At 30.6% G+C, this 57671-nt stretch carries 55 protein-coding genes and 1 tRNA gene (2 of these 56 cut by a window edge); 37 read left to right on the top strand and 19 right to left on the bottom strand.

Features of this window, described 5'->3' with window-relative positions:
* Both GQR92_RS08020 and GQR92_RS08025 read left to right on the top strand, forming a co-directional pair.
* On the top strand, positions 1 to 213 hold the 3' end of the coding sequence (locus GQR92_RS08020) for an alpha-1,2-fucosyltransferase (RefSeq protein WP_158838613.1). The gene continues 591 nt to the left of window position 1, outside the view; 213 of the gene's 804 nt are visible here — the last part of the coding sequence; the start codon falls outside the window, past its left edge; it ends in the stop codon at positions 211 to 213.
* Complete coding sequence (locus GQR92_RS08025) at positions 210 to 956, top strand: glycosyltransferase family 25 protein (protein WP_233270071.1); 747 nt, start codon at positions 210 to 212, stop codon at positions 954 to 956. The genes GQR92_RS08020 and GQR92_RS08025 overlap by 4 nt, the downstream gene beginning before the upstream one ends.
* Here the strand turns inward: GQR92_RS08025 and GQR92_RS08030 are convergent.
* A complete protein-coding gene (locus GQR92_RS08030) occupies positions 953 to 1708 on the bottom strand; it encodes a glycosyltransferase family 2 protein (RefSeq protein WP_158838615.1) in 756 nt (251 codons plus the stop codon). The two genes, GQR92_RS08025 and GQR92_RS08030, sit on opposite strands and share 4 nt — an antisense overlap.
* A gap of 15 nt (positions 1709 to 1723) precedes the next feature.
* Positions 1724 to 2539 carry a 2,3,4,5-tetrahydropyridine-2,6-dicarboxylate N-succinyltransferase gene (locus GQR92_RS08035; protein ID WP_158838616.1) on the bottom strand — a complete coding sequence of 272 codons (816 nt, stop codon included), beginning with the start codon at positions 2537 to 2539 and terminating at the stop codon, positions 1724 to 1726.
* A 197-nt stretch (positions 2540 to 2736) separates the two neighbouring features.
* Here GQR92_RS08035 and ruvX point away from each other — a divergent pair, with 197 nt between their 5' ends.
* The 5 genes from ruvX (at position 2737) to GQR92_RS08060 (ending at position 5742) form a co-directional block, all read left to right on the top strand.
* Complete coding sequence (gene ruvX, locus GQR92_RS08040; RefSeq protein WP_158838617.1) at positions 2737 to 3150, top strand: Holliday junction resolvase RuvX; 414 nt, start codon at positions 2737 to 2739, stop codon at positions 3148 to 3150.
* A gap of 229 nt (positions 3151 to 3379) precedes the next feature.
* The gene (gene def / locus GQR92_RS08045) at positions 3380 to 3970 is read left to right on the top strand and encodes a peptide deformylase (protein ID WP_158838618.1); all 591 of its coding nucleotides are present in this window, start codon (positions 3380 to 3382) and stop codon (positions 3968 to 3970) included.
* A gap of 100 nt (positions 3971 to 4070) precedes the next feature.
* On the top strand, positions 4071 to 4493 hold the full coding sequence (locus GQR92_RS08050; RefSeq protein ID WP_158838619.1) for a DUF5606 family protein: 423 nt from the start codon (positions 4071 to 4073) through the stop codon (positions 4491 to 4493).
* A 182-nt stretch (positions 4494 to 4675) separates the two neighbouring features.
* A complete protein-coding gene (mazG, locus tag GQR92_RS08055) occupies positions 4676 to 5455 on the top strand; it encodes a nucleoside triphosphate pyrophosphohydrolase (protein ID WP_158838620.1) in 780 nt (259 codons plus the stop codon).
* Between the two features lie 62 nt (positions 5456 to 5517).
* The gene (locus GQR92_RS08060; RefSeq protein ID WP_158838621.1) at positions 5518 to 5742 is read left to right on the top strand and encodes a hypothetical protein; all 225 of its coding nucleotides are present in this window, start codon (positions 5518 to 5520) and stop codon (positions 5740 to 5742) included.
* Positions 5743 to 5783: 41 nt separating this feature from the next.
* Here the strand turns inward: GQR92_RS08060 and GQR92_RS08065 are convergent, their stop codons facing one another.
* The 5 genes from GQR92_RS08065 to GQR92_RS08085 form a co-directional block, all read right to left on the bottom strand.
* The gene (locus GQR92_RS08065) at positions 5784 to 6734 is read right to left on the bottom strand and encodes a glycosyltransferase (RefSeq protein ID WP_158838622.1); all 951 of its coding nucleotides are present in this window, start codon (positions 6732 to 6734) and stop codon (positions 5784 to 5786) included.
* Between the two features lie 300 nt (positions 6735 to 7034).
* Positions 7035 to 7841 carry an enoyl-ACP reductase FabI gene (locus GQR92_RS08070; RefSeq protein ID WP_158838623.1) on the bottom strand — a complete coding sequence of 269 codons (807 nt, stop codon included), beginning with the start codon at positions 7839 to 7841 and terminating at the stop codon, positions 7035 to 7037.
* An 88-nt stretch (positions 7842 to 7929) separates the two neighbouring features.
* Positions 7930 to 9582 carry a DNA repair protein RecN gene (gene recN, locus GQR92_RS08075; protein WP_158838624.1) on the bottom strand — a complete coding sequence of 551 codons (1653 nt, stop codon included), beginning with the start codon at positions 9580 to 9582 and terminating at the stop codon, positions 7930 to 7932.
* A 57-nt stretch (positions 9583 to 9639) separates the two neighbouring features.
* The gene (locus GQR92_RS08080; RefSeq protein WP_158838625.1) at positions 9640 to 9873 is read right to left on the bottom strand and encodes a glycoside hydrolase family 2 TIM barrel-domain containing protein; all 234 of its coding nucleotides are present in this window, start codon (positions 9871 to 9873) and stop codon (positions 9640 to 9642) included.
* Positions 9874 to 10119: 246 nt separating this feature from the next.
* Positions 10120 to 11007, bottom strand: coding sequence for a LysR substrate-binding domain-containing protein (locus GQR92_RS08085; protein WP_158838626.1), 888 nt, complete (start codon positions 11005 to 11007; stop codon positions 10120 to 10122).
* A gap of 78 nt (positions 11008 to 11085) precedes the next feature.
* Between GQR92_RS08085 and hutH the strand changes: the two genes are divergently transcribed.
* The 4 genes from hutH to hutG are packed head-to-tail and all read left to right on the top strand — an operon-like array spanning position 11086 to position 16807.
* Complete coding sequence (gene hutH / locus GQR92_RS08090) at positions 11086 to 12576, top strand: histidine ammonia-lyase (RefSeq protein WP_158838627.1); 1491 nt, start codon at positions 11086 to 11088, stop codon at positions 12574 to 12576.
* A 7-nt stretch (positions 12577 to 12583) separates the two neighbouring features.
* On the top strand, positions 12584 to 14581 hold the full coding sequence (locus GQR92_RS08095; protein WP_158838628.1) for a urocanate hydratase: 1998 nt from the start codon (positions 12584 to 12586) through the stop codon (positions 14579 to 14581).
* On the top strand, positions 14581 to 15822 hold the full coding sequence (gene hutI, locus GQR92_RS08100; protein WP_158838629.1) for an imidazolonepropionase: 1242 nt from the start codon (positions 14581 to 14583) through the stop codon (positions 15820 to 15822). Before GQR92_RS08095 ends, hutI begins: the two co-directional genes overlap by 1 nt.
* Entirely contained in the window at positions 15815 to 16807 is a 993-nt protein-coding gene (gene hutG, locus GQR92_RS08105; protein WP_158838630.1) for a formimidoylglutamase, read from the top strand. The genes hutI and hutG overlap by 8 nt, the downstream gene beginning before the upstream one ends.
* Before the next feature lie 41 nt (positions 16808 to 16848).
* Here the strand turns inward: hutG and GQR92_RS08110 are convergent, their stop codons facing one another.
* Positions 16849 to 17937, bottom strand: coding sequence for a formylglycine-generating enzyme family protein (locus tag GQR92_RS08110; protein ID WP_158838631.1), 1089 nt, complete (start codon positions 17935 to 17937; stop codon positions 16849 to 16851).
* Between the two features lie 148 nt (positions 17938 to 18085).
* Between GQR92_RS08110 and GQR92_RS08115 the strand changes: the two genes are divergently transcribed.
* The 18 genes from GQR92_RS08115 to scpA all read left to right on the top strand — a co-directional run bounded on the left by GQR92_RS08115 (position 18086) and on the right by scpA (position 31958).
* Entirely contained in the window at positions 18086 to 18742 is a 657-nt protein-coding gene (locus GQR92_RS08115) for a TetR family transcriptional regulator C-terminal domain-containing protein (protein ID WP_158838632.1), read from the top strand.
* Positions 18743 to 18752: 10 nt separating this feature from the next.
* Positions 18753 to 20057, top strand: a complete 1305-nt coding sequence (locus tag GQR92_RS08120; RefSeq protein ID WP_158838633.1) for an ABC1 kinase family protein — start codon at positions 18753 to 18755, stop codon at positions 20055 to 20057.
* Positions 20057 to 20671 carry a flavin reductase family protein gene (locus tag GQR92_RS08125; protein ID WP_158838634.1) on the top strand — a complete coding sequence of 205 codons (615 nt, stop codon included), beginning with the start codon at positions 20057 to 20059 and terminating at the stop codon, positions 20669 to 20671. Before GQR92_RS08120 ends, GQR92_RS08125 begins: the two co-directional genes overlap by 1 nt.
* A gap of 5 nt (positions 20672 to 20676) precedes the next feature.
* On the top strand, positions 20677 to 22098 hold the full coding sequence (locus GQR92_RS08130) for an SDR family oxidoreductase (RefSeq protein ID WP_158838635.1): 1422 nt from the start codon (positions 20677 to 20679) through the stop codon (positions 22096 to 22098).
* A 441-nt stretch (positions 22099 to 22539) separates the two neighbouring features.
* Complete coding sequence (locus GQR92_RS08135) at positions 22540 to 22764, top strand: hypothetical protein (protein ID WP_158838636.1); 225 nt, start codon at positions 22540 to 22542, stop codon at positions 22762 to 22764.
* Between the two features lie 77 nt (positions 22765 to 22841).
* On the top strand, positions 22842 to 23057 hold the full coding sequence (locus GQR92_RS08140) for a hypothetical protein (RefSeq protein ID WP_158838637.1): 216 nt from the start codon (positions 22842 to 22844) through the stop codon (positions 23055 to 23057).
* 6 nt (positions 23058 to 23063) lie between these two features.
* The gene (locus GQR92_RS08145) at positions 23064 to 23747 is read left to right on the top strand and encodes an SDR family NAD(P)-dependent oxidoreductase (RefSeq protein WP_158838638.1); all 684 of its coding nucleotides are present in this window, start codon (positions 23064 to 23066) and stop codon (positions 23745 to 23747) included.
* 15 nt (positions 23748 to 23762) lie between these two features.
* Positions 23763 to 24236 (top strand): glutathione peroxidase, encoded by a 474-nt coding sequence (locus GQR92_RS08150; protein ID WP_158838639.1) that lies wholly within the window; start codon positions 23763 to 23765, stop codon positions 24234 to 24236.
* Positions 24237 to 24240: 4 nt separating this feature from the next.
* The gene (locus GQR92_RS08155) at positions 24241 to 24414 is read left to right on the top strand and encodes a Lacal_2735 family protein (protein ID WP_158838640.1); all 174 of its coding nucleotides are present in this window, start codon (positions 24241 to 24243) and stop codon (positions 24412 to 24414) included.
* A 4-nt stretch (positions 24415 to 24418) separates the two neighbouring features.
* Positions 24419 to 24880, top strand: a complete 462-nt coding sequence (locus GQR92_RS08160; protein ID WP_158838641.1) for a TspO/MBR family protein — start codon at positions 24419 to 24421, stop codon at positions 24878 to 24880.
* Between the two features lies 1 nt (position 24881).
* Positions 24882 to 25343, top strand: coding sequence for an SRPBCC family protein (locus tag GQR92_RS08165; RefSeq protein WP_158838642.1), 462 nt, complete (start codon positions 24882 to 24884; stop codon positions 25341 to 25343).
* Between the two features lie 4 nt (positions 25344 to 25347).
* Positions 25348 to 26655: a cryptochrome/photolyase family protein gene (locus GQR92_RS08170; RefSeq protein ID WP_158838643.1), complete on the top strand. Its 1308-nt coding sequence runs from the start codon at positions 25348 to 25350 to the stop codon at positions 26653 to 26655.
* Positions 26656 to 26984: 329 nt separating this feature from the next.
* Positions 26985 to 27058: transfer RNA gene (locus GQR92_RS08175), tRNA-Thr, on the top strand.
* Between the two features lie 215 nt (positions 27059 to 27273).
* A complete protein-coding gene (gene udk / locus GQR92_RS08180) occupies positions 27274 to 27879 on the top strand; it encodes a uridine kinase (protein ID WP_158838644.1) in 606 nt (201 codons plus the stop codon).
* 47 nt (positions 27880 to 27926) lie between these two features.
* Entirely contained in the window at positions 27927 to 28202 is a 276-nt protein-coding gene (locus tag GQR92_RS08185; RefSeq protein ID WP_233270072.1) for an FtsB family cell division protein, read from the top strand.
* Complete coding sequence (locus GQR92_RS08190) at positions 28203 to 29558, top strand: methylmalonyl-CoA mutase subunit beta (RefSeq protein WP_158838645.1); 1356 nt, start codon at positions 28203 to 28205, stop codon at positions 29556 to 29558.
* Positions 29559 to 29569: 11 nt separating this feature from the next.
* On the top strand, positions 29570 to 29902 hold the full coding sequence (locus GQR92_RS08195; protein WP_158838646.1) for a hypothetical protein: 333 nt from the start codon (positions 29570 to 29572) through the stop codon (positions 29900 to 29902).
* A complete protein-coding gene (gene scpA, locus GQR92_RS08200) occupies positions 29895 to 31958 on the top strand; it encodes a methylmalonyl-CoA mutase (protein ID WP_158838647.1) in 2064 nt (687 codons plus the stop codon). The genes GQR92_RS08195 and scpA overlap by 8 nt, the downstream gene beginning before the upstream one ends.
* Positions 31959 to 31968: 10 nt before the next feature.
* Here scpA and GQR92_RS08205 read toward each other — a convergent pair whose 3' ends face one another.
* Complete coding sequence (locus tag GQR92_RS08205) at positions 31969 to 32298, bottom strand: hypothetical protein (protein ID WP_158838648.1); 330 nt, start codon at positions 32296 to 32298, stop codon at positions 31969 to 31971.
* A gap of 168 nt (positions 32299 to 32466) precedes the next feature.
* Here GQR92_RS08205 and GQR92_RS08210 point away from each other — a divergent pair, with 168 nt between their 5' ends.
* Genes GQR92_RS08210 through GQR92_RS08220 form a run of 3 tightly spaced genes read left to right on the top strand, consistent with a single transcriptional unit; the run spans position 32467 to position 37050 of the window.
* The gene (locus tag GQR92_RS08210; RefSeq protein ID WP_158838649.1) at positions 32467 to 33990 is read left to right on the top strand and encodes a GH3 family domain-containing protein; all 1524 of its coding nucleotides are present in this window, start codon (positions 32467 to 32469) and stop codon (positions 33988 to 33990) included.
* 38 nt (positions 33991 to 34028) lie between these two features.
* Entirely contained in the window at positions 34029 to 35678 is a 1650-nt protein-coding gene (locus tag GQR92_RS08215; protein ID WP_158838650.1) for an acetolactate synthase large subunit, read from the top strand.
* 4 nt (positions 35679 to 35682) lie between these two features.
* Positions 35683 to 37050 (top strand): NAD-dependent succinate-semialdehyde dehydrogenase, encoded by a 1368-nt coding sequence (locus GQR92_RS08220; protein WP_158838651.1) that lies wholly within the window; start codon positions 35683 to 35685, stop codon positions 37048 to 37050.
* A 66-nt stretch (positions 37051 to 37116) separates the two neighbouring features.
* Here GQR92_RS08220 and GQR92_RS08225 read toward each other — a convergent pair whose 3' ends face one another.
* Positions 37117 to 37692, bottom strand: a complete 576-nt coding sequence (locus GQR92_RS08225) for a hypothetical protein (protein ID WP_158838652.1) — start codon at positions 37690 to 37692, stop codon at positions 37117 to 37119.
* Between the two features lie 111 nt (positions 37693 to 37803).
* Between GQR92_RS08225 and ccsA the strand changes: the two genes are divergently transcribed.
* Together ccsA and GQR92_RS08235 are read left to right on the top strand one after the other, a co-directional pair.
* Complete coding sequence (ccsA, locus tag GQR92_RS08230) at positions 37804 to 40950, top strand: cytochrome c biogenesis protein CcsA (protein WP_158838654.1); 3147 nt, start codon at positions 37804 to 37806, stop codon at positions 40948 to 40950.
* Positions 40951 to 41011: 61 nt separating this feature from the next.
* A complete protein-coding gene (locus tag GQR92_RS08235; RefSeq protein ID WP_158838656.1) occupies positions 41012 to 41527 on the top strand; it encodes a DUF2892 domain-containing protein in 516 nt (171 codons plus the stop codon).
* 243 nt (positions 41528 to 41770) lie between these two features.
* Here the strand turns inward: GQR92_RS08235 and GQR92_RS08240 are convergent, their stop codons facing one another.
* The 7 genes from GQR92_RS08240 to porU form a co-directional block, all read right to left on the bottom strand.
* Complete coding sequence (locus GQR92_RS08240; RefSeq protein ID WP_233270074.1) at positions 41771 to 43378, bottom strand: LysM peptidoglycan-binding domain-containing protein; 1608 nt, start codon at positions 43376 to 43378, stop codon at positions 41771 to 41773.
* Positions 43379 to 43383: 5 nt separating this feature from the next.
* Positions 43384 to 44919, bottom strand: coding sequence for a glutamine-hydrolyzing GMP synthase (gene guaA, locus GQR92_RS08245; RefSeq protein ID WP_158838660.1), 1536 nt, complete (start codon positions 44917 to 44919; stop codon positions 43384 to 43386).
* 425 nt (positions 44920 to 45344) lie between these two features.
* Positions 45345 to 46409, bottom strand: a complete 1065-nt coding sequence (locus GQR92_RS08250; RefSeq protein WP_158838662.1) for a 3-oxoacyl-ACP synthase III family protein — start codon at positions 46407 to 46409, stop codon at positions 45345 to 45347.
* 143 nt (positions 46410 to 46552) lie between these two features.
* Complete coding sequence (locus GQR92_RS08255) at positions 46553 to 46933, bottom strand: group III truncated hemoglobin (protein WP_158838664.1); 381 nt, start codon at positions 46931 to 46933, stop codon at positions 46553 to 46555.
* 256 nt (positions 46934 to 47189) lie between these two features.
* The gene (cdd, locus tag GQR92_RS08260) at positions 47190 to 47672 is read right to left on the bottom strand and encodes a cytidine deaminase (protein WP_158838666.1); all 483 of its coding nucleotides are present in this window, start codon (positions 47670 to 47672) and stop codon (positions 47190 to 47192) included.
* 80 nt (positions 47673 to 47752) lie between these two features.
* Positions 47753 to 48907 (bottom strand): type IX secretion system outer membrane channel protein PorV, encoded by a 1155-nt coding sequence (gene porV / locus GQR92_RS08265; RefSeq protein ID WP_158838668.1) that lies wholly within the window; start codon positions 48905 to 48907, stop codon positions 47753 to 47755.
* A gap of 43 nt (positions 48908 to 48950) precedes the next feature.
* On the bottom strand, positions 48951 to 52343 hold the full coding sequence (gene porU, locus GQR92_RS08270; RefSeq protein ID WP_158838670.1) for a type IX secretion system sortase PorU: 3393 nt from the start codon (positions 52341 to 52343) through the stop codon (positions 48951 to 48953).
* A 201-nt stretch (positions 52344 to 52544) separates the two neighbouring features.
* On the opposite strand from porU, the gene gldJ reads away from it, so the two are divergent.
* Both gldJ and GQR92_RS08280 read left to right on the top strand, forming a co-directional pair.
* Positions 52545 to 54215 (top strand): gliding motility lipoprotein GldJ, encoded by a 1671-nt coding sequence (gene gldJ, locus GQR92_RS08275; RefSeq protein ID WP_158838672.1) that lies wholly within the window; start codon positions 52545 to 52547, stop codon positions 54213 to 54215.
* Positions 54216 to 54280: 65 nt separating this feature from the next.
* Positions 54281 to 55537, top strand: a complete 1257-nt coding sequence (locus tag GQR92_RS08280) for a UDP-N-acetylmuramoyl-tripeptide--D-alanyl-D-alanine ligase (RefSeq protein ID WP_158838673.1) — start codon at positions 54281 to 54283, stop codon at positions 55535 to 55537.
* Here GQR92_RS08280 and GQR92_RS08285 read toward each other — a convergent pair.
* Positions 55530 to 56381 (bottom strand): N-acetylglucosamine kinase, encoded by an 852-nt coding sequence (locus tag GQR92_RS08285; RefSeq protein WP_158838675.1) that lies wholly within the window; start codon positions 56379 to 56381, stop codon positions 55530 to 55532. The genes GQR92_RS08280 and GQR92_RS08285 overlap by 8 nt on opposite strands.
* Positions 56382 to 56535: 154 nt before the next feature.
* Between GQR92_RS08285 and GQR92_RS08290 the strand changes: the two genes are divergently transcribed.
* Positions 56536 to 57273 (top strand): tyrosine-protein phosphatase, encoded by a 738-nt coding sequence (locus tag GQR92_RS08290; RefSeq protein WP_158838677.1) that lies wholly within the window; start codon positions 56536 to 56538, stop codon positions 57271 to 57273.
* A 30-nt stretch (positions 57274 to 57303) separates the two neighbouring features.
* Here GQR92_RS08290 and GQR92_RS08295 read toward each other — a convergent pair whose 3' ends face one another.
* Positions 57304 to 57671, bottom strand: the end of a protein-coding gene (locus GQR92_RS08295) for a GumC family protein (protein ID WP_158838679.1). 2029 nt of this gene lie beyond the right edge of the window; 368 of the gene's 2397 nt are visible here — the last part of the coding sequence; the start codon falls outside the window, past its right edge; the stop codon is at positions 57304 to 57306.

Genomic DNA, 57671 nt, shown 5'->3' on the forward strand with positions numbered 1-57671 from the left:
ATAACAAATGCATTTTATGTTGATGTTAAATCTATACCACATGAAGACATGTATTTAATGAGTTTATGTAACCATAATATTACTGCAAATAGTAGTTTTTCTTGGTGGGGAGCTTGGTTAAATAAAAATAAAAACAAAACTATAATTGCTCCAAAACAATGGTTTGTTAACTTTAAAAATGAAATTGCGTGTAAAAATTGGATAAAAATATGAGTTCATACAAGGTATATTATATCAATTTAGATAAAAGCTTAGAGCGCAGAAATTTTATGGAAAATCAATTTAAAAAACTGAATATTCCACTAACAAGAATGCCGGCAGTATATGGAAAAGAATTACCAGAAGATTTTTTAAAAAAAACAAAAAAACAACATAATATCTTAACACATTATCCATATCTAAATGATGGCGAAATAGGTTTAACAAAAACATATTTCGATTTGTGGAAAATAATTGCGACTCAAAGAGAAGAATTTGCTATAGTTTTAGAAGACGACGCCTTATTAACAGCAGATTTTTTTACAGATATAAACCTACTTTTACATTCAATTACCAATAAAGATTTTTTAGATATTTCTGGAAGAAAGGGGTTTTTAAAATTGAAATCTAATAAATTAATCAGTACTTTTTTAATTCCTTCGTTACAAACAACAGGACAAATTATTGGTAAAACAGCTGCAGAAAAACTTTCTAAAAACCTTACTACTTATTACGCACCAATTGATGTTTTAAAGCAAGATGTTTTTAAACATCAATCTTATGTTTTAACAACTAATAAAACCTATGTAACTAGCAATGATAAAAATGTTGGAGGTACAACCATTCAGCAAAAGAAAATGCCAAAGTTTAAAAAAGCATTAAGAGAAATCATCCGCCCTTTTTGGCAACTAATTTCATTAGTCACCTATAAAACCTATAGGTTTGTGAGAAACTATCTCTTTTATAAAAAAAATTAACTTTCCTTTAGTCCTTTATTTAAAAGCCAAAGTTTTATATATCTGGTTAACACAGAATACGCCAATGTTTTTGCTAAAATAATGCCCGCAAAACCATCTAAAAAACCTAACCTAATTATATAATGAATAAAAAATCTGGCAGGTGGTTTTATAAGGATGTGAAACAAACCAACTTTTTTACCTTGCATATGTAAATCTTTAGCTTTTAAGAAAGCATAATGATGGATTTTAGCAATAAAATGATCATAATTTCTATACCCAAAATGATCTATTTTATGTTTTAAAAAACCTAATTTACCAGTTGTTTTAATTGTTTCATGAACAACACCTGTGTATTTACAATGCTCTTTTAAAAACAAACGAACTACCTTATCTCTTTGCCACCCACAATAATTTATTTTTTCTTCAGCAAAATAAAAAGTTCTTCGCACAAAGAATCCTACAAAATCATTAGGTTCTTTTACTGCCAATAGAATTTCTTTTTCTACATCAGGCGTAACTCTTTCATCTGCATCTAAAATGTAAATCCAAGAATGTTCTGCTTGAGATATTGCAAAGTTTTTTTGAGAAGAAAAATCATCAAACTTTCGTTTGATGATTTTTACATGTAGCTTTTCAGCTATTTCAATAGTTTTATCTGTACTAAAAGAATCTATCACAATAATTTCATCTGCAAAACCTACCGATTTTATTGCATCAGCTATATGAATTTCTTCATTTAGTGTGGGTATAATTGCAGTAATTTTTGTCATAGTTTTTTTTAATTCTTAAACAGCAACGTCATATTCTCTTAATGCATCATTTAAAGAAGTCTTTTTATTGGTGCTTTCTTTTCTTTTTCCGATAATTAAAGCACAAGGTACATTGAATTCTCCTGCTGGAAATTTCTTTGTATAACTTCCTGGTATCACCACAGATCTTGCAGGTACAACACCCTTAGTTTCTACAGGTACATCACCAGTAACATCAATAATTTTTGTACTCATAGTAAGTACCACATTTGCACCTAAAACAGCTTCTTTTTCTACTCTAACACCTTCTACAACAATACATCTAGAACCAACAAAAACGCCATCTTCTATAATTACAGGAGCTGCTTGTAATGGTTCTAAAACACCACCAATACCTACTCCACCAGAAAGGTGAACATTTTTACCAATTTGCGCACAAGAACCAACAGTAGCCCAAGTATCAACCATAGTTCCTTCATCTACATACGCCCCAATATTAACGTAACTTGGCATTAAAATAGTACCTGGTGAAAGGTAAGATCCTTTACGAGCAGATGCTCCAGGAACCACACGAACTCCTTGCGCTGCGTAATCTGTTTTTAAAGGCATTTTATCATGATATTCAAAAATACCAGCTTCTAAAGTTTCCATTTTCTGAATAGGGAAATATAAAACTACTGCTTTCTTTACCCATTCATTTACTTGCCAACCATCTGTTGTAGGTTCTGCAACTCTTAATTCTCCTTTATCTAATAAATCAACAACTTTTCTAATTGTGTTAATTGTATTTTCTTCTTTTAACAACTCACGATTATCCCAAGCTGCCTCTATGATTTTTCTAATTTCTTTCATCCTAATAAGTATATTTGTGCAAATATAAATCTATCCACAAAAACGCGAACGAATATACGTTTTTTAAACAGATTATTTGATGTTGTTTAAAATACAATTGTCAAATTGTTAAAATTTAATAGTTAACTAATTGATAATATTTCAATTAAACGATGGTTATTAGATTATAACTTTTATTTTTGCAAAAAACATTTAATTTGAGTAGAATTCTCGCCATCGATTTTGGTAAAAAAAGAACAGGTATTGCAGTAACAGATGAACTTCAAATTATTGCCTCTGGTTTAACAACAGTAAATACCGACGATTTAATTCCTTTTCTAAAAGAATATATTTCTAAAAATAAAGTAGAACTGTTTGTGGTAGGTAAACCAAAACAAATGAATAATACTGATAGCGAAAGTGAAGCATTGATTCTTCCTTTTCTACAAAAGCTTGAAAAGCAAATCCCAAAAATTCCTCTTTTAAGAATTGATGAACGTTTTACGTCTAAAATGGCTTTTCAGACAATGATTGATGGTGGATTAAATAAGAAACAACGCAGAAATAAAGCTTTGGTTGATGAAATTAGTGCAACAATTATATTACAGTCCTATTTATATAACAAAGGTTAATTTTTGTAATTATTTCAACTTAAAAAACGATTAAGGCTATACTTAATTTAATAAAAATGAGTTTATCATTCTAAATAATGAACAATCTCTACACTAAAACAACTTACCTTATATAAAGGGGTAAATTGTTTTTTTGTTATAAAAAAATGCCCCATCTTAAAATTCGCAATTCAAAATTCGTAATTCGTAATTCTAAATTGTATTTTTGCAAATCTTAAAAAAAAATGAAATGATATTACCAGTTATTGCTTACGGAGATCCTGTTTTACGAAAAGTAGGCGTAGAAATTGATGCAGATTATCCTAATTTAGAAAAATTGATTTCTAACATGAGAGAAACCATGTACAATGCTTCTGGTGTTGGTTTGGCTGCTCCTCAAATAGGTAAATCTATTCGTTTGTTTATTATAGACGCTTCGCCTTTTGCAGAAGATGAAGACTTGTCTGAAAAAGATAGAGAAGCTTTAAAAAACTTTAATAAAGTATTTATAAACGCTAAAATTATTAAAGAAGAAGGAGATGAATGGGCTTTTAATGAAGGCTGTTTAAGTATTCCTGATGTTAGAGAAGATGTTTTTCGTCAACCAGAAATTACCATTGAATACCAAGATGAAGACTTTAAAACACATACAGAAACCTTAGATGGTTTAGCGGCTAGAGTTTTTCAGCACGAGTATGATCATATCGATGGAATTTTATTTACGGATAAACTATCTACTCTTAAAAAAAGATTGATCAATAAGAAATTAGAAAAAATTTCTAAAGGAAAAATTAACGCAGATTACAGAATGCGTTTCCCAAATGCTAAAAAAGGTAAATAATATAAATTAATGTCTGTTCTAGCGTGGTAGAGAACTATTCCGTTTTGGTTTAAAACAACCTCTCAACTGAACTAGAACAACAAAAAAAATAAAAACATATATGGAATTTAACAAAATTATTGCCGTAACAGGTAAACCAGGATTATTTCAAGTAATATCTCAAACAAAAAATGCAGTAATTGCAGAATCTATAGTAGAAAAAAAACGTGTCGCAATTAATGCGGCTCAAAACGTTAGTTTGTTAGAAAACATAGCAATTTACACGTACGAAGAAGATGTGCCTTTATTAAAAATCTTTACTTCAATGTTCGAAAAAACGGAAGGAAAAGAAGCGATATCTCATAAAGAAAGTAGTAAAAACTTAACTAACTTTTTCTCTGAAGTATTGCCAGGTTATGATGAAGAAAGAGTATATGCTTCTAATATTAAAAAAGTAATTCAATGGTTTAATATTTTAGTAAAAGCTGGTATGGAATTTCCTAAAGTAGAAGAAGTAACTGCTGAAGAAACAGAAAAAGAGTAAATAGTATTCAGTATTCAGTATTCAGTATTCAGTATTCAGTATTCAGTATTCAGTATTCAAAACTAAAAAAATATAACGACTGTTATTTCGAAATGAGCTTTTTTAAGCGATTGAGAAATCTCATTAAATTATTAGGTTTACTATAAAAAAAAACACAACGTTCAGCTTCGAAACTAAAAAACATGAATAGCAGAAAAGAACAATTAGCCGCTTTTAACAGATTGTTAGATATTATGGACGACCTTCGTGAGAAGTGTCCTTGGGATAAAAAACAAACTTTAGAAAGTTTACGTCATCTTACAATTGAAGAAACGTACGAATTGGCAGATGCTATTCTAGACAATGATTTACCCGAAATAAAAAAAGAATTAGGCGATGTGCTTCTGCACATCGTCTTTTATGCTAAAATTGGAAGCGAACAAAAAGCTTTTGATATTGGCGATGTTGCCAATGCTATTTCCGATAAATTAATACATAGACATCCTCATATTTATGGAGATGTTGTTGCTGATACTGAAGAAGAAGTAAAACGTAATTGGGAACAATTAAAATTAAAAGAAGGAAACACTTCTGTCTTAGAAGGTGTTCCTAAAAGTTTACCTGCTGTTGTAAAAGCAAGTAGAATTCAAGAAAAAGTGAAAGGAGTTGGTTTCGATTGGGAACACCCAGAACAAGTTTGGGAAAAAGTACAAGAGGAATTAACCGAACTAAACGAAGAGGTAAAAGCTGGAAACAAAGAAGAAACTGAAAAAGAGTTTGGTGATGTCTTATTTTCTATGATAAACTACGCTCGCTTTATTGGTGTAAACCCAGAAAATGCTTTAGAAAAAACAAATAAGAAGTTTATCAATCGTTTTCAATTTCTAGAAAAAGAAGCTAAAAAAGAAGGCAAAGAACTTGCGGATATGTCCTTAACTGAAATGGATGTGTATTGGGAAAAATCGAAAGCGTTCTATAAATAAAAAAATTATTTTTTTTTATTCAGAAGAATACATATTCTTAAACAACATGCTACTTTTAAACTTTGGCTAAAGCCAATATTTATCTCATTAATTTAGCACAGGCTGAAGCCAGTGCCTATTTACAACAAAACAATATCTTTTCTTTTTATATTATTCAATTTCCTATGGATTTATCCATAGGTAAATATATTTTATTACAACAAGCACAGGCTGAAGCCAGTGCCTATTTACAACAAAACAATATCTTTTCTTTTATATTATTCAATTGCCTATGGATTTATCCATAGGAAAGTAGATTTTATTACAACATGGCTTTAGCCAAATATTACTATTTCTTCGGATAAAATTGCGACTCCAGAAAGCCTAATCCGTATCCTAAAAACTGCGTTAAAGAAGTAAACATACTTAAAAAAGCTACTTGTAAATTCTTATTCTGAAAGAGGGAATCTAAGAAAATTAGCAAGAAATACAATCCGTAGCAATAGAGTAATTGATTATAGCCAAAGACAGCCAAAATGATACTCACATCAATCCCTATAATAAACAAAGAAGGAAACCAATAGGTTGGTTTTGCTGTTTCTGGATATTTTTTATTCAAAATGGGTCTTGCTGTTCCGAAACCAAAAGTTTGTTTAAAAAATTGCTGAATAGAGCTTCTTCTTTTATGATAGACAAATGCCTTTTCTATCAATTGTGTTTCAAAACCGTTTTCCCAAAGTCGGAATGTTAAATCGATATCTTCTCCGTTTTTCATTTTAGAAAAACCTTGTGTTTTATTAAAAGCAGCTTTAGAAAGTCCTAAATTAAAACTTCTTGGTTGAAATTTACCTACAGCTTGCTTTTTACCACGAATTCCGCCTGTAGTTAACACAGAAGTCATAGAATAATTAATGGCTTTTTGTAATGCTGTAAAACTTTTATGCGCCGCATCTGGACCACCAAAAGCATCTGTAAAATTTATTTTTAATGCTTTATTTACTTCGGATAGATATTGACTTGGAACAATAACATCCGAGTCTAAGATGATAAAATAATCTCCATTAGCATGCTGCATTCCGAAATTTCTGCTTGCTCCTGCGCCACTGTTTTCTTTAAAAAAATATTTTAAATCTAATTGATTATTATACTTCCCTACAACTGCTTCACTTTTTTCTGTAGAGCCGTCTTCTATAATTAAAACTTCAAAATCTTTAGAGAAATCTTGTTGTGTAAGACTTTCTAATAATTCGTCTATTTCTGTAGGACGATTGTAAACAGGTATGATGATGGAGTATTTCAATTATCAGTTATCAGTTATCAGTTATCAGTTATCAGTTATCAGTTATCAGTTATCAGTTATCAGTTATCAGTTATCAGTTATCAGTTATCAGTTATCAGTTATCAGTTATCAGTTATCAGTTATCAGTTATCAGTTATCAGTTATCAGTTATCAGTTATCAAAGTTAAAAAATTAGGCTGTTACTTGCTTTAATCTTTAAAAAAGTTGGCAAATAAACTTAGCCCAGATTGAAGTGGCATCCTTTTTTTATTTTTCTTAAAAAAAGATATAACGGAAAGCTGGAAATAGCTTCTTATAAAACTATTCGAACTTATCCATAACAGCATCACTTACGCCCATGTTAGAGAAGCCACCATCGTGAAATAGGTTTTGCAACGTAACTTTCTTGGTTAAGTCTGAAAATAATGAAATGGTATAATCTGCACAATCGGCCGCAGAAGCATTGCCTAAAGGACTCATTTTTTCTGAAAAATTGATAAATCCGTCGAAACCTTTTACGCCGTTTCCAGCAGTTGTTGGCGTTGGAGATTGAGAAATAGTGTTGACACGCACTTTAAAATCTCTACCAAAATAATACCCAAAACTACGTGCAATAGACTCTAAATAGGCTTTATTATCTGCCATGTCATTGTAATCTGGAAACACTCTTTGCGCCGCCATATAAGTTAAAGCAACAATAGAACCCCAATCTTTCATGGCTTTTTTATGATACAAAACATTGAGTACTTTATGAAAAGAAACGGCTGAAACATTCCAACCTTTTGTGGTATAATCGTAATTTGGATCTGTATACGGTTTATTTTTTCTAACATTTACAGACATACCGATGGAATGTAAAACGAAATCTATTTTACCGCCAAGAATCTCCATAGATTTTTCAATAAGGTTTTCTAAATCTTCAACAGAAGTAGCATCTGCAGGAATAATTTGAGAACCGGTTTTCTTTGCTAAAACATCTAATTGGCCCATTCTTATAGAAGCCGGTGCGTTGGTTAAAACAAACTCAGCTCCTTCTTCATGTGCTCTTTGAGCCGTTTTCCAAGCGATAGAGTTTTCATTTAAAGCACCAAAAATGATTCCTTTTTTTCCTTTTAGTAAGTTGTACATGTTGCTAAATATTTGTTTTATGAGATTTCTCAATCGCTAAAAAAGCTCATTTCGAAATAACAATCTCACTTTATAAGTTTTATATAAACTAATTCAATAATTCTTTTGCGTGTGTTAATGCAGAGTCGGAAATATCTTTACCACTTAACATTTCTGCAATTTCTACAATACGTTCTTCTGTAGTTAATTGTTTTAAATTAGTTGTGGTAACACCCTTTACTTCTTCTTTATACACCTTGTAGTGATTGATTCCTTTTGCGGCAATTTGCGGTAAATGCGTAATAGCAATTACTTGCATATTTTTACTCATCTGCTGCATAATGGCTGCTATTTTATTAGAAACCTCACCAGAAACTCCCGTATCTATTTCATCGAAAATAATGGTTGGTAATTGTGTGTTTTCTGATAAAATTGTTTTTACAGAAAGCATAATTCTAGACAATTCTCCACCAGAAGCCACTTTCTTTAACTCACCAAAATGTCCGCCTTTATTAGCAGAAAAAAGGAATTCTAATTCGTCTTTACCGTTTGAAAAATAATTTTTAGTTGCTTTTATCTTTATTGAAAAACGAGCGTTTTCCATTCCTAAATCGGTTAACAAAACTTGCAATTCTTTTGTTAATTTAGGTATTGAGCTTGTTCTTGCTTTAGAAATTAAATCTGCTACTTTATCTAATTTTACAGAAATATCATCTATTTCCTTTTGCTTTTCGTTAATTACTTCGTCTGCAGATTCTACATCACCTACTTCTTCAGAAATTTTTTCGAAAACTTGTATTAGTTCTTTATTTGAACCAACAGCATGTTTTTTCTGTAAATTATATAGCAATTGTAATCTGTCATTAATTTCTTCTGCTTCATTTGGGTTGAAATCTACATTTTCATTAGCATCTTCTAACTCAGAAACAATATCATCAATTTCTATTTTTACAGAAGTAATTCTTTCTGATAACGTTTGATATTCTTTAGAAAACGTAGAAATTTTAGTCAGTCTGTTTTCTAAAGTGTTTAGTAAATTCTGAATTCCGATTTCTTCATTTATCGTAAGCTCAAGTGCTTCCGATAAATTGTCTTTTATGTCTTCTATATTGTTTAATTTCTCTAGCTTTTCTTCTAAAATCTCTTGCTCATCAACTTTAATTTTAGCTTCTTCTAATTCCTTAAAAAGATGTAAATTATAGTCGTATTTCTGATTTGCAATTAATTGCTTTTCCTCTAACTTACTAAGTTCTTTTTTTAATTTGTTTAACTGTACAAATCCTCTTTGGTAAGAAGCAATTCTTGCTTGATTTTTTGCCAAGGCATCTAAAATAGTAAACTGAAAACTGTTATCAGACAGTTGCATTGTTTGATGCTGAGAGTGTACATCTATCAATTTAGATCTTAATTGATTTAAAACAGACAGCGTAACAGGCGTATCATTTACAAAAGCTCTTGATTTACCAGATGGTAAAATTTCTCTTCTAATAATGGTTTCAGACTCGTAATCTAAATCTACTTCTTTAAAAAAGTCTTCTAAATGATAACTAGAAAGCGCAACTTTTGCTTCAACAATACATTTTGTTGAAGTATCTTTTAATGAAGATAAATCGGCTCTGTTACCAAGCACCAATCCTAATGCTCCTAAAAGTATGGATTTACCTGCTCCGGTTTCTCCTGTAATAATAGATAAACCAGAAGAAAAATCAATAGATAACTTATTGATTAATGCGTAGTTATTAATGGAAAGTTGTGTTAACAAATTTTCTGAATTTTAGAAGATAAAATTAAGGAAAATTAATTGATAGTTAAAGAACAATTACGAATCGTTTTTAGTAGCATAAAATGTTACTTCTTCTTTAACAGCATGTCCTTCTGTATCACTATGGTCATGCAGATTGGCTCCTTTAACAAGTACAGGTTGCCCATTCACTAAAAACTGGCTATTCTCTATCTTAATATTTCTAAAACCTACTTTAATACTTATTGCTTCTATAGTATTATTTTTTTCGTCTTTTAAGTCGATCAATAAAGAGTATAAATTTGGGTGCATCAATAGTAAATTGACTTGTTGTAATGAGAATACCCTTTTTCTAACACCTAGAGTTCAACATTTTCTAAACTTAAGCCATTCAAATTTTTTAATTTAAGAAAAAAACAAGATTTGTTATTAAAAGGCTTTTCTCTAAGTTAAAAATAAGTTAGAATAATACAGGCAGACCAACAAATGCTAATGTTTTTGATGTAATTTTTTCTGATAAAAAAACACCACTATTTCAATTTAAACGCATATTACATATTAAATTTCTTCAATAAACTTTAACAAATGCTGTAAGGAAGGGTTTTTATTATTTTTATTCCAAATTACAGAAAGAGACGTTCTTTGCGTCATTTTATCTAATGCTATAAATTTCACTTTCTTATTATCCGTTAACGTTAAAGATGCTGGCACAATAGAAATACCCAAACCATTTTCTACTAAACTATATATAGAAGCTGCATGTATGGTACTATGAGAAACGATGGGAGAAAAACCACTATCATCAAAAAGTTGCATTACTTTTTCATAATAAGAAGAACTATCAGAAGAATCGAACATAATAAATGGTACTTTTTCTAATTGAATTAAACTTTTAAAATTGTCGCTATTCAGCGGATGTTCTATGGGCAGTACCAAACAGAAAGGTTCTTTTAAAACTTCGTAAATACCTAAACCAGCTGGCACTCTATCTAAACGTACAAAGCCAACATCAATTTCATTAGAAAGCAATTGTTCTATTTGTTGCTGGTTGTTCATTTCCTTTAAATTGAAAACAACATTTTCATACTCTTCCTTTAACCTCAACAATAATTGAGGTATTATTTTTTTCATGGCGGATCCCACATATCCAAAATTCAAATTCCCTTCAACACCATTATTTACCAATTTTGCAAAATCTAAAATTTCGGTTAACTCATTTAAATTACGAGTTAATTCTTTTCTTAAATACTCGCCTGTTTTTGTTAACTCAACTTTTCTATTATGACGATCAAAAAGCTTTACACCTAAATCGTCTTCCATATTTTTAATCTGCCTTGTTAAACCAGGTTGAGAAATATATAATTTCTCTGCCGCCTTTCTAAAATGAAGTGTCTCTGCAACAGCCAAAAAATATCGAATGTGTCTATACTCTATTTGATTACTCATAAGCATCAATTACTTGTTATTATAATATCAAAAGATATCAAATATAAAGATAACTTTGTATCAAAATACAAAATCACTATGTTTTTATACGGAATAGATAGACTTACAGTCGATAAAGTTATTGCCATTGCCAACGGAAGTTTAAAAGCTATTTTAAATGAGGAAGCAATCGACAACATAAATAAATGTAGAGAAAAAGTTGAAATTATGGCAAGTTCCAACAAAGCCATTTACGGAATTAACACCGGTTTCGGACCATTATGCGACACACAAATATCACCAAAAGACACAAGTAAATTACAAACAAACCTACTAATAACACACGCAGTTGGTGTAGGTGAACCAATACAGAAAGAACTTTCTAAAATAATGATGATTTGCAAAGTACATGCATTATCTCAAGGTTATTCTGGAGTTCGATTAACACTTATAGAGCGTATTATTTTCTTTATTGAAAACGATATTCTACCTGTTGTACCAGAAAAAGGTTCCGTAGGTGCTTCTGGAGATTTAGCGCCTCTATCTCACTTATTCTTACCAATAATTGGAGAAGGAGAATGTTGGGTAGACAATACTATTATATCAACCAATAAAATATACGAAACACATCATTTAACACCATTAACACTGCAAGCAAAAGAAGGTTTAGGTTTAATAAATGGTACACAATTTATTTTAGCGCACGCCATTAAAGCATTGCAAAGAATGGAGTATTTACTCGATTTAGCAGATTTATCTGGAGCAATGGTTTTAGAAGGTTTTCAGGGAAGTGCTTCTCCTTTTAGAAAAGAATTACATGAAATAAGACCTTTTGCAGGAAGCATAAAAGTGGCAAAACGCATGAGAATGTTTTTAAAGGATTCTCAGAATGTAGAAAACCATTTCGAATGTGATAGAGTTCAAGACCCCTATTCTGTAAGATGTATACCACAAGTTCACGGAGCCTCTAGAAATGCATTTCAGCATTTAAATGAATTGGCAGAAATAGAAATGAATTCTGTAACAGACAACCCTATTGTATTGAGTGATACAGAAGCTATTTCTGGAGGAAATTTTCATGGACAACCTTTAGCAATGGCGTTAGATTATACTTCTATTGCCGCATCAGAATTAGGAAACATTGCAGACAGAAGGTGTTTTTTACTTTTAGAAGGAAAATACGGTTTACCAAGATTACTTACAAAAAGTGGTGGTTTAAATTCTGGTTATATGATTCCGCAATACACAACCGCAGCTTTGGTTACAGAAAACAAATCGTTATGCTTCCCTCCTTCTGCAGACAGTATTCCTACTTCTTTAGGGCAAGAAGATCATGTTTCTATGGGAAGTATTTCTGGGCGAAAACTAAATCAAATTCTTAGTAATGTAGAAATGATTTTAGCCATAGAATTAATGTACGCAGCACAAGCAATGGAATTTAGAAGACCTAATCAGTTTTCTACCATTATTGAAGAAAATTTTAAAATTATAAGACAAAAAGTAGCGAAATTAGAAGAAGACCGCATTCTTAAAGACGACATTAACGAAATGATATTGTTAGTAAGAAATATGGCATTCATTGTAAAATAATTTAAAGATGACATTTAAAGAACAAATACAAAAAGGAATTCCGGCTACTTTACCAAACAAAAAAGAATATCCTAAAAACGCCAATAGAGCACCAAAAAGAAAGGACATTTTATCTTTTGATGAAAAAAAATTAGCCATTAGAAATGCGTTGCGTTACTTCCCAAAAGAATGGCATCAAGAGCTTGCGATTGAATTTGCTGAGGAGTTAAAAAATTATGGTAGAATTTATATGTACAGATTCAAACCAAATTATAAAATACACGCACGTTCTATTGAAGAATACCCAGCAAAATCGACGCAAGCAGCGGCAATTATGCTAATGATTCAAAACAACTTAGATCCTAAAGTTGCACAACATCCAGAAGAATTAATTACTTATGGTGGCAATGGAGCGGTTTTTCAGAATTGGGCGCAATACCTATTGGTAATGCATTATTTATCAGAAATGACAAATAAACAAACGTTGCACATTTATTCTGGGCATCCGATGGGCTTATTTCCTTCTTCTAAAAAAGCCCCAAGAGTAATTGTTACCAATGGAATGATGATTCCTAATTACTCGAAACCTGATGATTGGGAAAAATACAATGCTTTAGGTGTTACACAGTACGGACAAATGACCGCTGGTTCTTATATGTACATTGGGCCACAAGGAATTGTACACGGAACAACAATTACCTTAATGAATGCCTTTAGAAAAGTTTTATCAAAAGAAGAAACATCAAAAGGAAAAATATTTTTAACTGCTGGTTTAGGCGGAATGAGTGGTGCACAACCAAAAGCAGGAAACATTGCGGATTGTATTACCATTGCTGCAGAAATAAACCCAAAAGCAGCTACAAAAAGACATCAACAAGGTTGGGTAGATCTTTTAATTGATGATATCAATGATTTGATTAAAAGAGTAAAAATTGCACAACTAAAAAACGAAACGGTTTCCATTGCCTATATTGGTAATGTAGTAGAAATTTGGGAACGTTTTGATGAAGAAAACATTTTTATTCACTTAGGATCGGACCAAACCTCTTTACACATTCCTTGGACGGGTGGTTATTATCCTGTAGGGATTTCTTACGAAGAATCGAACCGATTAATAAGTGAAGAACCTTTACTCTTTAAAGAGAAAGTGCAAGAATCTTTAAGAAGACACGCAAAATCTATTAACAAGCACACTAAAAAAGGGACTTACTTCTTTGATTACGGAAACGCCTTTTTATTAGAATCTTCTAGAGCCGGAGCAGATGTAATGGCAGAAAACGGAATCGATTTTAAATACCCTTCTTATGTGCAAGACATACTAGGCCCTATGTGTTTCGATTATGGTTTTGGTCCATTTAGGTGGGTTTGTGCATCTGGAAAAGCAGAAGATTTAGATAAAACAGATGAAATTGCAGCCAAGGTTTTACAAAAAATCATGGAAAATTCTCCCAAAGAAATTCAATTGCAAATGCAAGACAATATTACTTGGATTAAAGATGCAAAGAAAAACAAAATGGTGGTAGGTTCTCAGGCTCGTATCTTATATGCAGATGCAGAAGGACGCGCAAAAATAGCCACCGCTTTTAATGATGCTATTAAAAATGGAAAAATTGGGCCGGTTGTTTTAGGTAGAGATCATCATGATGTGAGCGGTACAGATTCTCCATTTAGAGAAACATCTAACATCTACGATGGCAGTAAATTTACTGCAGATATGGCAATTCATAATGTTATTGGCGATAGTTTTAGAGGCGCAACTTGGGTTTCTATTCACAATGGCGGCGGCGTTGGTTGGGGTGAAGTAATAAATGGTGGTTTCGGTATGTTATTAGACGGCTCTAAACAAGCAGAAAAACGCTTAAAAAGCATGTTGTTTTACGATGTAAATAATGGTATTGCGCGTAGAAGTTGGGCTAGAAATGATGAAGCTATTTTTGCCATTAAAAGAGAAATGGAAAGGTCGCCCAATTTAAAAGTAACTTTACCTAACTTAGTACAAGACAAACTATTAAACAACTTATTTTAATGGCTACATTATTTAAAAATATAAAAGAATTAATTCAAGTTAGAACAACACCAATTTCTTTTGTTTCTGGTGATGAAATGAATATTCTACCTACAATTAAAAATGCTTTTTTAATTGTAGAAAATGGCTTGATTGCTAATTTTGGCGAAATGAAAGAGTGTCCGATTGAGAACTTTACAAAGGTGATTGATGCTACCGGAAAAATGATACTACCTTCTTGGTGCGATTCTCATACACATCTTGTTTATGCAGCTAATAGAGAAGGCGAATTTGCCGATAGAATTAGCGGCTTATCTTACGAGGAAATAGCAGAAAATGGAGGCGGAATTATAAACTCTGCTAAAAAACTACAACAGACTTCAGAGGATGAATTATACCAACAAAGTGAAGTTCGTTTAAAAGAAGTTATTCAACTAGGCACAGGAGCCATAGAGATTAAATCTGGCTACGGATTAACAGCAGAAGCTGAGTTAAAAATGCTTTGTGTTATTAGAAAATTAAAAGAAAACTATCCTATAGAAATAAAAGCAACTTTTTTAGGCGCACATGCAATCCCTTTAGAGTACAAAGAAAATAAAGCAGGTTATATCGATTTATTGGTAAGCAACATCATACCTAAAGTAGCCCAAGAAAAATTGGCAGAATATATAGATGTTTTCTGTGAAACAGGATATTTTTCAGCTTCAGACACCAAAAAAATTCTAGAAGCAGGAAAAAAATGTGGGTTAACTCCAAAGATTCACGTCAATCAATTTACGGCTATTGATGGTATTCAGGTAGGTATTCAATTCAATGCTTTATCTGTAGATCATTTAGAAATCATGAGAGACATCGATATTGAAGCTTTAAAAAAGACCAATACAATGCCTGTTGCATTACCAGGTTGTTCTTATTTTTTAAGCATTCCGTACACACCTGCTCGTAAAATGATTGACTCAGGTTTACCAATAGCCTTAGCATCTGATTTTAACCCAGGTTCTTCACCTTCTGGCAACATGAATTTTGTGATTGCTACAGCATGTATTAAAATGAAAATGACTCCGCAAGAAGCAATCAATGCAAGTACTATAAATGGTGCCTATGCCATGGGTTTAGAAACTAAAACCGGAACAATTACCAAAGGAAAATTAGCTAATTTAATTTTAACCAAACCCATAAATTCTTACGCTTTTATCCCTTATTCTTTTGGAAATAATCAGATTGAAAAAGTATATTTAAAAGGAATAGAAATCGATGGATAAATTAAATATGACATACCAACTTCCTGAAAAAAAATTCTGGACGGGAAGAAAATCAAATCCAGCATTAGAAAATCAATATTGGTATCAAGAAATAGAATTACGTAACATTAAAGAGCTTGATCACAAACAAATTGACATCGCCCTAATTGGTTATGCTTGCGATGAAGGTGTAAAAAGAAATTTAGGTAGAATTGGCGCTAGTGAAAGTCCGAATGTAATAAGAGAGCGTCTAGCTAAATTACCCATCCATTTTGAGGCTAAAAAAATTGTAGATGTTGGTAATATTACTTGTATCAATCAAGATTTAGAAACGTGTCAATTAAGCTTTGCAAAGGCGATAAAAAAACTAATTTCTAATGGTATTTTTCCGATTGCTATTGGTGGCGGACATGATATTGCTTACGGTCATTTTAAAGGTATTTATGAAAGCATCAACAACAAACAAAAAAACAAGATTGCTATTATAAATTTTGATGCTCATTTCGATTTACGTCCTGTAGAAACCAAACCGAACTCCGGAACTCCTTTTAATCAAATTTTAAATGAGTTTAAAAATGTAACTTATTTCCCCATAGGAATTCAGCAACAATCTAACACTAAAGAACTTTTTAATATTGCAAAAAGTAAGAATGTAGCTTTTGTGATCAATTATGACTGTGAAACTGATTCAGAAAAAATTAATGCTATCAAAAAAAAGTTACAACCAATTATTGAAAAAAGTGATTATATATACATTACCATAGATATGGATGGTTTTTCATCTGCCTATGCTCCAGGCGTGAGTGCTCCATCATCTTTAGGTTTTACGCCAAATTTTGTTTTTAAAATACTTCACTATTTATTTGAAACAAAAAAAGTAATTTCTTGTGATATCGCAGAACTAAATCCATCTTTGGATATAGACAATACAACAGCCAATTTAGCGGCTAAACTTATAAATTTCATTGTAATGGAACAAACAAAAAACTCCCTTTTATCAGTTTGATAAAAGAGAGTTTCGTATTCATTTATAAGTAATAGTATTTATTATTTTACCAACATTTCTTTAGTTGCCACAGTTCTAAAACCAATATGATCTGAACCAGAATTCGGTTCCATACCCATTCTAGCTGAAATTCTAAAACTTGCGCAATAAGATGCATGGCATAAAAAAGAACCACCTTTCATTACATATTCTATTTGATAAGGATTACTTGGTGTATACGATTTATCTGCTCCAATAGGATTTTGCAAAACAACATTTGGATCTATAGTCTGATAATAATTTACATTAAACAAATCAGACGTCATTTCCCAAACATTACCTGCCATATCATACAAACCGATATTGTTTGCTGGATACGATTTTACTGGTGAAATATATTCAAATCCATCTTCAGAAACATTTTCTGTAGGAAACTTTCCTTGCCACGTATTTGCATTTGCATTTAAATCTTCAAATTTATTTCCCCAAGTAAAAATATTGTCTTCAAATTTTCCTTGTGCTGCAGACTCCCACTCTGCCTCTGTTGGCAATCTTCTGTTAGACCATTTACAATACGCCAAAGCATCCTCTTGGGCAATATGAACTACTGGAAAATTATCTTTTCCTTCAATAGAACTTCCTGGTCCTTCTGGATGTTTCCAATCTGCTCCAAGTTTCCAAGCCCACCATTGTCCATAATTATCCATAGAAACAACACCTTTGGCATGTTTGTTAAAAATTAAACTACCAGGTTGTAAAATTGAATCTGCTGGTTTAGGTGTATTTGGAGGTAAGTCTTTTTTAATTTCATCCCAATCAATTGGTTTTTCTGCAACCGTTATATATTTTGTAGCAGCAACAAACTTTTTAAATTGTTTGTTAGTAACTTCATGTGTATCAATAAAAAAACCATCAACAGCTACTTTATGAGCTGGTTTTTCACGTGGCATCGCATATTTATCATCATTTTTTGCCCCCATTAAAAAAGTTTTAGAAGCAACCCAAACCATACCATCTGGTGTTTCAATTTTATCAGTATTTGTTGTAGGTTTAACAACAGTCTTTTCTTTTACAGTTTTCTTATCACAACTAATAACAAAAACTGAAAGTGATAAAATGGTGAATAAAAAGGGTTTTAAATTAAAATTCATCTTTAAAATTTAGTATTTTAAGCAAATATAGATATTCTTAACTATAAATTTAATTCTATTAAATTGATTTATTTTTAACAAAAAATTATTGTTTAACAAAAGTGTATTTATGTTAAACATTTTGTATCTTTACATAAATTAAGACAATATGGCACGTAAGAAAAATATCAGCAAAGACAATTTAATATCATGGTACATGGAGTTTGTTTTAGAAAACAATCATCAACCTAAATCTGTATTTAGTTTTGCCAAAGAAAATAATTTTGAAGAAGCAGATTTCTATAAATTTTATACTTCTTTTGATATTTTGGAAGAAGCAATTTTTTCTGAGTTTTTTCATCATACCATAACGGTTTTAAGTAAAAGTGAAGACTACGAAACTTTTGATGCAAGAAATAAATTATTAAGCTTTTATTTTACTTTTTTCGAAATACTAACCGCTAAAAGAAGTTATCTTGTCTATGCTTTAGAAAGTAGCAGTAGAGATTTTAAAAAATTAAAAACATTAAAGGGGTTACGAAAAGAGTACATTAATTATGTTCAGAATATTGGCATTGAAAAAATAGACTTAAAGCACGAAAGACTAGGGGAAATTCAAGATAAATCGATACAAGAATCCTCTTGGTTTCATTTATTAGTAACTCTTAAGTTTTGGCTAGATGATGTTTCTCCTTCTTTTGAAAAAACGGACCTATTTATAGAAAAATCTATCAATGCTCGTTTTGATTTAATGGATATAAAACCATTACAGAGTATCATAGATTTTGGGAAATTCATCCTAAAAGAAAAAGTAAACTTTAACTAAAAAAGAAGCCATGAAAACCATTGATTCTTTACCAACATCTAAAATTCAAAGAGCTTCTAAATTAGTTACAACCGGAGCTAAAATTGGTGTAAACTATCTTAAATATTACGGAGATAAAATTACTAAAACAGAAGAAGAAGCAAAAGCCAAGTTAAATGAAAACAACGCAGAAGATATATATGACGGCTTAAAAACATTAAAAGGAAGTGCTTTAAAAGTGGCGCAAATGTTAAGCATGGAAAAAAGTATTTTACCACAAGCTTATGTAGAAAAATTTTCACTATCTCAATTTTCTGTACCACCACTTTCTCCTGCTTTAGTTACCAAAACTTTTAAAAAGTATTTTGGTAAAAATCCGAATGAAATTTATGATAAATTTGATACCGTTTCTGTAAACGCAGCAAGCATTGGTCAGGTTCATAAAGCAGAAAAAGACGGAAAAGAATTGGCCGTAAAAATTCAATATCCTGGTGTTGCACAAAGTATAGCTTCAGATTTAGCATTGGTAAAACCTATAGCTATTAAAATGTTTAATATTAGAGGAAAAGATTCTGATAAATATTTTAAAGAAGTAGAAAGTAAATTAGTAGAAGAAACAAATTACGTTTTAGAAGTTGCACAAAGTAAGGAAATTGTAGCCGCTTGTAAACACATACCCAACCTAAAATTCCCTGAATATTATGCTGATTTATCGTCAGACAGAATTATTACAATGGATTGGATGCATGGTGTTCATTTATCTGAATTTTATACAGACAACCAAGAAGTTGCTAATAAATTAGGACAGGCATTATGGGATTTCTACATGTTTCAGATTCATAAATTACAAAAGGTACATGCAGACCCGCATCCAGGAAATTTTTTAATTTCTCCAGAAAACGAATTAATTGTAATTGATTTTGGGTGCATGAAAACAATACCCAATGATTTTTATGTTCCGTATTTTGAATTAGCAAAAAAAGAAAACATTTCTAATCCTGCTTTTTTTGAAGAAAAACTATTTCAATTAGAAATTTTAAGAGCAGATGATTCTAAAGAAGAATTAGATTTCTTTAGAGCTATGTTTCATGAAATGCTTAGTTTATTTACGCAACCGTTTCACCAAGAAGTATTTGATTTTTCTGATGAAGTTTTCTTTGGTAAACTTTCTGAACTGGGCGCTAAATATGCAAAAAGCACCGAATTAAAAGATATGAACGGTAACAGAGGTTCTAAACATTTTATTTACATCAACAGAACTTTTTTTGGATTGTATAATTTAATGCACGATTTAAAAGCAAAAGATATAAAAATTAATAATTTTAAAACTCTTTAATGGCTTTTTTCAACTTTAAAAACATTCAAGATTTAGAGCATCTTTATAAAATAAACCTTATAAATAGCTGCACTGGTTTTAAATCGGCAAATTTAATTGCCACCATATCTAATAAAGGCATTAGTAATGTAGCTGTATTTAGTTCTGTTACACATTTAGGCTCTAACCCACCAACGTTAGGTTTTATTTTAAGACCCACAACAGTGCCAAGAAATACTTATAAAAACATAAAAGAAAGTGGCGTTTTTACCATCAATCATATCTATGAAAATATCATAGAAGACGCTCATCATACATCCGCAAAATACCCAGAAGAAATTTCTGAATTTGATATGACAAAACTAGAAGAGGAATTTAAAGGAGATTTTAAAGCTCCTTTTGTTAAAAACTCTCCTGTGCAAATGAGTATGAAATTTGTAGAAGAAATACATATTACATCTAATAATGTGTTAATGATTGTAGCTCAAGTACAAGAATTATATGTTAAAGACGAATTGCTAGAAAATGATGGATTGATTAATTTATCTAAAGGAAATGTGGTTACAATTAATGGCTTAGATACGTATGCTGTTCCTAAATTCAAAAAAAAATTAGCGTATCAAAGACCTAAATAAAACATATGAAAATTCTTGTAACAGGTGCAACCGGCTATATTGGCAAACGCTTAATTCCGTTATTATTAAATGATGGGCATACCGTTATTTGCCCCGTAAGAGATAAAAAAAGAGCAGAAAGTTATTACAAAAATCAAAAAAAAGTTCAATTAGTAGAAGCTGACTTTCTAGATAGCAATAGCTTAACAAACATCACAACAGATATTGATGCTGCTTATTATTTAATTCATTCTATGACCAATTCTGCTAAAGAATTTCATGTTTTAGAAGAAAAATGCGCTTTCAATTTTAAACGATTTACAGAAACAACTAAAATAAAACAAGTTATTTATTTAAGCGGAATAACCAATGACACTAAACTTTCTAAACATTTACTATCAAGAAAAAATGTAGAAAAAACTTTAGCGTCTAATAAGTATGCATTAACCACTTTTAAAGCAGGAATCGTTGTTGGTTCTGGGAGTTCTTCCTTTGAAATTATTAGAGATATTGTAGAAAAACTACCTGCAATGATAGCTCCTAAATGGCTAAACACCAAAACACAACCTTTAGCAATTAGAGATGTACTCTCTTTTTTACACAAATCTCTTGGCAAAAAAGAACTTTACAATACCTCTCATGATATTTTTGGCCCAGAAATACTTACTTATAAAGAAATGTTATTGCAATTTGCTGAAGTAAGAAAATTAAAAAGGTATATTTTAACAGTACCCGTAATGACTCCAAAATTATCTTCGTATTGGTTGTATTTTGTAACCTCTACATCTTATAAACTAGCAAGCTCTTTAGTAAATTCTATGGGCGTAGAAGTTATTGGCAATAAAAGTAATATTAATACAGTTTTAGACGTAAAACCAATGTCTTATAAAGAAGCTGTAAAACTAGCTTTTAAAAAAATTGAACAAAATAGTATTATTTCTAGCTGGAAAGACTCATACATAAGTAGTGGGAAATTAAAAAATTATGTTCACGAATTTATAAATGTTCCTGAATATGGATGTTTTAAAGATTTAAAAAAAAGACCCCTCATCGATAAAAAAAGAACACTAAACAGAATTTGGGCTATTGGAGGAGAAACAGGCTGGTACTATGGCACGTTTTTATGGAAAATTCGTGGCTTTCTAGATCAATTTTTTGGTGGTGCTGGTTTGCGTAGAGGAAGAAGACACCCTACTGAATTAAATGTAGGTGATGCTTTAGATTTTTGGCGAGTAATATATGCTGACAAAGAAAAAGGAAAACTTTTATTGTATGCAGAAATGATAATGCCTGGTGAAGCATGGTTAGAATTTAAAATTATAGATGACACACTACACCAAACAGCCACTTTTAGACCTCATGGTTTGGCAGGTAGGCTATACTGGTACGCCGTAATGCCTTTTCACTGGTTTGTTTTTAATGGAATGATTAACAACATCAATAAATAAGTAACATAAAACTACATCTCATACATCTCCTTGTATTTTTTTTACACAATAGTAAACAACTGAAAAACAAATCCTTAAAATATTATAATATTTTGTTAATTATTGTTTAACTATAACTATTATTCGTTAAACATTTCTTATATTTGAAAGAGAAATAGTAATTACTTAAAAAAAAGTAACTTAAAACATTAGGTCTATACAACTATAAAAAAAATCTATCTAATAGTTAATTGAATGGCATAAAAATTGAGCAGTCTATAGAAACACCTAAAATAATGATACTGCAGATAAGGTTCTAAAACTTCATTTCGACAAAAAAGAAATAAGTACAAAACTTTAAAAGGCAGTAGAAAAGGGTAAAAGAAGAAAAATGAAACATTTAAAAATTAAGAAACTTCCAAAAAGGATGATTTTAAATGTTCAAGAAAAAAAGAGTAAAATATGGATTTAATAAGTAAAGCATTAGAGTTTGAAACAAGAAAAATGAGATTCCCAACTACTAGCGATCGTGTACTAGCAGCTAGAGAGGCAAAATCTTTAATTTTAAGTTTAAACGAAGTTTATAAAGAAAATAAAGATTCTGAAATTATGGATATCATGAAACGATTAACTGTAATTAAACAAAGAATTGAAAGGCGTTTAAAAGGAAAACCTTTAACAGCATAATTATTACAGATTTCTATTGTTTTTCTAACTTTTATAATTATATTCACAAATTATAGAATAAAACAGAGAAACAGAGAATGAATTTATTAGAAAGAGCGGAAGAATTTGAACACAGAAAATTCTCATTCAAAACAACAAGTGATAGAATTGTAGCATCTAGAGAAGTAAAAGCTTTAATACTAGAACTAAACGAAGTATATAAAGAAAGTAAAGATCTAGAAATCATGGATCAAATGAAGCGCTTAACAGCTGTTAAACAAAAAATAGAAAAGCGCTTGAAAGGAAGACCTTAAAAGCAAATGAATAAAATTTTAGTTATTGGAGGAAGTAAAGGAATTGGAAAAGCAATTATAAATGCTTTAATTGATGAAAATTCAATTATAAATTTAAGCAGAACAGCTCCTTTACTTTCTCATACTAATCTCCATCACTTTACCTGCGATATCCTTACAGATGATTTACCTGAAATAGACGCAATAGACACTTTAATCTATTGCCCAGGAAGCATCAACTTAAAACCAATTTCACGATTAAACTTAAACGATTTCAGAGAAGACTTTGAAATAAACGTTATTGGAGCTGTAAAAGCAATTAAACACTATTTACCTTCTTTAAAAAAAGGAAACAAACCTTCTATTTTATTATTTAGTACAGTTGCCGCAAAATTAGGAATGCCATTTCACGCAAGTGTAGCGACTTCAAAATCTGCGGTAGAAGGGTTAACCAAATCTTTAGGAGCAGAATTAGCACCTTTAATTCGTGTAAATGCAATTGCACCAACAGTAACAGACACAGACTTGGCCTCTAAATTATTACGCAATGAGCGTATGATAGAAAACATTAAAGAACGCCATCCGTTAAAAAAATATTTAGACCCAAAAGAAGTTGCAGATTTAGCTTCTTTTTTAATTTCAGAAAAAGCAAGTTCTATTTCTGGTCAAATTTTTGAATTAGACTGCGGAATTGTCAGTTTTAAACTATAATTAAATCAAAAAAACATGAATATTTACAATATAGAGATTAGCAGTCTCCAGAATATTCCTATCCATTTGTCAGATTTTAAAGGTAAATACATCCTTTTTGTAAATGTAGCTTCTAAGTGTGGTTTTACTCCACAATACAAAGAATTAGAAGAATTACATAAAACCTATAAAGACCATTTAGTTGTTATTGGGGTTCCTTGTAATCAATTCGGAAAACAAGAACCAGGATCTTCTGCAGAAATACAAGAATTTTGTAAACTGAACTATGGAGTTACTTTTTTAATTACAGAAAAAGTAGATGTAAAAGGTATTAATCAGCACCCATTATACACTTGGTTAACCACTAAAAGCTTCAACGATAAAAAAAGTAGTTCTGTAAAATGGAACTTTCAAAAATATTTAGTCTCTCCCGAAGGTAAATTAATTGATTATTATTTTTCGATTACAAAACCAATGAGTTCTAAAATTACAAAACACTTAAAATCGTAAAATTATGTTTGGTATATTTAAAAGAAAAAGTGAATTAGAAAAACTACAAGATTCCTATAAAAAAATAATGGAAGAAGCTTTTAAATTGCAATCAATTAATAGAACTGATAGCGATAAAAAATATTATGAAGCAGATATGTTAATGAAGAAAATTGAGTCTTTACAATCAAAACAATAAGTTTATGAAACTATTAAAAATTACAATATTGTTTTTAATCTTCAATTTTGGAGGCTTAGCTATTGGTAGTTGGTTAATGAATAATGGCCCATTAACAGAATGGTATACTAGTTTAAACCAAGCTCCTTGGACGCCGCCCGGTATTGTTTTCGGAATTGCTTGGACAGCTATAATGATTTGCTTTTCTTTTTATTTAGGCAAACTTTTTATCGTAGAAAACACACAAAAAAACAAAATCCTTTTTGCATTTCAATTTGCTTTAAACGTCAGTTGGAACTACATTTTCTTCAATCAACATTTTGTTTTATTTGGATTAATAGTACTCATTACCTTAACCTCGCTTCTACTTTATTACTTTTTTAAAACCAGTAATAAAACCGGAAATTATAAATTATTATTACTGCCTTATATAATTTGGCTGTGTATTGCAACATCCTTAAACCTTTACGTTCTAATCTATAATTAAGATGAAAATTTATACGTTTCAAAGAAAACAAAAACTACCAATTACGGTAGAGAAAGCTTGGGAGTTTTTATCTAGCCCCAAAAACCTAAAAACAATTACGCCAGATTACATGAGTTTCGATATCCTTTCTGGAGCAGAAAAACCTATGTTTGCAGGTCAGATTATACAATATATTGTTACCCCAATTCTTGGGATAAAAACAAAATGGGTAACCGAAATTACACACGTAAAAGAAAATGAATATTTTGTTGACGAACAACGTTTTGGTCCTTATTCACTGTGGCATCACAAACATTTTATCAAAGAAATTGAAGGTGGTGTAGAAATGGAAGATATTATAGATTATAAAGTTCCAATAGGTATTTTAGGTCAAATGGTACATCCGATATTAGTAAAACCAAAATTAGAAGAGATATTTGCATACAGACAAAAGAAATTAATAGAACTATTTGGAAAATATTAAGTAAATGAGTGAAAAAACAACTATTTTTTGGTTCAGAAGAGATTTACGGTTAGATGACAATTGTGGATTATTCCATGCACTAAAATCAGGTAAAAAAGTACTTCCAATTTTTATTTTTGATAAAGAGATTCTAAGTAAACTACAAAAAAATGATAGTCGTGTTTCATTTATTTATCAAGAAATCAAAAAAATCAATCTACAATTACTAGAAATAGGTAGCGCTTTAGAGGTGTATTATGGTAAAACAATTGATATTTACAATTCACTATCAGAAAAATATGCAATAGAAACTGTTTATACAAATCATGATTATGAACCTTATGCTATCAAAAGAGATTTAGAAGTTAAACAACTTCTAACATCAAAAAACATCAATTTTAAAACCTATAAAGACCAAGTAATCTTTGAAAGAAATGAAATTGTAAAAAAAGATGGAACGCCGTATAAAGTTTACACACCTTACTCAAAAAAATGGCTAGAAGCTTTTCATTTTAAAGGAATTCAATTGTATCCATCAGAAGAACATTTTGAAAATTTCAACAAAAGCAAAAAAAATCAATTATTAACCTTAAATGAGATTGGTTTTACAACATCTTCTATAAAGATAGCGTCTTATAACATTTCATCAGGGTTAATAGATCAATATGAAGAAACGAGAAATTTCCCTGCAAAAGATAGTACTTCAAAATTAGGTACACATTTGCGTTTCGGAACTGTTAGTATTCGTAAAATAGCCGATAAAGCTTCGAAAAGCAATGATATTACTTTCTTAAAGGAATTGATTTGGCGCGAATTTTTTATGCAAATTTTATGGCATTTTCCACATACCACTAAAGATAGTTTTAAACCGAAATACGATAGAATTCTATGGAGAAACAATGAAGATGAATTCGAAACTTGGTGTAAAGGAGAAACCGGTTATCCGTTAGTAGATGCAGGAATGAGGGAGTTAAACCAAACAGGTTTTATGCACAACAGAGTAAGGATGTTAGTAGGTAGCTTTCTTTGCAAACATTTATTAATAGACTGGAGATGGGGAGAAGCCTATTTTGCAGAAAAACTACACGATTATGAACAAGCTAGCAATATTGGTAATTGGCAATGGGTTGCAGGCACAGGTGTTGATGCAGCTCCTTATTTTAGAATTTTTAACCCTACAACTCAAATTCAAAAATTTGATAAAGATTTAAATTACATTAAAAAATGGGTTCCAGACTTTCAAGAACTCACCTATCCTGCACCAATAGTTGAACACAAACTTGCCAGAGAACGCTGTTTAGAAACTTATAAAAAAGCATTGGTAGATTTTTAGTTTACCTTAAAAAATCGGCTATTAATTAGAAATAGTTATGAAGTTTCATAAAAATAAAAATCATGAATAAAGTAGTTGAAAAAATTATTTTTAATCTAAATATATACAACGATATTCATTTAAACAGAAACCATAAACAACAAACGAAACAAGTTTGCGTTTTGTAAAGGTAACATGGAAAGATTATGATTAAACAATTTTTCTGTTTTATATAAATTATTCTTGTTTTAAAAGCTTCAAAATATATTTGAAGCTTTTTTATGAAAAAAAATGAAATTTTATTTGGTAGATACTAATAATTGCATTTAATTTGCGCTCTCAAAATAAAAGCCGATGTAGCTCAGCTGGCTAGAGCAGCTGATTTGTAATCAGCAGGTCGTGGGTTCGAGTCCCTCCATCGGCTCAAATTTTAAAAGTCTCAAAAAATATTTTTTGAGACTTTTTTTATGTGAAATATTAAATAAAACAAACTATTATTTTTTAAGATTTTTCGTTTTTTTAGGTTTCCTAAATTTTAACCGTTCATTTAAAAAAAGAACCTATTTAAGATTAAAAAAACCATAAATAATTGTAAAATCTTTATTATTTTAGACAATTAATTATCCTAATCATAATTATATGCTCATTATCGGAATTGCCGGAGGTACGGGAAGCGGAAAAACAACTGTTGTAAATCAAATTATTAAACAACTACCAACTAATGAAGTTTGTGTAATTTCACAAGATTCTTACTACAACGAAACGGTAAACATGTCTTATGAAGAAAGATCTAAAATTAATTTTGATCACCCAAGGGCTATTGATTTTGACTTAATTGTTAAACATTTAAAGAAATTAAAATCTGGTAAAACAATTGAACAACCTGTGTATTCTTTTGTAACACATAACAGAACAACAGATACCATAAAAACACACCCTAGAAAAGTAGTTATTGTTGAAGGAATTTTAATATTAAATAATGAAGCTTTAAGAGATTTGTTTGATATTAAAATATTTGTACATGCAGATACAGATGAACGATTAATTAGAAGAATTAGAAGAGATATTACAGAAAGAGGCAGAGATATTGATGAAGTTTTAAACAGATACCAAGACACTTTAAAACCGATGCACCTGCAATTTATAGAACCAACCAAAAATTTTGCCGATATTATTATACCCAATAACAAACACAATACAGTAGCTATTGATGTGGTAAGAACCGTAATTAATGATCGTTTATAATTATGATGTCTTTCAATAAATTCAAACAAAATAAAATAGTAAAAATTATGACAAATGCTTTTGTTATAATCTTAATCCCTTTTTTAATATGGATGTTTTTTATTGACGAAAACTCTTACTTAGTTCATAAAAAATTCGACAATGAAATAGAAAGTCTAGAGAGCACAATATCTTTCTACGAAAAGAAAATAGCAGAAGACAAAGCAACAATAAAAAAGCTAGGAGATTCGCTTCAACTAGAACGTTTTGCTAGAGAAAAGTATTTAATGAAAAAAGAAAATGAAGATATCTATTTAATAGAATTTGATACAATAAAAAAATAAATGAGTACTTCTCTTTTTGATGATTTTATAAAAACAACACCTGCTGCCTGGAAAAATAAAATTCAGGTAGATTTAAAAGGTGCAGATTATAATGAAACATTACTATGGAAAACTCAAGAAGGAATTGTTGTAAAGCCTTTTTACACAGCAGAAGACAGAACAAATATAAAGGTAGAAACACCAAAAAACGGATTTAATATCTGTCAAACAATATTTGTTGATGATGAAAAAATAGCAAATTCTTTAGCGATTGACGCCCTTAAAAGAGGCGCCAATTCTATTCAATTTACCGCAAACAAACCTTTCGATTACAAAAAATTACTACTTACAATAAATGTAAAAGAGATTTTCATTTATTTTCATTTCAATTTTTTAAATGACTCCTTTCAACTTAAAATATCAGAATTTATAAATTCTGATAAAACCTATTTTCAAACAGATGTTATTGGAAACTTAGCAGAAACAGGCAATTGGTTTTATAATTTAAAAGAAGATTTTATAAAGTTAGATAGAATTGTAAGTAAATCTAAAAATTGTATTTCGGTTTCGAGTGATTTATATCAAAATTGTGGCGCTAACATTACGCAGCAACTTGCCTACTCTTTAGCACATGCAAATGAGTATTTAAATAAATACGGAAGTACGGTTGCAGAAAAAATAAGTTTTTCTTTCTCTGTAGGAAGTAATTATTTTTTCGAAATTGCAAAATTAAGAGCATTTAGAATTTTATGGACAGCCCTTTTAGAAGAATATAATATAGCAGATTTAGAAGCTCACATTTTTGTACAACCAAGCTTAAGAAATAAAACCATCTATGATTATAATGTAAATTTATTAAGAACAACATCAGAATGTATGAGTGCAATTTTAGGTGGTTCAAACACTATCTCTAATATTTCTTATGATGCTGTTTATCATAAATCAAATGAATTTGGCGAACGTATTTCTAGAAATCAATTACTAATACTACAACAAGAAAGTTACCTACAAGAAGCGCAAGATTTTGCAGAAGGCTCTTATTATATAGAATCTATAACACAACAATTAGCTAACAACGCATTAGTTCTTTTTAAGCAAATTGAAAAAAGTGGTGGCTTTTTAAAATTATTAAAAGCAGGTACCATTCAGAAAAAAATTAAAGAAAATGCAAAAAAAGAAGAAATAGATTTCTTAAAAAAAGAAATCATACTTTTAGGAACAAATTTGCAACAAAACAAAGAAGATAAAATGCTGCAAGAATTAGTATTGTATCCTTTTGTTAAACAAAGAAATATAAAAACATTACTCCCTCCTTTAACTAGAAACCGACTTTCTGAATCGTTAGAAAAAGAAAGATTAGATTCTGAAAAATCATAAAAAAATAAAGTATGGATAAAAACAAAGAAATTCTTTTTAAACAAAAAAAACAGAATGAATTAAAATTAGAGGTGCAACAAATGAAAAATAAACTTCCAAAATATATCGTTGGTTTTATTTTTTTCGTAGCAGTTAGCCTTTATTTTTTAGAAGATAATTTTTTTCATTTCTTTGGTAACGGCGTTAACTTTGTAATGAGTGCTGTTGTGCTTTTGTGTTCATTTTTATTTTTATTCTTATTAAAAAGCTACATTACAATTAATAAAAAACAAAAAGAATCCAAAGACCTTGGTATTCAATTATACAACCTCATGAAACTAGAGGAAAATACCGTAGATGAGTAGAAAAGAACTACAACATATAACACTAAAAAACGCTAAAAAAACAACAAATCCTTCTTTTATACAAGAAGGATTTGTTGCTGGTATTGCTCCAAATTTAAGAGGTCCTTATGCAACAATGTATGTAAGAAAACCTTGGACTATTAGACAATATGCAGGTTTTTCTACTGCAGAAGAAAGCAATGCTTTTTATAGAAGAAATTTAGAAGCAGGTCAAAAAGGCTTATCTGTTGCTTTCGATTTAGCAACCCACAGAGGTTATGATTCTGATCATGAGCGCGTACAAGGAGATGTTGGTAAAGCAGGTGTAGCCATAGATTCTGTAGAAGATATGAAAATTTTATTTAACAAAATTCCGTTAGATAAAATGTCTGTTTCTATGACTATGAATGGTGCAGTTTTACCCATTTTAGCATTTTATATTGTGGCAGCAGAAGAACAAGGTGTTTCTTTAGATCTATTATCTGGTACGATTCAGAATGATATTCTAAAGGAATTTATGGTTAGAAACACCTATATTTATCCACCTACTCCATCAATGAAAATTATTGCTGATATTTTTAAATATACCAGTAAAAAAATGCCAAAATTTAATTCCATTTCTATTTCTGGTTATCACATGCAAGAAGCTGGTGCTACGGCAGAAATTGAATTGGCATATACATTGGCAGATGGGTTAGAATATCTAAAAAAAGGAATTGAAGCAGGAATGGAAATAGATTCTTTTGCACCAAGATTATCTTTCTTTTGGGCAATTGGCATGGATCATTTTACGGAGATTGCAAAACTACGAGCTGCAAGAATGTTGTGGGCAAAAATAGTAAAACAATTTAACCCTAAAAACCAAAAATCTTTAACACTAAGAACACACTGCCAAACAAGTGGTTGGTCTTTAACAGCACAAGATCCTTTTAATAATATTGCCAGAACAACTATTGAAGCAATGGCTGCTGCTTTTGGCGGCACGCAAAGTTTACACACCAATGCTTTAGATGAAGCAATTGCTTTACCTACAGATTTTTCTGCAAGAATTGCAAGAAATACACAAATATACTTACAACAAGAAACACATATTACAAAAACGGTAGATCCTTGGGCAGGAAGTTATCACCTAGAAAAACTAACAGAAGATATTGCCAACAAGGCTTGGGAGTTAATTACTGAAATTTCTGAATTAGGTGGCATGACAAAAGCCATTGAAAAAGGAATTCCTAAAATGCGAATTGAGGAAGCTGCAGCTATAAAACAAGCAAAAATAGATAACGAAAAAGACATTATTGTTGGGGTTAATAAATATCAATTAAAAAAAGAAGATCCATTACATCTTTTAGAAGTTGATAATGAAGCTGTCCGTAATTCTCAAATTGAAAGATTAAATCTATTAAAAGCAACTAGAAACAATACAGAGGTTAATAAATCTTTAATAGCTTTAACGAATGCTGCTACATCTGGTGAAGAAAACTTGTTAAAACTAGCTGTAATAGCTGCTAAAAACAGAGCTACTTTAGGTGAAATTTCTGATGCGCTAGAAGTAGTTTTCGGAAGACATAAAGCGGTTAATAAAACAATTTCTGGTGTGTATAGCAAAGAAATAAAAGACAATAAACTTTTTAAGCAAGCAGCAGAATTAACAGACAAATTTGCAGAATTAGAAGGAAGGCGTCCAAGAATTATGATTTCTAAACTAGGGCAAGATGGTCATGACAGAGGCGCAAAAGTAGTAGCAACAGGTTATGCCGATTTAGGTTTTGATGTAGATATTGGCCCGTTATTTCAAACACCAAAAGAAGCAACAAAGCAAGCAATAGAAAATGATGTTCATATTTTAGGCATCTCTTCTTTAGCTGCTGGTCATAAAACATTAGTTCCGCAGGTTATAGCAGAACTAAAAAAATATGGACGAGAAGATATAATGGTTATTGTTGGTGGTGTAATACCGCCTAATGATTATCAATTTTTACTAGATGCTGGTGCTGCTGGTATTTTTGGCACTGGAACTAAAATAGCTCAAGCTGCCATTGACTTATTAACCCTTTTAATTGATGGTGTTACTGAATAAAAAACACCTTTTACATAAATACATTTTCTTTATTTGAAACATTTTCTTTTGGAATTTTATTAAAGAATTCTGCTGCTTCGGTGCTCGATGCTCCTCCATAAGAAGCTAAAAAAGTACCTTTAGCATCATCTTTTGTTACAACGACATATAATATAGACATATCTGCTGGATTACTCATTCCTTCAAAACGATGTTCTGCTACAATAAAAATTCCAGTAGGCTTGTACTTACTTTTTGTATTGTTATCAATTAGCGCTCCATCTACCACTCTATAATTATTGGTATACCCTTTTTCTTGGTATTTTTTTATTATTTCTAATTCATTTTTATCGTTATTCATTTTATATATAATTTAGGTTCATCACAAAATAAAAGAAATTACATAGAAAAAAGTACTGCAAATCATTTAGATTTTAACTCAAATCAAAAACTCTAATGGACTCTTTTTTCCACGATACGAGTTAATCTAATAGCAATACAATCTTGATCTTTGTAAAAAACATAAACTATGGCAATCTTAGGAAATATTATAAAAGGAATTATCAATTTAACTGATACACTTTCATCAGAAACAAACCACGTAGAAGCTCAAAAAGAAGTTTTACAAAACCTACTTGAAACAGCCAAAGAAACTCAATTTGGTGAAGCTTATAATTTTGAATCCATTCTTTTAAGCGATGATATACAAACCTCTTTTGCAGATGAAGTTCCTTATTTCGATTATAACTCAATCAACAAAAAATGGTGGTATAAAATTCATAATGGTGAAGAAAATGTAACTTGGGTCGGAAGTCCATCTTATTTTGCTTTAAGCTCTGGTACCACAGGTAAAAAGAGTAAAAGAATTCCAGTTACGGATGAAATGATTGCTGCCATAAAAAGTTCTGGAATAAAACAAGTTACTTCTTTAAATAACTTTGATTTACCTGTAGATTTCTTCGAGAAAGATATTATGATGTTAGGAAGCTCTACAGATTTAGATGAAAAAGACGATCACTTTGAGGGAGAGATAAGTGGAATTAGCGCTAGTAATATTCCTTTTTGGTTTAAAGGTTATTACAAACCCGGAGAAGAAATTGCCAAGATTGAAAATTGGGACGAGCGAGTGCAACACATTGCAGAAAATGCTAAATCATGGGATATTGGTGCTTTAAGCGGAATACCTTCGTGGATAGAGTTAATGATGCAGAGAGTTATTGAGTTTCATCAATTAGAAAACATTCATGAAATCTGGCCAAATCTTCAAGTGTACACTTCCGGTGGTGTTGCTTTTGGTCCTTATGAAAAAAGTTTTAAAGCATTATTAGGAAAACCCGTTACGGTTATAGACACTTATTTGGCTTCCGAAGGATATATTGCTACACAAGTAAGACCAGAAACCGATGCAATGCAGTTAAACACCGAGAATGGTATTTATTTTGAATTTGTTCCTATGAATCCAGATTACATAAATGAGGATGGATCTATCAAACAAAATGCACCTTCTTTAACTTTAGAACAGGTTGAAACAGACACCGATTACATTTTAATTATAAGTACCGTGAGTGGAGCTTGGCGTTATTTAATAGGTGATACCATTAAATTTACAGATGTAGAAAAGGCTGAAATTAAGATTACAGGACGTACTAAATTCTTCTTAAATACTGTTGGATCTCAATTATCAGTTAATAAAATGGATGATGCTATTAAGCATTTAGAAGAAAAATTATCCACAAAAATTACAGAATATACTATTTGTGCAAAACGATTTGAAGATGGTGAGTTTTATCATTCTTGGTATTTAGGTTCTGAAATGATGGATGATAATAACAAAATTGCAACTACTTTAGATGACTTTCTAAAAGAAGCAAATAATAATTACAAAGTTGCTAGAAGTAAAGCATTAAAAGGTGTCAAGGTTACCGTAATTCCTGTTGAAACATTTCATGACTGGAATGACAATAACAAGAAAAAAGGTGGACAAGTAAAAATGGAACGTGTAATGAAAGAAGAAAAGTTTTCCGAATGGGAAAAGTTTGTTCACAAAGCATAATTCATAAAAAACTAAAATTAACTTTTAAACTTACTAAAATGAAAACTTCAGATATTATTATAAAATCTTTAGAGAATGAAGGCGTAGAATATATTTTTGGCTTACCTGGCGAAGAAAATTTAGACCTTTTAGAATCCATCAGGAAATCTGATAAAATAAAATTAATACTTACCAGACACGAACAAGGAGCGGGCTTTATGGCAGCAACTTATGGCAGACTTACAGGAAAACCTGGAGTTTGCATGTCTACATTAGGCCCTGGTGCAACCAATTTAATGACGCCTACAGCTTATGCACAATTGGGCGCAATGCCAATGGTAGTGCTTACAGGACAAAAACCAATAAAAGAAAGCAAACAAGGTAAATTTCAAATTGTAGACATTTTAGAGATGATGCAACCACTTACAAAGTTTTCTAAACAAATAACCTATGGTAAAAATGCAAGTGCAATCATTAGAGAAGCCTTTAGAGTTTCTCAAGAAGAAAGACCAGGTGCTGTGCATATAGAAATTCCGGAAGACGTATGTAAAGAAATCGTTGAGAATCCGCAATATTTTAATGTAAATAGCGCTAAAATCCCATCAGCAAATACAAGTTCCATCTTAGAAGCAAAAGAGATGATTCTTTCAGCCAAAAAACCTTTATTATTAATTGGCGCTGGAGCAAATAGAAAAAGAGCCAGTGAAGCTTTAACTAATTTCGTAGATCAATTAGGAATTCCTTTTTTTAACACACAAATGGGGAAAGGAATTATTGACGAAAGGAATCCGCTTTATTTAGGAACTGCTGCACTATCTTCAAACGATTTTTTACATGAAGCCATAGAAGCTGCAGATTTAATTATAAATGTTGGTCATGATACTATAGAAAAACCTCCATTTGTTATGAATCCTGATGACAAAAGAAAAGTGATTCATATTAACTTTTTTGCTGCAGAAGTTCATGAGGTTTATTTTCCACAGTTAAATGTAATTGGAGATATTGCAACAAGTATTCATCAATTAACAAAAGAGTTAAAATCGAATGCGAAAAAATGGAATCTTGACTTTTTCTTAAAAGTGAAAGACAATGTATTATGTCATCTCTCTAAATACAAAGATGACAATCGCTTTCCAATGCTACCACAACGTTTGGTAGAAATTACAAGAAACATTTTACCAAAAGATGGAATTGTAACGCTAGACAACGGAATTTATAAAATTTGGTTTGCTAGAAACTACCCTGCTTATGCTCAAAACACTTTACTACTAGACAACGCTTTGGCAACAATGGGCGCAGGTTTTCCTTCAGCAATGATGGCAAAAGAATTACACCCCCATAAAAAAGTTATTTCTATTAACGGTGATGGTGGTTTTATGATGAATTCTCAGGAATTAGAAACTGCCGTTCGAATGGATTTAGATTTGGTTATTATTATTTTGAATGATAACGCTTACGGAATGATAGAATGGAAACAAGAAGGAGAAGGATTCCCTAAATTTGGACTAGAATATAAAAACCCAGATTTTGTAAAATATGCAGAAAGTTTTGGAGCTATTGGACACAGGCCTACATCCGGATCAGAGTTCGAAGAAACTTTAACAAAAACATTAAATTTAAAAGGAGTACATGTAATTGATTTAGCTGTAGATTATTCATTAAATCATGAAATATTAAATGTATTACTAAGTGAAAATTCTAAAAAATAAAATTATGAAAACAATCACCACTATAAACCCTGCCACAGAGGAGGAAATTACAACTTATAACAGAATTTCAGAAAAAACAACAAAAGAAAAAGTTGCAAAAGCAAGCGATGCTTATAAATCTTGGAAAAAAACAAGTTTAGAAGAACGATCTAAGTTGATGCACAAACTGGCTGATATCTTTGATAATAACAAAGAGAAATACGCACAATTGGCTACCCAAGAAATGGGAAAAGTAATTGAACAATCTCGTAAAGAAATAGAAAAATGTGCTTTAATCTGTAGGTATTATGCAGATAACATCACGGAATTATTAGCCGATAAAATAGTAGAAACAGAAGCAAGTAAAAGTTATGTAACGTTTCAGCCCTTAGGAGTTACTTTAGCTATAATGCCATGGAATTTCCCTTTTTACCAAGTTATTCGTTTTGCCACACCAGCAGTAATGACAGGAAATACAGGTGTTTTAAAACACGCGTCTAACGTACAAGGTTGTGCCTTTGCTTTAGAAGAAGCCTTTGCAGAAGCTGGTTTTCCCGAAGGAGTTTTTACAAACTTAAATGTAGCGTCAGATGCTATAGAAGCAATTATAGAAGATAATAATATTGTTGCTGTAACCTTAACAGGAAGTGAACCAGCAGGACGTTCTGTTGCTAAAACTGCAGGAGAAAACTTAAAAAAGACCGTTTTAGAATTAGGTGGAAGTGATGCCTACATCGTTCTGGAAGATGTAGATTTAGAAAAAGCTACAGATTTAGCTACTTTTGGTCGATTACAAAATAACGGACAAACGTGTATTGCTGCTAAACGCTTTATTGTTTTAGAAGAAATTTATGATGATTTCTTAAAGCTATTCACAAAAAAAATGAAGGCTGCAAAAATGGGTGCTCCAACAGACAAAGATGTTTATTACGGACCAATGGCACGTATAGATTTACGCAACGAAATTGATGAGCAAGTACAACAAACCATTAAGCAAGGTGGTAATTTAATTTTAGGAGGAAAAATTCCTGATAGAAAAGGAGCTTATTATCCTGCAACAATTTTAGCAGATCTAAAACCTGGTATGACGGCTTTTGATGAAGAACTTTTTGGACCTGTAGCTTCTGTTATTAAAGCAAAAAATGAAGAGGAAGCTATTGAACTTGCAAATAATTCTACTTTTGGTTTGGGTTCTGGTGTACTTACGGCTAATTCTAAAAGAGGAGAAAAAATTGCTTTGCAATTAGAAGCAGGAAATAGCTTTGTAAATAAACTAGTTACTTCAGATCCAAGATTACCTTTTGGTGGTATTAAAAATAGTGGTTATGGTAGGGAGCTTTCTAGTTACGGAATTAGAGAATTTGTAAACACAAAGTCTATTTGGATAGATTAGTTTTTTTAAAATTTAGTAAAAACCATCACAAATTAGTGATGGTTTTTACTTTTACCTTTAGAATACTTATTTTATATTCTCTAAATTTTCTTCTAATTTATTTCGATCATCCACTAAAACCATAATTTCTTCTGGAGACAAATAGTATCTTTTAATACGATTTTTATATGCTTCTGAAATATCAGCATGATTTAAAATAAAATTCTTTGTTTTTATAATATACGATTCCATTTTGTGTTTTATAGCAAAACCATCAGCAGCTCTTTCTGCTGAAATAATATGCTTTTCTGAAAATAAATACTTAAGTCCAAACCAAATTAAGTTTAACTTACTCCTATTTTGATAATCCATAATATGCCCTAATTCATGACCAATCCATCCTATAAAAACATCTCTAGGAATATCTCTTGTAGAAAATTCTTTATCAGAAATTTTAAATTTCTCGCTAATTAAAATTAAAAACTGTCTATTTTTTTTAGGCTTAAAAAAACTATTAAAAGTGGGTCTTGCTTGCATAGTAGACTTTTTAATATTTTTTTTAAATTTAAACTGAATAGGTATCTTTTTTAACTGTGGATAATAATTTAATGCTGTTTCTACTTCATCTTTTATGATATTAGGAATTACATGATATTTAGACATAAATTTTATGATTTTTTTAAAACTTTAATATATAAATATACCTATATCTAGAAGTTCATTTGTGCTTTTATGCTTAAATTTGTTGCTCTTTTAAAAAAGCATTTCAGAAGGATGAAAAAAATTATTAGTATACTTTACTCAACACGTTTAATGGCAGTCTTATTTATAGTTTTTGCCACTGCAATGGGAATTGCCACATTTATAGAAAACGACTTTGGCACACAAACCTCAAAAGCACTCGTGTATAACACCTGGTGGTTTGAAGCTATTATGGTATTCTTTGTTATTAATTTCTTTGGAAACATTTTTAGATACAGATTATATAAAAAAGAAAAATGGGCTGTTTTAATGTTTCATTTGGCTTTTTTCTTTATTTTAATTGGTGCAGGAGTAACACGTTACATGGGCTTTGAAGGTATTATGATGATTGAGGAAGGACAATCTACCAATAAATTCTTATCTGAAACTACTTATTTAAATGTAATTGTTGATAACGGGAAAGTTCAAAAACCAGAAATAAACAAACCTATATTATTATCTGCATGGGGTAAAAATTCTTGGTCTTATTCAGATAATTTTAAAAACGAAGACAAAACACAAGATTTTAGTTTTGAATTGGTTGATTATATTCCTTGGGCAGAAAAAAAATTAGTAGCGGATGAAAACGGTGTTGAACATTTATTTTTTGTTGAATCTTCTGAAGGTACGCGCCATGAACACTGGATTAAAAAAGGAACAACTCAGAATATACACGGTGTTTTAGTAAGTTTTGATACTCCAGACAACAATGCTTCTATAAACTTTACAAAAGAAAATGGAAACTTAAAAATGGTTTCTAAAGATGCCGGTGATTGGTTTAGAATGGCAGATCAAAAAAGAGGAAACATTGTAAAAGACTCTGTTCAGAATTTTCAGTATTTAACGTTACACAATATTGCTGGCTTACAATTTGTGATTCCTAAACCTGCTGAAAAAGGATTTATGAAAACTACTAGTGGTAAAAAAGATAGTAAAAATTTAGATGTTATTGTTTTAGACGTTAAAAGCAACAACGAAACAAAAAGAATAGAATTAACTGGTGGTAAATATAATTCTGCAGGCTCTAAAGAACTTACTGTTGGAGGATTAAATTTTAGAATGTTATACGGTTCTAAAATATTAGAAACCCCGTTTTCATTAAAACTAAACGACTTTCAATTAGAAAAATATCCAGGTTCTGAAAGTGCTGCTTCTTATGCAAGTGAAGTAACCGTAGTAGATACAGAAGAAACATTTGATTATAGAATTTACATGAACCATATTTTAGACCACAAAGGCTACAAGTTTTTTCAATCTAGTTACGACTTATCAGGACCAAGAGAAGAAACACACCTCTCTGTAAATCATGATTTTTGGGGAACCTTTATTACTTATTTAGGCTATTCTTTATTATATACAGGGTTAATAAGTATGCTTTTTGATAAAAACACACGTTTTAATGACTTAAAACAAGGTTTGAAAAAAATTAGAAAGAAAAAAATGACCCTTTCTATTGTAGCAACATTATTCATTTCTAGTTTTAGTTTTGGTCAACATACAGCACATAAAGAAAATAACATTTCAAATCAGCAAATAGATTCTGTTTTAAAAGCAAATTTAGTTGATATAAACCATGCTGAAAGTTTTAATAAGCTAGTAATACAAGATGCTGGTGGACGAATGAAACCAGCTCACACATTTGCTTCTGAATTGGTTAGAAAAGTTAGTCAAACAGAAACCTTTAATGGCATGCAACCTAGTCAGGTTTTGTTATCTATTATAGAAAACCCACGTTTGTGGTTTGAAGTTCCTGTAATTTATTTAGAAAAAGGAAACTATAAAATTAGACAATTGATAGGTATTCCTGAAACTACAGAATATGCACGTTTATCTGATTTTATTACTCCAACCGGAGCTTATAAAATTAAAGAACAAGTAGCGGAATCACAGAAAAAAAATGTAAAAAATAAATACGAAAAAGACCTTATTAAAATTGATAAACGAGTAGGTTTATTATATAGCGCAATTGGTGGTGGTATTTTACGTATTTACCCAATTCCTAATGATGATAATAACACTTGGGTTTCTCAACCAGAAACTTTAACGGCAGGTTTTAAAGCAACAGACTCTGTCTTTGTTCGTCAATCTTTACCTGTTTACATTCAGCTTTTACAAGAAGCAAAACAAACCAAAGATTATACAAAAGCAAATCAAATTTTAGACGGAATTAAAAAGTTTCAAAAGAAATTTGGGGCTGAAGTATATCCGTCAGAAAATAAAATTGATTTAGAAATTACTTATAATAAATGGAGCATATTTACAAAGACTTCTATTTTTTATATGATTTTAGGATTGTTATTAATCTTTATTGAAATCTTAAAAATATTTTTCTATAAATCTAAAGCACTTAGTTTAATCGTAAAAGGACTTATTGTTCTAACCCTTCTAAGTTTTCTCTTCCACACATTCGGCTTAGCAGCTAGATGGTACATTAGCGGAAATGCTCCTTGGAGTAATGCTTACGAGTCTATTATTTATGTTGCCTGGGCAACTATGCTATTTGGTTTGTATTTAGGAAAAAAATCGACATTAACTATTGGAGCGACAACATTTTTAGCAGCCATTATTTTAATATTTGCACATCAAAACTGGTTAGATCCTGCCATTGCTAATTTACAACCTGTACTAAACTCTTGGTGGTTAATGGTACATGTATCTATTATTGTAGCTAGTTATGGGCCTTTTTCTTTAGGTATGATTTTAGGTATTGTTTCTTTACTACTTATTGTCTTTACAACAGAAAAGAATAAAAAGAGAATGGATCTTAATATTAAAGAATTAACAATAATTACCGAAATGGCAGTTACCGTTGGTTTGGTTATGCTAACGGTTGGTAACTTTCTTGGCGGAATGTGGGCTAATGAAAGTTGGGGACGTTATTGGGGCTGGGATCCAAAAGAAACTTGGGCTTTAATTTCTATTATGATCTATGCTTTTGTTTTACACATGCGTTTAATACCTGGTTTACGTAGTAGACTTGCATTTAATTTTGCGGCGGCTTTTGCTTACTTATCTATAATGATGACTTATTTTGGAGTAAACTTTTATTTATCTGGTTTGCATTCTTATGCGAGTGGAGATAAAGCCGTAACACCACAAGAAGCTTATATTTATATTGCTGCTTTAGTTATATTAACAATTATAGCATCGTTTAAATACAAGAAATACTTTAAAAAGTAACGATAAAGTTTCGCAATAAAATGTATTTTTGCTTTCGATTTAATTAACATTAAAAAACAATATGTTTCATAAAAATATAAAATTAGCTATTGCAGGTTTACTTACAGCTTGGGCAGTGTACCAATTCACTCAAGTAAATATAATGAACGGAATTTCTATCTTATTACTAGCCGGAATTTTTGTTTTACTATATTTTAAAAACGAATTTATTTTAATGGCTTTTTTACAATTACGTAAACAAAATTTTGAAGGAACTCAAAAATGGTTGGGTTATATTAAAAACCCTGAAGCGGCTTTAATTGTAAAACAACAAGGGTATTATAATTATTTACACGGAATTATATTAAGTCAGACAAATATTACACAAGCTGAAAAATATTTGCGTAAAGCTATAAAATTAGGTTTGGCAATGGATCATGATTTAGCAATGGCTAAATTACAGTTAGCGGGTATTGCGATGACAAAAAGACGTAAACGTGAAGCAGTTAATTTAATGGCGGAGGCTAAAAAATTAGACAAACATGGTATGCTTAAAGAACAAATGGGTATGATGAAACAACAAATGAAGAAGATTTAATCTATTTTGTTTTTACTGATATAAAAAAAATCCGCTAAAAAGCGGATTTTTTTTATGACTAATACTTTCTTATTAAAACTTAAAACACTCTTTATGTAGTTGGCCTATAAAAGAGCTTAGCCCTGATTGAGCGGTCTGTTTGAGCTCTTTTTAGTACTGATTTTTATCAGGACTAAAAAAGCGAGTAGTGAAAGCAGGAAATAGCTACTAAAAAAGAAGCTATTTCCGTTTATAAATACTTTTCTACTTTAACCTCGTTAAACTTAAATCTTTATTATACTGAACAATAAACAGTCCGTTATTTTCTGATACACCAAACATTTTACTTGAATAATCAAACTTACTTTCTACCCTAAAAGAAGCTCCATCTTTAAAAGTATCTTTTAAATCATCTCCAGAAGCTAAACGAATTAAAACATCATAGGTAATATCAAAACCTTTGGTTGCCGAAAAAGAAGGCAACGCATTGTTCTTTTTAGCATATTGATTATTAAATTGCTGTGTAGATGCAGAAGCTTCATTTACATACTCATCACTAACATAAGTTAGGTTGATTTTGGCTAGTTTTAAATTTGCTATTTTATCGAAAGCTTTTCCTTTATTAAAAGTAAAAACACGGATGCTTGTGTTTTCTGGTAAACTAATTAAACTATTTATAGCATCTGCTACTAAAATAGTGTTTCCAGAAGTTAAAACAATCCAGTTTTCTTCATTAGGTTTTAAAATTTTTAAGAAACGATCTTTGGCAATATACCCTTTACTAGGCTTAAGAATATGAACAGCATTGATAGAATCGTGCGACTGTAAAGATTGTTTTATAATAGCATTAGAAGTGTTAGAATCTGATTTTCCATCACCTACCAAGATTAAATTTCCTTTTGTAAAATTATCTTTAATATACGCTGTTAGTTCTTCTCTAAAAACTTTTTTCTCGGGTGACGTTTTTATCAATTTAGACGCTGTAAACTTAGATTGATTTTTAGAGTAAAAAGGAAACACTACGGGTACATTTACCTTATTTGCAACTATTTCTACTTCTTCAGAATATAACGGCCCAATAACTACATCATTCTTATTAAGATTATTTTCTGCTAAAATAGTGCTGATTTTTGTTCCATTTTTTTCTGTATCAAAAACATTTAGGTCTATTTCTATTCCTTGTTTTCTTAATGAATCTATAGCTATTTCTGCTCCTAAGTAAAAATCGGTAACCATATTTGCTAATTTACTTTTCTGAAAAATATCTTTTGATTCTGTACCACTGTATTCTTTTGCACTAAATGGCAAAAGTAGTGCTACTTTTAAAGAAATATTATCTTCTATAACATCTTCGTAAATATCGTTTTCAGAGACATCTCCTTCTACTATTGGTTTAATTTTTATAACCTGTCCTACTTTTAGACCTTCAGATAATATTGGGTTTAAAGCAATTATTTCTTTTTGAGAAACATTATAAAAACGCGTTAAACTATAGAAAGTATCTCCTTTTTTTACTTCGTAAACAACAAAGTTCTTTTTAAGTTCATTTAAAACTTCTTCTTCTTTATTTTTTAAAGCGGCTTCTTTTTTTGCAGCATCCGAAATTTCATCATCTACAGTTTTTCCTTTTGTAACTGAATTTGATGCTTTTATTTTTTTGTTCGGAATTACAATTACAGAATTTACTTCTGGTTTTCTGCCAACATCTGGGTTTAAGCGCAGTAAATCACTGGTTTTCATGTCCAATCTCTGGGCAATCCCTCTCATTGTTTCACCTTCTTTTACTTTATACTGAACGTACTTTTTTTGTTGACCGCAAGAAACAGTAAACGTTAAAATACATAGAAAAACAAAAAATTTTACATGTTTCATATACATTATTCCCATTCTATAGTTGCAGGTGGTTTAGAGCTAATATCATAGACAACTCTGTTTACACCTTTTACTTGATTTATAATTTTATTAGATGTTTTTTGCAAAAACTCATAAGGTAAATTTACCCAATCTGCAGTCATACCATCTGTACTTTCTACGGCTCTTAAAGCCACTACTTTTTCGTAAGTTCTTTCATCTCCCATTACTCCTACAGAGTTTACTGGCAGTAACATAGCACCTGCTTGCCAAACTTTATCATACAAGCCATCTTCTTTTAATCCGTTTATAAAAACGGCGTCTACTTCTTGTAAAATTCTAACTTTTTCTGCAGTAATATCTCCTAAAATACGGATTCCTAAACCTGGTCCAGGAAAAGGATGACGCCCTAATAATTCTGGATCAATCCCCATAGAAGCTCCTACTCTTCTTACTTCGTCTTTAAAAATCATTCTTAAAGGCTCTACAATTTTTAATTTCATATAATCTGGTAAACCTCCCACATTATGATGACTTTTAATTGTTGCAGATGGTCCTCCATTTACAGAAACAGACTCAATAACATCTGGATAAATAGTACCTTGTGCTAACCAAGTTACATCTGTAATTTGATGTGCTTCATCATCAAAAACCTCAATAAAAGAGTTTCCGATTGCTTTTCTTTTTTTCTCTGGATCTGTTAATCCTTCTAAAGCTTTCAAAAAACGTGCCGATGCATCTACACCTTTAACGTTTAATCCCATACCTTCGTATTGAGTTAGTACACTTTCGAACTCATTTTTTCTTAAAAGACCATTATTAACAAAAATACAATACAGGTTTTTACCAATTGCTTTGTGTAATAATACTGCTGCCACTGTAGAATCTACACCACCAGAAAGTCCTAAAACTACTTTATCGTTTCCTACTTTTTCTCTAATTGCTGCTACAGTACTTTCTACAAAAGAATCTGGAGTCCAAGTTTGTGCTACTCTTGCAATTTTAACCAAAAAGTTTTCTAATAACTGTTTACCGTCTTTAGAGTGATACACTTCTGGATGAAATTGAATTGCATACGTTTCTTCACCTTCTATTTTATAAGCAGCATTTTCTACATCTTTTGTGCTTGCTAATAATTTTCCTCCTGTTGGTAATTCTTTAATAGTGTCTGAATGGCTCATCCAAACCTGACTCCCTTCTGAAATGTTTTCGAAGAAAGTTTCTCCACTTTCAATAAAAGATAAGTTTGCTCTACCATATTCTCTAGTATTTGAAGGAGCTACTTTTCCGCCAGAAAAATGTGCTAAATATTGAGCACCATAACAAACTGCTAAAACAGGCTTTTTTCCTCTAATTTCTGATAAATCTGGGTGTAAAACATTTTCTCCTCTTACAGAGTTTGGGCTACCTGATAAGATAACTGCTTTAAATTCGCTTGCGTTTGCTGGTTGATGATTGTAAGGATGAATTTCACAGTAGATGTTTAATTCTCTTACTCTTCGCGCAATTAGTTGTGTGTATTGCGATCCGAAATCTAAAATAAGTACGTTGTGTTGTTGCATGCGCAAAAATAATATATTGATTTGAAATTAAACGCAAAGCACACAAAGAATTTTAGCAAAGTGTGCAAAGAAATAAATATTAACGTAATTTGGTATCTCAATATTATTTTTCCAGAATAACTTCCTGAAAAAATATTAAAAAAAATAAACGAAAAGTATTTTCGCTAAGGAAGCAAAGAAAAAACGCTATGTATCTTGGAGTAACAACTTTTAACAATAATAAAATTAACTAAACGAAAAGAACGCTAAGATTTTTTACAAAGAGCGAAAAAAAAATCTCTGTATATATAATTGCTTTACTTTGTAAACCTCTGTTTAACAACTCGTAAAATTATTAAAACATCACTAATCGAAAAGTACACAAAGAAAAAAGCTATGTAAAGTTCTTTGTTTTACTCTGTAAATTTTCCTGAAACAATCAAGTCTTAAAAACGATAAACAATAGCATTGATGTTCATTCCTGCACCAACTGAAGCAAAAATAACAACATCTCCTTTATTTACTTCTTGCCCCTCAATTACTCCTTTTAAAACCAAATCTAATAATGTAGGTACGGTTGCAACAGAACTATTTCCTAATTTACGAATACTTAAAGGCATTACTCCTTCTGGAACTTTCTTTTTAAATAATCTAAAGAAACGTTTCATAATAGCCTCGTCCATTTTTTCATTGGCTTGATGAATGAATATCTTTTTAACATCGTCTATTTCTACGCCACTTTTATCTAAAGCAAATTTCATAGCAGCAGGAACATGAACCAAGGCAAATTCATAAATTTTTCTACCTAACATTTTAATATACTGCACATCTTGGTTTTCTTCTTTATTAAAAGAACTACCGTAATGTAAGTAAAAGGCTTCGTCATTTGCAAAGGTTTGCGTTGCATTACTTAAAATACCAACATTAGCTTCTTCTGTAGCTTCTAAAATACAAGCTCCTGCTCCATCACTAAAAATCATAGAATCTCTATCGTATTTATCTACCACTCTAGACAACGTTTCAGAACCAATAACCAAACATTTTTTAGCCATTCCTGCTTTAATAAATGCATGGGCTTGTATGGTTGCTTCTATCCAACCTGGGCAACAAAAAAGAATATCATACGCAACACAGTTAGGGTTTTTAATACCCAACTTGTGTTTTACTCTTGTTGCCAGACTTGGTAACATATCACTTTGTACTGCACCTACTTTTACGTCTCCAAAATTATGAGCGATAATAATATAATCTAAATCTTCTTGATTGATATTGGCATCTTCAATTGCTTTTTGAGCTGCAAAGTATGCCAAATCAGAAGAGGCATATTCTGGTTTTGCGTATCGTCTTTCTTCTATACCGGTAATTGCTTTAAATTTTTCGATAATAACATCATTTTCTGATGAAAAGGTAGTACCATCTTCATTCAAGAAATGTTCATTTAAGAAATCTTTGTTTTCCTTTTTAATAGATGGTATAAAAGTTCCTGTTCCTGTTATTTTTGATGAAATCATAGTTGATATTAATATTATTTTATTGAAAAATATAAGCCCTCTAAATTACAATTTTTGTAATTAACACCATTAAAATCCTTTATAAAAAATGATATTCAAAGTAGCTGTTTTAAAAAAATCTTATTTAGAAGGAATCTGTGTTTTTATTGATAAACTCCCATTTTTAGTTCCATAACAGTAGCTATAGACCTTGCTCTATTCTTCATATTGTGCGCATTTTCTCCTTCAAAACTAGCATCTATCGTTTCAAAAAAATACGATATCCAAATAGTAAAATGTTCTTTCTTAAAAACCACAAAAGCATTTTTATCCACATGCTTTTTCATCACATTATTAGCGTAGGTATTTGTATCGAAAAGAATGTCGTTCCAAAAATCAGAAATAACGTTTAAATGTTCTTCTAAATGATTTTGTGCTACAATATCTTCGAAAAAAGGAATCATTTTTTTATCAGCCAATAACAAATCATAAAACTTTGTAATAATAAATTTGATGTCTTTTCTTGAAGAAATATCTGGTTTCATATACAATTTAGTTTTATTATTTCCTTAAAAACACCTACAAGCTTCTTAACACCTTGCAAGAAAAAGACAAGGTAAGGTTCTAAAAACAGTATCATTTACTGTTTGCGTTAGGGATTGAAACGGCATCCTTTTTATGCTTACCTTTTATTCTATATCTTTTTTTGTAATTAATTCATTTTTTTTTTAGAAAAATAAGTTAAACTAAATGCTGCATAAAAAGATATAGTGGAAAGCCTGTTAAAACGCCCTAAAAAAACTACAAGTATTTACTATCAAACGAAAAAGGCAATAAAGAAAGTAATGATTCTGTTACTACAACCTCACCAACTTCTCCCATAAAAAGCACCTTAAAGGGTTCTTTTTGATTGATTTCATATTCTGATAAAGTTTGCCTACAGGCACCACAAGGACCTATTGGTTTATCTACATTTGTTATGGTAGAACTTGCCGTAATTGCCAATTTCTTGATTTTCATGTTTGGGTATGTAGAGCCTGCTTTCCAAATAGCAACTCTTTCTGCACACATACCAGAAGGGTATGCTGCACTTTCTTGATTGTTTCCTAAAACAATCTCTCCATTATCTAACAACAAGGCAGCACCTACATTAAATTTAGAATAAGGAGCGTATGCTTTTTTTCTAGCTTCAATGGCTTTATGCATTAACTTATTGTCTTCTACGGAAAGCTCTGAAATATCTTTATAAATAGTAGCTGAAGTTGAAATTTCAATTTTTCTCATAAAAATCTGTTCGTCAAAAAAAGCAGCCTTAATTGACTGCTTTTAAATATTGTTATAAACTTACTAAAAAAAATTGACTTTTAATAATCATCAAAAACTTCACCTAAATCAAACGATAATGAAAAACGTAATGAGTTTTCTAATGGATTATTTACATCAGAGGAATTAATTAAATAAGACAAATCTACATTTAAAGCATTGGTTTTAAACCCTCCACCTAACGTAAAGTATTGTCTATTTCCTTTATCTTGGCTTTCATGAAAATACCCACCTCTTAAAGCAAAGGCATTGTTATATAAGTACTCTGCTCCTAAAGCATAGGTAAATTCTTGCAATTCTTCGCTAAATCCGCCTGGTGCGTCTCCAAAAGATTGAAAAATTCCACTAACCCAACCAACATTATCGTCTTCTCCCTCAACAATATTACCATCATTGTCTCTAATTGGTGGAGTTGGTACTAATAATTTTGTAAATTCTAGGGTTGTAGAAATTGTATTATAATCATCTAATATAAAATCGAATCCACCCCCTAATTTTAAATTGGTAGGAATAAAATCTTCGCTTCCTGGACTGTAAGAAACCTTTGGTCCAATATTAGCTAAGTTAAATCCAATTCTATAACGTCCATTAAAATTACCATAATTTTCTTCTAAAGACTGGTAATACCCAGAAACATCTACAGCAAAAGAGTTTATAGGTCTTAACGTACTGTTTGTACCGTTAAAAGTTAAATTAGATCTTACATATTTTAACCCAACTCCCATAGAAAATGTTTCACTTAACTTTAGCGCATAAGCACCTGTAAATGCTAATTCATTTGGGTTAATTGTTCCATTATCGCTACCATCAGAGTTTGTTAAATCTATCTGACCTAAAGAAAAATATTTTAAATCGGCACCCCAAGCTGCTCTATCACTAAAGCGGTTCATGTAAGATGCACTTCCTGTAAAAATATCGTCTGTTAAATTACGTAACCAAGGTGAATAGGTAATACCTGCTTTAACTTGTCTGTTACTAAATGTCATTTTTGCCGCATTATGAAACAAAGAAAAAGCATCTGCAGAAGTTGCAACTCCTACATCTCCCATACCACCTGCTCTTGCATCTGGTGTTATTAGTAAGAATGGTACAGCAGTTGTAATACCACCAATATTATCGGTGTTTATTTCTGTTTGTGCAGTTGTCTTTATAGTTACAAACGCACATAATATAAAATAGATTCCTAATTTTTTCATTTGATTTCTTTATTCTGATTTTTATTTGACAAATATCTAATTTTTATTGAAGTATTACTAATTTTTCATACTTCTCTGCAACTAGATTACTTTCTGTTGATTTTACTTTTAATTTATAAACGTAAACGCCTTTTCCTATTTTATTACCAAAATCATCTAAACCATTCCAAGTAACACTTCTTACTAACGTTTCTGCGTTTGGTATGTTTTGGTTTATTGTTTTTATTAATTTACCTGAAACCGTAAATATTTGCACCTGAACTTCTAAATTCTCATTAGGTTTGTTGTGATTAAACCAAAACTGTGTGTAATTTACAAAAGGGTTTGGGTAATTTAAAACATTTTCTAAATTTAAGATTGTATCGCTCACAACCACGAAATTTAACGTTAATTCTGATGAATTATTGTACGTGTCCCAAACTTTTATTTTTAAGGTATGTGGTCCAACCTCTAAATCTCTTAAGGTGTAGGTAACTTTACCTTTTGTAAAATCGTTTAGTTCTGTTTTATAAAAATCATTTAATATAATTGGGTTTGTAGTATCTCCATCTAAAACACCAACAATATCATGGTCTACAGCGGTTATAGAAGTATTAATTCCACTAAAATCAGATAAAACAGCAATTAAATTAGGTGAACTGTTGGTGTTTCCTCCATCAATAAAAGACTCATCATTCATATACAGTTTTATTTCTGGGCCAACCGTATCGTCAGGAGCATTCTCATCGATACCACCAACAACGATATCTACATTATAACCTGCTTTATCTATAATTTCATTATTTGCATAAAAACTTAACTTTCCTTCTCCATAAGCAATTTTTATATCCTTCGGAACAATAAAATCAAACTCAAACTCACCATTTGTAACCGTAGCTTCTCCTCTAAAAATTTTACTGTTCTGTATATCAAAAGGCATTGTTATTCCAAAACCATCATTATCTAAAGTAGTTCTATCAATAGATTTATCAAAAACAGTAGTTGATAAAGTTCCATTAAAATTTGGTAACCTTACATTTTTATCATCTAAAACAACTCCTTTAAAATGGACTTTAGACAAGGCTTTTAAGGTATCTAATTGAGAGATATCTTTACCATTCATTTCTGTAATACGAACATTTGGCTTTGGAATTGCTAATTTCATTGCTGGATCTCCAAAATGAAAAATAAAGAACTTTTGAGTACTAAAAAAACTATTTTTAGTTTTCATTAAAGCTTCTGCTACCGATAAATCTTCATCTTCTGGTTCAAATGCTAATAAAACCTTTATTAAATCTTCATTAAACAACTGCCCTGTAGTTATAAAAACCTCTCTTGTTGTAGTTATCATACTTGCAGCACCACCTTTCTCATTCAAAAAAGTAAGTTCGCCAGCAGTTATTCTATTCGGATTATCAAATCTAGAAAAATCGCAAGTAACAGTGATCAATAAAGGCAACATATTCGGGTTATTAAAACCTTGAATTTGTGGCTTTTCTAATATTTTTTCTGAAGCAAATCCATCTTCACCCCCATGACCAAAATAATCAAAAACCAACGTTCCTTTTTCTATAGCATTTGTAATAGCCTCATTAACCTCTGGGTATCGTTCTCCTCCAGATGAGTTCTCTTGTACAAATGCATTTAAATAGATTTTATTAATATTAAAAATCCGTTTTTCATCTTTTATATCATCAGCAATAGACTCAACTCCTGCCTGTAAAACTTCTTCTCCCGCAGCATCAATGTCATCCGCTAATAAGGTTATTGTATTCCGCCAATCGCCAAGTGCATCTTTATGATAATAACTTAAAATTTTATCAACAGCAATTTTTGCTTCAGAAATTGTAGAAACAGGGACCCTACTTGATGCAACATCAATATTATGGCTACTCGAATTCATCGTCCCCTCATTGTTATCTAACATCACAAAAAAATCATCCGTTACCCAAGAACTAGCTAAGTTAAAACTACTTTCAGATAATTTTACGGGTACAATATTATTATTCCCCACAATTCTATCTTTATAATCGTAAGAAGAATCGCCAAAGAAACAAACATATTTTAGTTTTTTATCTTCGGATGAATTGGTTGTATATAAATGCTTTAAAAAATCTCTAATTCCCGTAATATCTTTAGATCCTGAAGAAAACTCATTGTAAATTTCATCTAACAACACTACTTTTGTTGTTAAGCCAGAATTCTCTTGATGGTAATCTGCCATTCTTTGTGCTTCACTAGAAAGTTCTGAATTTGTAATAACAAGATAATTAATATCTTTTAAACCATGTAAATTTTGATTAACTACACGGCTGTTTCGCAATGTTTTAGGTATATAATAATCATCCTGGTTTAAAACGATAAATTCTTTTAAATCACCACCATTTTCTTTAAAATTAAAATTATTTCCGGTACCTTGATTACTAATATTTTTAGGATCTAAATGATTAGACACATCCCAAACTTGAAAAAAATTTGAATTATTTTCTATTTGATACTCTATAACTCCGGTTGAATTTGCCTGCTCAAAACTTCTAAATGAAAATTGATTTCCGTCTGCAATTAGTTCTTTTTTACCTATAATTTCTATATAATCTAAAAAAGCTGTGGCAGAGGGATTTCCTTTATTATCGTAGGTAATACTTACGTCAAAAAAATCTGTAGTATTTGATACATTTCCTTTATTTTCTGATGTTCTTGCTCTATCTACTTCGGTTGTTGGCGAAAAATTAAGGTTGTAAAGATCTACTCCATTCACCTTAACACTCATTTGAGAAGAAGTAATAGATGTAGAAACACCTCTAACTTTAATAAAGCTAACAGCGCCTGAAACCGAATTGGGAAACGGAATTTTAAAACTCTGTGTATTTTCTATATTAAAATCGGTCTTAAAAAACCATTGAGTACCCGCAGCAATTAAATTCCTTTCATCTTTTTCATAAAAAGTATAATCATCAAAAGTTGTAATTTGTGATGTAGCAACACCTGTAATACTCGTTTTTGGTTGAATTCTTTTTCCATCGTCATTAGAAACAGTAATAAAGTAATAGGCATTATCATCATAAATATTTTGTCTATGACGCATTGTTGATGCAGAAGTCCCAACCCAATCATGCGGTCCTTTAGCGTAGAAAAGTATGTAATCTCCATCATCAAAAGAGCCGTCACTTTCACCTTCTACATAAATAGCATTCTCTTGTAAATCATTATATCTATCATCTGAATTTAAAACAGGTAAAAGACTTCCTCCATTTCCATAAATGCGAATTTTCTTTGGATTTAGATTGTTGGTCGATATCCCTATTTGTTGTAATAGATTTTTATCTATTTTAAAAACGCCAGTAGTATCTACCGAAAACTTAAACCAATCTCCAGAAGCAAGAACAGAAGTAGTGCCTTGAGCGGGAATTAGTTGAATTAAAAAACTAAAAAAAAGAGTAAATAATTGTTTTTTCATAATTGTATTCAAATAACGCAAATAATTTATAGATATTTTAGTAGTTACAAAGATAAATTATACTAAATTTAAAAAGCAATCGTTTAAATAAAAGTGAGAAGAAAAATGCAGCGTTAAAATTACCATTTTACTTGTATGAATGTAGAATTATTGTAAATTGCATCGCTATAATAAAAACCCTAAACTAATTTTCAATTAGGAATGAGAAACGTATTTAAAATATCTTTAGTTGTACTATCTGCCTTAACCTTGGCTAGTTGTAGTAAATCAACTTCAGGAAATTCGACACTTACAGGATTACCTTTTAACAATCCAAAATATGGTAATTATATAAGAGGAAACGAAACAGCAGGACAAGAAATCCCTTTAGGAATGGTTGCTGTAGAGGGCGGTTCTTTTACAATGGGACAAGTGCAAGATGACGTTATGTTTGATTGGAACACTACGCCTAAAAAGATGCACATTCGCTCTTTCTACATGGATGAATCAGAAGTTACCAACTCAGAATACTTTCTGTATATACAAAACACCAAAGATGTTTTTCCTCCATCAGAAGAAAAATACAAACACATTTATAATTCTGTTTTACCCGACACTTTAGTTTGGAGAAAAAGTTTAGGAAATACAGATATTTTATCAGAAAACTACTTTAGACATCCTGCATATTCAGATTATCCTGTTGTTGGTGTTAGTTGGCTACAAGCAAACCAATACTGTAAATGGCGTACAAACGCAGTAAATTTAAAAAAATTAATAGATAAGGGATATATTAAAAACATCTTTGAAAATGATAGTATTAGAAACTTTTTTGATACCGATGTTTTCTTAGCTGCTTCTGATAACCTTTTTGATGGTGATAGTACTATTTACAAGAAAGGAATTAGATCTAGAGGTGCTGTTAAAAGTGAAAAAGGAGCTTTTCAAGGTAGAAAAATCACACAAGCAGACGGTGTTTTAAGTCAGAAGTTTAGATTACCAACTGAAGCTGAATGGGAATTTGCAGCAAAAGCTAATATTGAAAATAGAGAGTATAACAATATTAGAGGGCGTAAAAAATATGCTTGGGATGGTAAATATTCTAGAGAAACAAAAAAAAGACATAGAGGAGATCAGTTAGCTAACTTTAAACAAGGTGAAGGTGATTATAGTGGTTTGTCTGGTTGGAGTTCAGATGGTTCTGACATTCCTATTAAAGTAAAATCATATCCACCAAATGCATTTGGTTTATACGATATGTCTGGAAACGTTGCAGAATGGGTTGCTGATGTTTATAGGCCTATTATTGATAACGACGCAAATGATTTTAATTATTTTAGAGGTAATATTTTTACTAAAAAGATGATTGATAAAGAAGGTAAAGTTGTAATTATTAATAGTTCTGATAATGCAGAAATAGAATATGACACCTTGCCTAACGGAAAAATAATTCCAAAAGAATTACCAGGAAGCATTAAATATATACCAATTACAAAAGACGATGCTGCTTTAAGAAGAAACTTTTCTGTTTCTGATAATACAGATATTGGAGATGGAGACTTAAATTCTTCTAGATTCTATGAAGAAGAGCAGGACCAGTTTGGTTTTAAACCAAGCATGTACAACTCTCCAAGAAGTCCTAGTAAAGAAATAGATCCAGAAACAGGTAAAGAAGTTTTAGTAAATGACGCTAAAAAAAGAACTACTTTAATTAGTAATAATACAAGAGTATATAAAGGTGGCGCTTGGTCTGATAGAGAGTATTGGCTAGATCCAGCACAAAGAAGATATTTACCAGAATATATGGCTACAAACTTTATTGGCTTTAGATGTGTTACAGACAAAGTAGGACCGATGTCTTCTAAGAGAAAAAAAGCGAGAAACTCAGTTAGATAATAAAATATTTATTAAAAAACATAACCTCACTGTAATTTCTACAGTGAGGTTTTTTATTTTAAAAGATGGAAATTAAAGAGATTTACAATTTATATTCTAAACATTTTCTTGTTGACACAGACACAAGAAATATTAGAAAAAACACCTTATTTTTCGCATTAAAAGGCGATAATTTTAATGGAAATCTATTTGCAGAAGAAGCAATTAAACAAGGTGCTCTTTATGCAATTGTTGATGAAGAACTGTACAAAAATAATACAAACATTATTTTTGTTGATGATGTTTTAGCAACACTGCAACAGCTCGCAAATTACCATAGAAAAGTTTTAAACATTCCTATTATTGGTCTTACAGGCAGTAATGGAAAAACAACTACAAAAGAATTAATCAACACTGTTTTATTAAAAGCCTACAAAACAACGGCAACCAAAGGAAATCTAAACAATCATATTGGTGTGCCACTTACGTTACTTTCTATGACTCCTAAAACGGAAATAGGTATCGTAGAAATGGGTGCAAATCATAAAAAAGAAATTGCCTTTTTATGCACTATTTGCGAACCAGATTTTGGATACATCACCAATTTTGGAAAAGCGCATTTAGAAGGTTTTGGAGGTATTGAAGGTGTTATTGAAGGTAAAAGTGAATTATATGCTTACTTAGAAAAAAATAATAAAAGTGCTTTTATAAATCCTGATGACGTTATTCAGGTTGAGAAATCAAAAAAACTAAAAACAATTCCTTTTATTAATAACCTAGAGTACTTAGAAGTAAATCCTTTTGTTAAATTATCTTTAAATACTAATAAGATTCAAAGTAATCTTATTGGTCAATATAATTACACAAACATTGCTGCAGCTTGTACAATTGGACATTATTTTAAAGTTTCTGATAAGAAGATTAAAGAAGCTATAGAAGGCTATATTCCAGATAATAACCGATCTCAAATCATACAAAAAACTGAAAACAAAATTATTTTAGACGCTTACAATGCTAATCCGACAAGCATGAAAGCTGCGCTTGAAAATTTTGAAACCATAAAAGAAGCTAATAAAACGGTTATTTTAGGTGATATGTTTGAATTAGGAAAAACAAGTTTAGAAGAACATCAACGTATTGTAAACACCGTAGAAAAATTACATTTTGATAATTGCTTTTTTGTTGGTGAGATTTTTTACCAAACAAAAACAAAGAATAAGCAGTTTAAAACCTTTGAAGACTTGTTAGCGCATCTAAAAAACAATCCTCTTAATCTTCAATCAATTTTAATTAAAGGCTCAAGAGGAATGCGTTTAGAAAGGTTATTAGATTTTATTAATTGATATTATTCTTATGGTATTCCAATAAATTATCAATAGGTCTTTGTATCACATCTGTAATTACTAAATTATTCTTTTTAGCAACTTTTTCTAAAGTGTCTCTAAAATAATGAGCTATAGAACCAATAAAGTAAATTGGGGTTTCTGTACCTTTATTATAAGGTAGTATTCTGTATTTAAAAAACTCTTGAAATCCTTTCTTTATGATTTTTTTAATGTATTTATCTTCTTTAAAATCAAACATAAATTTTGCAAAAGAAGCTAAATACATATTAGGATTAGATGCTCTATATAAATTTTTCTTTATGGTATCTGCATCCAAATCAAACTCTTCGTTAAATTTCTCTGCTATTACACTTGGCATCGTTTTATAGAAATAATCAATAATCAATTTCTTACCAAAGTAGTTGCCACTTGCTTCATCCATTAAGATATAACCAAGAGAAGGTACTAACATTTCCATTTTGTTACCATCATAATAACAACTGTTAGAACCAGTACCTAAAATACATACTAAAGCAGGCTCTTTACCCGTTGCTGCATAAACAGCTGCTAACATATCTTCTGAAATAAAAATTTTAGCATTGACAAAAATAGCCTCTAAAATATTTTTTAAAATCTCAATTGGTTTTGGTGTTCCACAGCCAGCACCATAAAAATGAATTTCTTCAACATCATCTTTTATATTAATAAGTTGAAACATATTAATAATTCTATTATGCAATTCTTCTTCAGGAACAATAGCTGGGTTTAAACCTAAAGTTCTTACTCTAAATGCTTCTTCTTTGTTTTTATCAATAGCAATCCAATCTGCTTTTGTAGAACCTCCATCTGCAATTAAAATCATAATTATTTTGTTTTACTCAAAGATATCACAAGTAAAACTCCTATACAATAGTAAAACAATTTTCAATCGTTTTCGTATTAAATATTTCTTTTGATTATAGATAAGATTAAAAGAAAACATTAAATTATTGTAAATTTGTATCAAATAAAATGATATGATCTTTTTTAAAAAGAAACAAATTGCTTTAAATAATTTTTTTCCAAATAATTTTGTAGATATTCATTCACATTTTCTTCCAGGAATTGATGATGGTGCCAAAAATTTAGATAATTCTATTGAATTGATTTCTAAAATGGCTTCATACGGAATAAAAAACATCATAACTACTCCGCATGTATTGGGTGATGTTTATCAAAACTCTTCAGAAACTATAAAAAGTAAATTAGAAGAAGTAAAAGCAGCGCTTAAAAAAAGAAATATAACGGATGTTACTATAAGAGCTGCAGCAGAATATATGATGGATGAACAATTCTCTGAACTTTTAGAAAAGAATGATATTCTTACTTTGAAAGACAAGTATGTACTTGTTGAAATGTCTTATTTCAGTGCACCAATTAACCTTTATGAAATCTTATTTGAAATTCAAGTTAAGGGTTATAAACCTGTATTGGCACATCCAGAACGTTATAATTTTCTCCATACGAATATCGATAATTATTATAAGCTTAAAAAAGCAGGATGCTTGTTTCAGTTAAACTTATTGTCTCTAACCGAACAATATGGAAAAGGAGTACAGAAAATGTCTGAAAAGCTTTTAAAAGAAAACCTATATGATTTTGTTGGAACAGACACTCACCACAAAAATCATTTAGAATTACTTAAAAAAATTGGTACTAAAAAGAACTTAGAAAAAATTAAACATCTTTTAGAGAACAACAACAAGTTTATATAAAAAAAAGCATCCAAAATAGATGCTTTTTTTTTAACTTAAAATTCTTTTATACCAAGGTTTCTTAACATCCTCGACATAACCATTTCCGTAGCCATAGCCGTAACCATAGCCATAACCATAGCCTCTAGTCATATCTGTATCATTTAAAACGATAGCCATATTTGGTAATTTCTTTTCGTTGTATAATGTTTGTACTATATTAAGCATACGCTTATCTAAATAATTTGCTCTAGATACATATAAAAACATATCTGCATATTTAGAAACTAATAGCGTATCCGTAACTAGGTTTACAGGAGCAGTATCCACTATAATATAATCGTAATCTTTTTTAACTTGGTCGAATAACTCTTTAATTTTACCCGTTAAAAGTAATTCCGCAGGGTTTGGAGGTATTA

Origin of the sequence: Polaribacter sp. L3A8, assembly GCF_009796785.1 — a bacterium.
GTDB lineage: Bacteria > Bacteroidota > Bacteroidia > Flavobacteriales > Flavobacteriaceae > Polaribacter.

Excerpts from the sequence above, each read along its gene's own strand:
- GQR92_RS08025 (WP_233270071.1), top strand. The coding sequence starts at position 210 with ATGAGTTCATACAAGGTATATTATATCAATTTAGATAAAAGCTTAGAG.
- GQR92_RS08030 (WP_158838615.1), bottom strand. The coding sequence starts at position 1,708 with ATGACAAAAATTACTGCAATTATACCCACACTAAATGAAGAAATTCAT.
- GQR92_RS08035 (WP_158838616.1), bottom strand. The coding sequence starts at position 2,539 with ATGAAAGAAATTAGAAAAATCATAGAGGCAGCTTGGGATAATCGTGAG.
- def (WP_158838618.1), top strand. The coding sequence starts at position 3,380 with ATGATATTACCAGTTATTGCTTACGGAGATCCTGTTTTACGAAAAGTA.
- GQR92_RS08050 (WP_158838619.1), top strand. The coding sequence starts at position 4,071 with ATGGAATTTAACAAAATTATTGCCGTAACAGGTAAACCAGGATTATTT.
- mazG (WP_158838620.1), top strand. The coding sequence starts at position 4,676 with ATGAATAGCAGAAAAGAACAATTAGCCGCTTTTAACAGATTGTTAGAT.
- GQR92_RS08070 (WP_158838623.1), bottom strand. The coding sequence starts at position 7,841 with ATGTACAACTTACTAAAAGGAAAAAAAGGAATCATTTTTGGTGCTTTA.
- GQR92_RS08080 (WP_158838625.1), bottom strand. The coding sequence starts at position 9,873 with ATGCACCCAAATTTATACTCTTTATTGATCGACTTAAAAGACGAAAAA.
- GQR92_RS08085 (WP_158838626.1), bottom strand. The coding sequence starts at position 11,007 with ATGAGTAATCAAATAGAGTATAGACACATTCGATATTTTTTGGCTGTT.
- hutH (WP_158838627.1), top strand. The coding sequence starts at position 11,086 with ATGTTTTTATACGGAATAGATAGACTTACAGTCGATAAAGTTATTGCC.
- GQR92_RS08095 (WP_158838628.1), top strand. The coding sequence starts at position 12,584 with ATGACATTTAAAGAACAAATACAAAAAGGAATTCCGGCTACTTTACCA.
- hutI (WP_158838629.1), top strand. The coding sequence starts at position 14,581 with ATGGCTACATTATTTAAAAATATAAAAGAATTAATTCAAGTTAGAACA.
- hutG (WP_158838630.1), top strand. The coding sequence starts at position 15,815 with ATGGATAAATTAAATATGACATACCAACTTCCTGAAAAAAAATTCTGG.
- GQR92_RS08110 (WP_158838631.1), bottom strand. The coding sequence starts at position 17,937 with ATGAATTTTAATTTAAAACCCTTTTTATTCACCATTTTATCACTTTCA.
- GQR92_RS08115 (WP_158838632.1), top strand. The coding sequence starts at position 18,086 with ATGGCACGTAAGAAAAATATCAGCAAAGACAATTTAATATCATGGTAC.
- GQR92_RS08120 (WP_158838633.1), top strand. The coding sequence starts at position 18,753 with ATGAAAACCATTGATTCTTTACCAACATCTAAAATTCAAAGAGCTTCT.
- GQR92_RS08125 (WP_158838634.1), top strand. The coding sequence starts at position 20,057 with ATGGCTTTTTTCAACTTTAAAAACATTCAAGATTTAGAGCATCTTTAT.
- GQR92_RS08130 (WP_158838635.1), top strand. The coding sequence starts at position 20,677 with ATGAAAATTCTTGTAACAGGTGCAACCGGCTATATTGGCAAACGCTTA.
- GQR92_RS08135 (WP_158838636.1), top strand. The coding sequence starts at position 22,540 with ATGGATTTAATAAGTAAAGCATTAGAGTTTGAAACAAGAAAAATGAGA.
- GQR92_RS08140 (WP_158838637.1), top strand. The coding sequence starts at position 22,842 with ATGAATTTATTAGAAAGAGCGGAAGAATTTGAACACAGAAAATTCTCA.
- GQR92_RS08145 (WP_158838638.1), top strand. The coding sequence starts at position 23,064 with ATGAATAAAATTTTAGTTATTGGAGGAAGTAAAGGAATTGGAAAAGCA.
- GQR92_RS08150 (WP_158838639.1), top strand. The coding sequence starts at position 23,763 with ATGAATATTTACAATATAGAGATTAGCAGTCTCCAGAATATTCCTATC.
- GQR92_RS08155 (WP_158838640.1), top strand. The coding sequence starts at position 24,241 with ATGTTTGGTATATTTAAAAGAAAAAGTGAATTAGAAAAACTACAAGAT.
- GQR92_RS08160 (WP_158838641.1), top strand. The coding sequence starts at position 24,419 with ATGAAACTATTAAAAATTACAATATTGTTTTTAATCTTCAATTTTGGA.
- GQR92_RS08165 (WP_158838642.1), top strand. The coding sequence starts at position 24,882 with ATGAAAATTTATACGTTTCAAAGAAAACAAAAACTACCAATTACGGTA.
- GQR92_RS08170 (WP_158838643.1), top strand. The coding sequence starts at position 25,348 with ATGAGTGAAAAAACAACTATTTTTTGGTTCAGAAGAGATTTACGGTTA.
- udk (WP_158838644.1), top strand. The coding sequence starts at position 27,274 with ATGCTCATTATCGGAATTGCCGGAGGTACGGGAAGCGGAAAAACAACT.
- GQR92_RS08185 (WP_233270072.1), top strand. The coding sequence starts at position 27,927 with ATGACAAATGCTTTTGTTATAATCTTAATCCCTTTTTTAATATGGATG.
- GQR92_RS08190 (WP_158838645.1), top strand. The coding sequence starts at position 28,203 with ATGAGTACTTCTCTTTTTGATGATTTTATAAAAACAACACCTGCTGCC.
- GQR92_RS08195 (WP_158838646.1), top strand. The coding sequence starts at position 29,570 with ATGGATAAAAACAAAGAAATTCTTTTTAAACAAAAAAAACAGAATGAA.
- scpA (WP_158838647.1), top strand. The coding sequence starts at position 29,895 with ATGAGTAGAAAAGAACTACAACATATAACACTAAAAAACGCTAAAAAA.
- GQR92_RS08205 (WP_158838648.1), bottom strand. The coding sequence starts at position 32,298 with ATGAATAACGATAAAAATGAATTAGAAATAATAAAAAAATACCAAGAA.
- GQR92_RS08210 (WP_158838649.1), top strand. The coding sequence starts at position 32,467 with ATGGCAATCTTAGGAAATATTATAAAAGGAATTATCAATTTAACTGAT.
- GQR92_RS08215 (WP_158838650.1), top strand. The coding sequence starts at position 34,029 with ATGAAAACTTCAGATATTATTATAAAATCTTTAGAGAATGAAGGCGTA.
- GQR92_RS08220 (WP_158838651.1), top strand. The coding sequence starts at position 35,683 with ATGAAAACAATCACCACTATAAACCCTGCCACAGAGGAGGAAATTACA.
- GQR92_RS08225 (WP_158838652.1), bottom strand. The coding sequence starts at position 37,692 with ATGTCTAAATATCATGTAATTCCTAATATCATAAAAGATGAAGTAGAA.
- ccsA (WP_158838654.1), top strand. The coding sequence starts at position 37,804 with ATGAAAAAAATTATTAGTATACTTTACTCAACACGTTTAATGGCAGTC.
- GQR92_RS08235 (WP_158838656.1), top strand. The coding sequence starts at position 41,012 with ATGTTTCATAAAAATATAAAATTAGCTATTGCAGGTTTACTTACAGCT.
- GQR92_RS08240 (WP_233270074.1), bottom strand. The coding sequence starts at position 43,378 with ATGAAACATGTAAAATTTTTTGTTTTTCTATGTATTTTAACGTTTACT.
- guaA (WP_158838660.1), bottom strand. The coding sequence starts at position 44,919 with ATGCAACAACACAACGTACTTATTTTAGATTTCGGATCGCAATACACA.
- GQR92_RS08250 (WP_158838662.1), bottom strand. The coding sequence starts at position 46,409 with ATGATTTCATCAAAAATAACAGGAACAGGAACTTTTATACCATCTATT.
- GQR92_RS08255 (WP_158838664.1), bottom strand. The coding sequence starts at position 46,933 with ATGAAACCAGATATTTCTTCAAGAAAAGACATCAAATTTATTATTACA.
- cdd (WP_158838666.1), bottom strand. The coding sequence starts at position 47,672 with ATGAGAAAAATTGAAATTTCAACTTCAGCTACTATTTATAAAGATATT.
- porV (WP_158838668.1), bottom strand. The coding sequence starts at position 48,907 with ATGAAAAAATTAGGAATCTATTTTATATTATGTGCGTTTGTAACTATA.
- porU (WP_158838670.1), bottom strand. The coding sequence starts at position 52,343 with ATGAAAAAACAATTATTTACTCTTTTTTTTAGTTTTTTAATTCAACTA.
- gldJ (WP_158838672.1), top strand. The coding sequence starts at position 52,545 with ATGAGAAACGTATTTAAAATATCTTTAGTTGTACTATCTGCCTTAACC.
- GQR92_RS08280 (WP_158838673.1), top strand. The coding sequence starts at position 54,281 with ATGGAAATTAAAGAGATTTACAATTTATATTCTAAACATTTTCTTGTT.
- GQR92_RS08285 (WP_158838675.1), bottom strand. The coding sequence starts at position 56,381 with ATGATTTTAATTGCAGATGGAGGTTCTACAAAAGCAGATTGGATTGCT.
- GQR92_RS08290 (WP_158838677.1), top strand. The coding sequence starts at position 56,536 with ATGATCTTTTTTAAAAAGAAACAAATTGCTTTAAATAATTTTTTTCCA.